This window comes from Ornithinibacillus halophilus (assembly GCF_900129485.1).
GTDB lineage: Bacteria > Bacillota > Bacilli > Bacillales > Amphibacillaceae > Ornithinibacillus > Ornithinibacillus halophilus.
On sequence record NZ_FQVW01000007.1, the window covers coordinates 1 to 57,671 of the forward strand.

Here is a 57,671-nt window from a genome sequence, read left to right on the forward strand (position 1 = left end):
GTAAAAGCACTAGAATTATAGGTTGAAAAGGGTGAATAACGGAACGAGGAACCGTGTCACATCGAAAATAGGGTGTTTTAGTAGGAATAACGGAAAGAGGATTCATCGAGTGTTTTGGATGAATCGTGGTTCCTTTAAATGTTCGAAAAACAGCTGAATTCGGTACGAGTCGGATTTTGGTTCTGTTAAATTAGTAAAAGTACTAGAATTATAGGTTGAAAAGGGTGAATAACGGAACGAGGAACCGTGAACCACCGAAAATAGGGTATTATAGTAGCAATAACGGAACGAGGATTCATCAAGTGTTTTGGATGAATCGTGGTTCCTTTAAATGTTCGAAAAACAGCTGAATTCGGTACGAGTCGGATTCTGGTTCCGTTATATTAGTAAAAGTACTAGAATTATAGGTTGAAAAGGGTGAATAACGGAACGAGGAACCGTGAACCACCGAAAATAGGGTATTATAGTAGGAATAACGGAAAGAGGATTCATTGCGTAAACCTGATGAATCCTGAATCCGTTATTTTGTTGACCTACATCAATGAAAATCACTTTGATAACCGATATTATTAAAATTGTGGATTTAGGAGAAAATTGAAACATAGCAATTCCTACCTGTTGGGAAATTATGCTACAATATTAAGCAGTTAGTTTTGAACTAATGGAGGATGTACATATGTCAACGATAATTCGAACGAAAGATTTACTAGAGAATTTTAATTTAACGTTAGTTGCAGGTGAAGAAGGACTTCATCGTAAAATAACGACCAGCGATATTTCGAGACCTGGTATCGAAATGACTGGGTATTTCCGTTATTACCCGAAAGAACGACTACAATTAATAGGAAAAACGGAAATGACGTATTTTATGGACTTAACTGATGAACAAAAAAAAGACCGCGCAGAGAAATTATGTACGGATATTACTCCAGGTATTGTTGTTTCAAGAGGGATGGAAATACCAGAGATTTTAATAGAAGCTGCAAATAATTCAGGCGTACCTATTTTACATTCGCCGAGGAAAACAACGAGAGTGATTAGTCGTTTAACGAACTTTTTAGAAGCAAAATTTGCTCCATTTACTGCTGTTCATGGTGTACTAGTGGATATTTACGGTGTTGGTGTCTTAATCACTGGGCAAAGTGGTGTCGGTAAAAGTGAAACTGCTCTGGAGCTAGTAAAAAGAGGGCACCGTCTAGTAGCAGATGATAGTGTAGAAATTCGCCAAGAAGACTATGACACATTAATTGGTAATTCTCCGCCTCTAATCGAACATCTATTAGAAATTCGTGGATTAGGGATTATTAATGTTATGACATTATTTGGCGCAGGTGCAGTAAGAAGTTACAAAAAAATCGCGATGATTATTAATCTTGAACTATGGGATCAACATAAACAGTACGATCGTTTAGGGCTAGATGAAGATAAAATGAAAATCATGGATGTCGAGTTACCAAAAGCGACTATTCCGGTACGACCAGGACGAAACTTAGCTGTCATTATTGAGGTAGCGGCTATGAATTTCCGGTTAAAACGAATGGGTGTCAATGCAGCAGAGGAATTTTCAGAACGACTATCCACCATGATTGACCAAGAAAAAGATATAGAATAGGGAGTGGTTTCATGAGTTGTCCAGCACCACTGGATCGCGTGTTCCTACAAATAGGAACTTTACCAATTTACTGGTACGGAGTTATTATAGCAACAGGGGCATTTTTAGGCTTATATTTAGCGATGAGAGAGTCAGAACGTTTAGGTTTAAAGAAAGATTTAATGGTAGATTTAGTTGTGTTTGCTATTCCGATTTCCATCCTTTTTGCAAGAATGTATTATGTCATTTTTGAATGGGATCGATATAAGGATGGTCCATGGTGGGAGATTTTTGCGGTTTGGCATGGTGGAATCGCGATCCATGGTGCATTAATTGGAGCGGTATTAACAGCAGTAGTATTTGCAAGAGTGAAGAAAATTCCTTTCTGGCAATTGGCCGACATAGCTGCACCTAGTTTAATTTTAGGGCAAGCAATTGGTCGTTGGGGAAACTTTATGAACCAAGAAGCACATGGAGATGCCATCAAAAATGAAACACTATTAAATCTTCATGAAACGATTTTACCTGATTTTATTATGAATCAAATGTGTATTGATGGGGTTACATACTATCCTACATTCTTGTATGAATCGTTATGGAACATTTTGATTCTTGTCTTATTACTACTTTTACGTAGAAAAAATCTAATCCGTGGTGAGATTTTCTTAACTTATGTGATTGGTTACTCATTTGGCCGTTTCTTTATTGAATGGATGAGAACGGACAGTTTATACATGTTTGGCTTTATTCGAACAGCAATGTTTGTATCAGCTCTATCTATTATTATTGCGATCATCCTAATTATTTATCGTAGAAAAACGGTAACAACTCGTTATAATGATGTTGATACAAAAAAGAAAAAACAAAATAAAGGTAAAAATAAAAAAAAGAAAAAATAACGTAGATTTGGGAGAGGAGCTTTAGGTTGTCAGGAATTATTTACCGTGGTTTTAAGGAAGGTTTAAATACGACGTGGGCATTAGGAAAAGTTATTTTTCCAATTACATTAATTGTCACGATACTACAATATACACCTGTTTTACCTTGGATCATTGACTTGGTCAGTCCTATTATGGGGTTACTCGGACTTTCCGGTGAAGCTGCGGTACCACTTGTTTTAGGGAATACCTTAAATCTATATGCAGGGATAGCAGCGATCGTCTCTTTTGATTTTACCGTGAAGGAAGTTTTTATTATGGCTGTCATGCTTTCCTTCTCTCACAATCTAATTATTGAATCCGCTGTAGCAACTAGAGTTGGGGTCAAATGGTGGATTATCGTTGGCGTACGAGTGGGGTTAGCATTAGTTTCTGCGTTTATAATTAATTTAGTATGGAATGGTGGTTCTGAACTTGCAAAGTATGGACTCATTTCTTCTGAAGAGGCAACCCCTACAGGTTGGGGCGAAATTGCCTTCCAAGGTATTCAAACAGCCTTTTGGGCCATTGTTCAACTTGCCTTAATTGTTATCCCGATAATGATTGTGATGCAGATACTACGTGAAAAAGGATATTTAGCAAAATTATCGAATGGTTTTGCACCAATTACTAAATTGTTAGGGATGGAAAAAAATACTTCTATGACGCTTGTAGCAGGCTTAACCATTGGGCTTGCCTTTGGGGCGGGCTTAATGATTCAGGCTGTAAAAGAGGATGGCGTGTCTCGTAAAGATATGACACTAGCATTAATCTTTTTAGTATCTTGTCATGCCGTTGTCGAGGATACGCTCGTCTTTATCCCATTAGGCATTCCTGTATGGCCATTACTGGTTATCCGGGTAGTTACAGCAACAGTTTTAACAATGATTATCGCATTTATATGGAATCGTGCAGATGAACGAAATAGGAAGGAAGTAAGCAGTGAGCATTCGTACAATACTCTTTGATTTAGATGGAACTTTAATCGATACTAATGATTTAATAATGGAATCTTTTCTTCATACATTTCAACAGTATGGTCTTGAATTTACTAGAGAAGAGTTGCTTGCTTTTAATGGACCACCTTTAAAAGAAACTTTTGAAAACATTAATTTAGATCAAGCAGAAGCAATGATTCAAACGTATCGTGATCATAATTTACATCATCATGACAATTATGTAAAAGCATTTCCTCATGTTGTAGATACAGTAAACGAATTAAAAGATAAAGGAATTAAACTTGCGATTGTTACAACAAAAATGAGAAAAACGGCAATACGTGGGCTGAAGGTAACAGGATTATATGAATATTTTGATACTATCGTAGCGTTAGACGATGTCTTTAATGCGAAGCCACACCCTGAATCAGTGCTACAGGCAATGGAAATACTAGATGCTGAACCTGATACGACATTAATGGTAGGGGATAACTCCCATGACATTGAAGCAGGACACAATGCTGATGTTTTAACAGCAGGTGTTTCCTGGTCCTTAAAAGGAAGAGAATTTTTACAGCAATATAAACCAACGTATATGGTAGAGGATATACGTGAGTTACTTTCGTTAGTGTAGAGGTGAAGGGGATGCGCAAGACAGAACGATTTCAAGTTGAAGATGCTAATTCACTTTGGCATATATATAAAACTGTTTCATTTTGGAAAGTGGTTAAGAACTTTATAGTTATTCAACTTGCGAGATACACCCCTTTCTTAAGTGTGAAAAATTGGTTATATCGTGTATTTTTAAGGATGACAGTAGGGAAACAAACTTCTTTTGCTTTGATGGTAATGCCTGACGTGATGTTTCCAGAAAAAATTAAAGTAGGCACTAACAGTGTGATTGGGTATAACACAACAATACTTGCACATGAATACCTCATTAAGGAATATCGAATTGGTGATGTCATTATTGGTGATGAAGTATTAATTGGAGCGAATACAACAATCTTACCTGGAGTGACGATTGGTGACGGTGCTGTTGTATCGGCAGGAACGCTAGTACATAAGGATGTTCCAGCTGGAGCGTTTGTTGGAGGGAATCCAATGCAGCTTATCTACTCAAAAGAAGAAATGGAAAATCGGTCTTAAGTATAGAAAGGTAGGTACTATGATACCAACAGGTGTACTGCCAGCCATTAGAAATATGAAAGATTTTGAGAAAGCATTGCAATCTAATCATGATATTCTTTTAGTCTTAGAATCAAGATTATCACAACTTAAAAGTATAGTTAGTTATGCAAAACGAGAGAATAAAGATATTTATCTTCATTTTGATTTAATTCAGGGATTGAAACCAGATGAATTTGGAATGGAATTTTTAATTCGTGAAGTTAAACCTGCGGGTATATTATCTACTCGAGGTAATGTCATCAAATTAGCGAAGAAAAATAAATTAGTCGCCATACAACGAATGTTTTTATTAGATAGTATTGCATTAGAACATAATATAAAATTGATAAAACGTACGGAACCTGATTGTGTAGAGGTTTTACCGGGATTAATACCTAGTATGATCAATAAAGTTCACGATGAAACGGGATTGCCAGTAATCGCAGGTGGATTGGTAAATGCTGAAAGTGAGGTAGATGCTGCCATGGAGGCTGGTGCTGTTGCAGTATCTACATCGAATGATGAACTGTGGGATTTTTAACAGCAAGGGGTTATTCAAATGAGTTAACTTAAACTCATTCTAGGAATAACTCCTTTTTTGTACAGACATTACGGATTGTGGAAAAATAAATGGAAGCTTCGATGCCCTATTGCAGTGTAGTAGGAATCAAAAGGTAATTGATGGGAGCTCTCGATCCTATTCCGTAATGAAGCAAGAAGCAAAATCTAATAAAATAAAGGATTTTCTAGGTAAGATAGCGAATAGCATAATATGAAAATGTCATAGGAGGACACGGTATGGAGAAATATATAATGGCACTAGATCAAGGGACGACTAGTTCCAGAGCAATTATATTCGATAAAGCTGGTGAAATCGTTGCATCAGCTCAAAGAGAATTTGAACAATTTTTCCCGAAGCCAGGTTGGGTGGAACATGATGCTAATGAGATTTGGACTTCTATTTTAGCTTGTGTCGCGGATGTTTTACGAAAAGGAGATATTAACCCTAACCAAATATCAGGTATTGGTATAACGAATCAACGTGAAACGACAGTTGTGTGGGATAAAAATACAGGAAAACCAATTTATCACGCTATTGTTTGGCAATCAAGACAGACTGCACGAATATGTGATGAATTACAAGAAAAAGGATACAGCGATATTTTTAGAGACAAGACAGGATTATTAATCGATCCATATTTTTCAGGAACAAAAGTTAAGTGGATTTTAGATAATGTAGATGGAGCAAGGGAAAAGGCAGAGAATGGTGAGTTATTATTTGGTACGGTTGATTCATGGTTAGTTTATAAATTTACTAACGGAGAGAAACATGTTACCGATTATTCAAATGCATCAAGAACATTAATGTACAACATCTATGATTTAAAATGGGATGATGAGTTGTTGGAGATTCTAGATATTCCTAAGTCAATGTTACCTGAAGTACGACCTTCCTCAGAAATTTACGGGCAAACCGTATCCTTTCACTTTTTAGGTCATGAAATTCCAATTGCTGGGATTGCTGGTGATCAACAGGCTGCACTTTTTGGTCAGGCTTGTTTTGAAGAAGGCATGGCTAAAAATACATATGGAACTGGTTGTTTTATGTTAATGAATACGGGAGATAAAGGGATAAAATCTGAGCATGGGTTATTAACTACTTTAGCTTGGGGAGTAGATGGTAAAGTTGAATATGCACTTGAAGGGAGTATTTTTGTTGCCGGCTCTGCTGTACAATGGTTGCGCGATGGTCTTAAACTAATAAAAAACTCCAATGAAAGTGAATCACTAGCAACGAAAGTCGACTCTACAGAAGGGGTTTATGTTGTTCCTGCCTTTGTAGGTCTGGGGACACCTTATTGGGACAGTGATGTTCGCGGAGCTGTTTTTGGATTAACAAGAGGAACAAGTCGGGAACATTTGGTACGTGCTACATTAGAATCACTTGCCTATCAAACAAGGGATGTAGTTGATGCCATGATTACTGACTCAAATATTGATCTTAAAACATTACGTGTTGATGGTGGAGTAGTAAAAAATAACTTCTTGATGCAGTTTCAAAGCGACATGCTGGACGTACCTGTTGAGCGTCCAATTGTTAATGAAACTACAGCTTTAGGAGCTGCATATTTAGCTGGATTAGCTGTTGGATTTTGGAAAGATAAACAAGAGATTGCTTCACAATGGAAAGTAGATAAAACATTTGAAGTGGAAATAACTGATAGAGAGCGAGAAGAAAGAATGAACGGATGGAAAAAGGCAGTAAAAGCTGCACAAGCATTCAAGTAATCTTCTTGGCACAATGAATATAATATGATATGATTTAGGTAAGTTAATAATTTGGACGGAGAATTGGAGAAACCGCAAGCTACTAATGCTTTCTAATAAGTATTAGTATGTTTTGCGGTTTTTTTATGTCTCTTGGGTAAAATAATGGAAGGTTTCTAAATTATGAACAGAAATATACTTGTGTTTGGGGAGTGTTTACTTTGGCTAAATTTTCTAGCTACGAACGGAAAGAAATTTTAAATAATATGAAAGAAGAAAAATTAGATTTATTAGTAATAGGTGGAGGAATAACTGGTGCTGGTATTTCATTAGATGCCGTAACAAGAGGGTTAAACACAGCATTAGTAGAAATGCAGGACTTCGCTGCTGGAACCTCTAGTAGATCAACCAAGCTAGTCCATGGTGGATTGAGGTATCTCAAACAATTTGAAGTAAAAATGGTTGCTGAAGTTGGAAAAGAACGTGCGATTGTTTATGAAAATGGACCGCATGTTACAACTCCTGAATGGATGATGTTGCCATTTCACCAAGGGGGTACATTTGGACCGTTTACGACCAACATCGGTTTACGTGTATATGACTTCTTAGCAGGGGTTAAGCGTAGTGAACGTCGTAAAATGTTTAGTCCCGAAGAAGCAATTAACAGAGAACCACTAATTAAGCGTGACGGATTAAAAGGGGCAGGCTATTATGTGGAATACAAAACAGATGATGCTCGTTTAACGATAGAAGTGATGAAAAAGGCTGTCGACAATGGTGTACATGCCATCAACTATGCTAAAGTTGTAGACTTTATTTATAGTGAAACGAATCAATTGACAGGAGTAGTTGTTGAAGACCGAATTAGTGGAGAACAGCATACAATTTATGCCAAAAAAGTCATTAATGCTGGTGGACCATGGGTAGATGAATTAAGAGAAATCGATGGCTCAAAGCATGGAAAACATCTACACCTAACCAAAGGAATTCACTTAGTTTTCCCTAAATCAATATTTCCTTTACAACAAGCAATCTATTTTGATACACCTGATGGACGTATGGTGTTTGCGATTCCACGTGATAATAAAACATACGTAGGTACGACCGATACAACTTATCAAGGGGATATTGCTCACCCAACAATGACAGAAGAAGACCGAGATTACATTATTAATGCGATTAATTATATGTTCCCTTCACTAGGAATTACTTCTAAGGATGTTGAGTCAAGCTGGGCCGGATTACGTCCGTTAGTAGCAGAAGAAGGGAAAGGCCCGAGTGAAATTTCTCGTAAAGATGAAATTTTTGTTTCTGAATCTGGGCTCATCTCCATGGCAGGTGGTAAATTAACAGGTTATCGAAAAATGGCTGAGCAAGCAGTAGACACGGTAGTGAAACAACTGAAGGAAGAAGAGGGCATATTATACACCAATTCTGAAACAGAGCATATGCCGATATCAGGTGGAGATGTTGGTGGATCAAAAGGATTTGCACAGTTTAAAGACAAAAAAGTAAAAGAAGCCCAAGCAATTGGACTATCTGAAGATGATGCATACCGTCTAGTTCAAAGGTACGGTGGAAATGTAGACAAAGTATTCGGGTTGTATCAGGAGAAATCGGATGAAGCAAACCAAGAAGGAATTGATCCACTTGTATTTGCAGAACTAATTTATGGGTTAGAGTATGAACTTGTTTATAAACCAGTCGATTTCTTTATCCGCAGAACTGGAGCATTATTCTTTAATATAGATTGGGTTAGAGACCATAAAGAAGCAGTGATTACTTATATGGCTAAAACACTTGATTGGAATGACAACCAAAAACAAGAATATACGGATGAACTAGAGCAATTGTTGAAAGAAGCAGTCACTCCAGAAAAATAATCCAGTTAATCCTCCTGTCTCTTGGATAGGAGGATTTCTATTTAAAAGGAAGTTGTTCTCGATGCCTCCAGCAAGTAACAAACCTAGCTAAAGCCACTAATAACCAAACAATCAACAATACTCAGTAATGCTCGTTCCCTTTCTACAACAAACATCTACGAAATAATATACAATTCTAATCTAGAGTATGGTATACTTTGTTCGATATGTGTAAAAATAGGGGGATATGCATGCAAAATGTATCAAATCAAGTAAAAAATAGACAATCTAACAATCTTATCCCTTTTATCCCTGATGGTGATTTTTATTTCACTAAAGGTGTGGAAGCTTTTCAAAAAAGAAAATTTGAGATTGCATTAAAATGGATGAATAAAGCAGTTGAAGCAAAGCCAAGGAATCCGTTATTTCTTTGTCAACTGTCTGTTATATATACTGAAATTGGTTCTTACCATAAAGCCAATCAATTGTTAACACAAGTATTACAGTCTTCTGGTGAGGATTATGTTGATAGTTATTATTTATTAGCAAATAATTATGCTCATTTAGGCTTATTAAATGACGCAAAAAAATATGCTGATCTATATTTAGAAAAAGACCCTGATGGAGATTTCGTCGAAGAAGCGAATGACCTCCTGACGCTTATTGATATGGATGAAGATGATGACGAGGACTGGGGTCCATTAATTGATGATGAAGATGAATTGCTTGTTTACCAAGAAACAGCCTTTTATCATCTAGAACATGAAGAATGGGATAAAGCTATTATGGTATTAGAGGAAATGTTAACACTCTTTCCTGATTATCACATTGCAAAACATGAATATGCCTTTGCAATTTTTAATGCCAATCGTCAAGAAGAAGCACTTGAAATGGAAATTGATTTATTAGAAGAACTACCAAATAATTTAAACAGCCGTACAAACTTAGCGCTATTTTACTATTTGTTGGATGCAAAAGAAGTTTCCAATCAATTTTTACAAGGGTTGGAACATGTATATCCAATTCATGAACAGCAGAAGCTAAGATTAGCCATTACTTTTGCTCGAACTGAAAATTATCAAGAAGCCTATAAACGATTTCGTTTGTTAGATAAGTCCAAGGTTAAAGGTCATATTTCTTATTATCAATGGTATAGTGTTGCTGCATACCATATAGGAGAAGGATCAAAAGCAGAAACCATTTGGAAAGAAGGATGCAAAAATCATCCTACCTTACCTAATAAAGTGGAACCTTGGAAAGCTTGAGCAAATAAATAGACGTAAACAGGATAATCTTATACCCTATATAGTATAAAGAATAATAAAAGGGGCGATATCAATGTCCGAAGAAAAAATGTATGATGTAATTATAGCAGGAGCTGGTCCAGCAGGGATGACAGCAGCAGTTTACGCATCTCGTGCTAATTTAGATACGTTAATGATTGAACGTGGAATCCCTGGTGGTCAAATGGCTAACACAGAAGAAGTGGAGAACTATCCAGGATATGATCATATTTTAGGGCCAGACTTATCAAATAAAATGTTCGAGCATGCGAAAAAGTTTGGTGCTGAGTATGCGTATGGTGATATAAAAGACGTTGTCGATCATGGCGACTATAAAACGGTAGTAGCAGGTAACAAAGAATACAACACTCGTACTGTTATCATTACAACTGGTGCAGAATATAAGAAATTAGGCATCCCTGGTGAAGATGAGCTAGGGGGACGTGGGGTTTCTTATTGCGCCGTTTGTGATGGGGCATTCTTTAAAGAAAGAGAACTTGTTGTCATCGGTGGCGGAGACTCTGCTGTTGAAGAAGGCGTGTATTTAACTCGTTTTGCTAAGAAAGTCACAATCGTTCATCGTCGTGATGAATTACGTGCACAAAAAATCTTACAACAACGTGCTTTCGATAATGAGAAAGTCGAGTTCATTTGGGATACCGTTGCACAAAAAATCAATGGTCCTGAAGGTAAGGTTTCTAGTGTCTCTTTAAAAAATGTGAAAACTGGCGAACAATATGATTTTCCAACAGATGGTGTATTCATCTATATTGGTATGGTACCGTTAAGTGAGCCGTTTAAATCATTAGGAATCACTAATGAAGAAGGCTACATTGAAACAAATGAGCAAATGGAAACGAAAATTCCAGGTGTATATGCTGCTGGTGACATTCGTGACAAAACATTACGCCAGATTGTAACAGCCACTGGAGACGGAAGTATTGCAGCTGAAGCCGCACAAGCATATATTGAAGAATTGCACGATAAATTAAAAGAAAAACAGTCTTTATCGTGAAAGTAAAAGCATTTTAACGTTGCTGTAACACGCACGAAATATAGATGGGGTACAATAAAGTTAACTAATTGACCCCCTTTTTAATAGATAGATTAGTTTTTGGCACAGATTCTTTTGGATCTGTGCATTTTTTTTGCGCTAGAAGTCAAAATTAAAAGCTGTCTAACCCAGATTTCCTGCGACTTCCTTAGTCAGATGATTTGCCAAATGTTTCAAAGCCTTGGCTAAGCATTCATTTTCTAATATAATAGAAATAGTGTGTGTAAATATTCCTCTACCTATGAAAGAGGTGTTTTAGAAATGCAACGAGTAACAAATTGCATCGTAATTAAAGATGAACATATATTATTATTAAAGAAACCACGTCGTGGCTGGTATGCTATGCCAGGTGGAAAAATGGAACAAGGTGAAACGATTAAAGATGCAGCGATAAGAGAATATTGGGAAGAAACGGATCTTACACTAGACAATCCCAAATTAGCTGGCGTTTTTACCTTTTCAATTTTTGACAAAGATGAGCTACAAAAGGAATGGATGATGTTCACATTTGTTAGTGAATCTTATCAAGGAACACTTACAAAAGATTGTGATGAAGGAGAACTCGAGTGGGTTCCAATTGATAAAATAAACACGTTACCTATGGCAGAAGGTGACAGAAAAATATTCCAACATGTACTGTCATCGAATAAAAATGAAATATTATATGGTGCTTTTTCTTATACTGAAGAATATGAACTACTAAGCTGCCGTTTAGACCCTCCCATCCAAGATTAATAAGGATGAGCGAGTGAACTCATGATAGAGGGGATTGAATCTTAATGACCGAAAAAGAACAAGAAACGAAATTAGTGATTATAACAGGAATGTCTGGTGCTGGTAAGACGGTTGCCATTCAAAGCTTTGAAGACTTAGGATACTACTGTGTTGATAACTTACCACCTACGTTATTACCTAAATTTCTAGAGTTGATGCGTGATTCTACAAATAACATCCATAAAGTAGCATTAGTGATGGATCTAAGAGGTCGAGAATTTTTTGATTCTTTATTTGAAGCATTAGATATATTAGGAGAAGAAGATTGGTTAGAGGAACATATCCTTTTCCTTGATGCAAAAGATCAACAACTAGTAAGTCGATATAAAGAAACAAGAAGATCTCATCCACTAGCTCCAGATGGGTTACCACTGAATGGGATTAAACAAGAAAGAAAGATTTTAGATGAATTGCGTGGAAGAGCGCAACGAATTATTGATACGACTGATTTAAAACCAAAAGAACTAAGAGAAAAGATATTGAAGGCATATACAGAAGAAAAGCAAGAAATTTTCTCTGTTCACTTCCTTTCGTTTGGCTTTAAATACGGATTACCAATTGATGCGGATTTAGTTTTTGACGTTCGTTTCCTTCCAAATCCACATTACGTAGCAGACCTTCAACCACTTACTGGTTTAAACCCAGACGTTTCTTCTTATGTATTTAAATGGTCGGACACACAAAAATTCCAGGAGAAGGTACTAGACCTAATGCAGTTCATGCTTCCTCAGTATAAAAAAGAAGGGAAGTCTCAACTAGTTGTGGCAATAGGGTGTACCGGGGGACAACATCGTTCCGTTGCGTTAGCTGAATATTTTTCGAAACAATTAGCTTCCAACTATATAACCCATGTAAGTCACCGAGATATTGACAAAAGAAAGGGTCATTAATATGGCACAACAAAAGAAACCACGTATTGTCGTAATTGGTGGAGGTACTGGTATGCCAGTGCTACTTCGGGGACTAAAACATTTACCAGCAGAATTAACAGCATTGGTAACCGTAGCAGATGACGGTGGAAGTACAGGTAGGCTTCGTAGCGAAATGGCCATTCCAGCCCCAGGAGACATTCGCAATGTGATTGCTGCTATGTCAGAAGTAGAACCGATGCTAATTGAATTATTTCAACATCGGTTTAAAAATGGGAATGATCTTTCCGGTCATTCGATGGGGAATTTATTACTAGCTGCGATGACATCCATTACAGGAGATTTTTATACGGGCATTAAAGAAATATCTCGAGTGTTAAATGTAAAAGGAGAAATATTACCTATCTCAAATGAGAATATTACTTTACATGCTGAAATGGTTGATGGCTCCTTGGTATCTGGTGAATCGAATATTCCAATGGTAGGGAAGCGTATTAAGCGTGTGTTTATTGATCCATTGGATGTACAACCTTTGCCTAATGCGTTACAAGCAATTGAGCACGCAGATTTAATTGTTATTTCACCAGGTAGTTTATTTACTAGTATCATGCCAAATATCATTATTCCTAAAATAGATGAGGCGATTCGTAAAGCGAAGGCGAAAGTAGTATATGTATGTAATGTAATGACTCAAGCAGGGGAAACAACAGGTTTTACTGCTGCTGATCATGTAAGTGCTATTTATGATCATATTGGTGAAGGATGCATTGATTCCATTGTAGTGCACAATGAACCAATCGAGAAACCGATACGAGAATTGTATGCCGAAGAAAATGCTGCACCTGTAGTGTATGATATCGACCGTTTACTTGGGTTAGGGTTACAAATCATTGAAGGCGATATTATTGATCATACAAAACCAACTCTTCGCCATGACACGCGTAAAATTGCTGATTTATTATTTTCATTGATATAAAGAGATTTTAAACAGCATGGATTTCGAACATGCGAATAAATATTAATTAGTAAAGGAGGGAGAGGAAATGTCCTTTGCTTCAGAAATAAAGAAAGAACTAACAACGATAGAAATTGAAGAGTGTTGTTCGTATGCAGAATTAGCTGCTCTTATTCGAATGAATGGCTCAATTTCTGTAGTATCTAATCGAAAATATATGTTAGATATTCAAACAGAAAATGCCGCAATTGCTCGCCGAATCTATACACTCATTAAATCAAACTACACCTATCCAGTTGAACTCCTTGTCCGTAAAAAGATGAAGTTGAAAAAAAATAACGTCTATATTGTGCGCCTGAAAGAAAATGTAGAAAAAATGTTAACAGACTTAGATATTTTACAAGGTCCTTTTCAAATAAATCGTTTAATCTCAGAAAAATATTTGAAAAAAGAATGCTGTAAAAGAGCCTACTTACGTGGTGCCTTTCTTGCAGGTGGATCAATAAATAATCCAGAAACTTCATCGTATCACTTAGAGATTTTCAATTCTTATGAAGACCATAACAATCATCTAGGTGATCTTTTAAATATGTTTGATTTGCATGCTCGTACTTTAGAGAGAAAAAAAGGACATATCGTATACTTAAAAGAAGCAGAAAAAATTACTGCATTTCTAAGTATCATTGGTGCACATAACGCTTTGTTTAAGTTTGAAGATGTTCGAATTGTCCGAGACATGAGAAACTCTGTTAACCGACTAGTAAACTGTGAGACTGCAAACCTAAATAAGACAATCGGTGCTGCGTTTAGACAAATAGAAAATATCCAATTTATTGAGAAGACTGTTGGTCTAGATGCTTTACCTGAGAAACTAAGAGAAATAGCTGTTTTGCGTATGCAACATGAAGATGTATCGCTTAAAGAGTTAGGGGAGCTTGTTTCAAGCGGAAAAATTTCTAAATCTGGCGTTAACCACCGCTTAAAGAAAATCGATGAGTTTGCTGACAAAATAAAACAAGGTCAAATGTTGGGGTAATAAATGAAAGCAACAATGGAACCGAACTATTGTAATCCAGAATAAGGATGCTTAGTTCGGTTTTTTTATTATGAGAAAATAGAGTATAATTTTTAAAAATGTCTGGCTCCGAGCGGGCGCTAGTGACTAGTGAAGAAACTATTATGACTTACTAGATAAATAATCGACAGTTTCCATTGTCTCAGTTAGTTCAACGCGTAACCATCATATTTCTTCTCAAGTCGAGCAAATCCATGATCCATCTTTCCCTCTAGTTTTACCAATTTGCTTTCACTATACAAACATTAAATTTACCCTCCATGTAATGGTCAAGGAGAATCCAATTCAAAAGTTTACTAATAAGGAGAAGTTTATTATGTAAAAGATTATTTATCTATGATATAATAAATTTTACTAAGTTTTTAGTAAATCAACATGATAACGCTTGCAATTATAGGGAGGATGAGAAACTTGGTTGAGAGGTCTGTAAAGGTGGAACTTGAATCTGGACTACAAGCGAGACCAGCTGCAAAATTTGTTCAAGAAGCAAATCGATATAGTGCACATTTATTTTTAGAAAAAGGTGGTAAACGGGTGAATGCCAAAAGCATTATGGGGTTGATGAGTTTGGCGATTACTTCTGGTGAAGACATTACGTTAATTGCTGATGGGGCAGATGAAGAAGAAGCAATTACTCACTTGATATCGTTTGTGTCAACAAATAGTTAATATTTTATATTTTACTTAAGTATGTGAAAGAAATAACATATAGTAATAAAGAAGAGGCATCCTTAGTTGGATGCCTCTTTTCTATTGGTCTTCTTTACGTTCTAAGATACGGTCAATTAATCCGTAGTCAACAGCTTTTGAAGCTGTCATGAAGTTATCACGTTCTGTGTCTGCTTCGATTACTTCGATTGGTTGGCCTGTACGTTCTGATAAAATTTCATTAATACGCTTTTTCATTTCAACAATACGTTTAGCATGAATTTCAATATCAGTCGCTTGACCTTGTGTACCACCAAGTGGTTGGTGAATCATTACTTCACTATTTGGAAGTGCAAAACGCTTCCCTTTTTCACCAGCAGCTAATAAGAATGCTCCCATAGATGCAGCCATTCCAGTACAAATTGTTGATACATCAGATTTAATGAATTGCATTGTATCATAAATAGCCATTCCTGCTGTGATCGATCCACCAGGTGAGTTGATGTATAGAGAAATATCTTTATCTGGATCTTCGGCTTCTAAGAAGAGTAACTGAGCAACTATTGAGTTAGCTACATTATCATCAATAGCACTCCCAAGCATAATAATACGATCTTTTAATAGGCGTGAGTAAATATCATATGCACGTTCCCCACGATTTGTTTGTTCAATAACTGTAGGTATTAAATTCATATCAACATCCTCCTTATTCGATAACGTTCATCCATTTGTTATTGGATTTAATTTAATCATAACTAAAAGGTCAATGATGGTCAAATGAAAACAATTAAATTGTTTCTTTGATTATGTAATAAAATCCATACTTGAAAGGATACCCTTTTTCTGGATATTTTAAACTAATCATAAAACACTTGTTTAATAAATGTATGCGCGTTATAATAGCGTATGTGTGAAATATATGCGCCCATAGCTCAGTTGGATAGAGCACTGGTTTCCGGTACCAGGTTTGCCGGGGGTTCGAATCCCTCTGGGCGCGTTCTATAATTCAGGTGTAGCAAGGGGGTGAGCGTTTTTCAACCTCTTGCTATTTTTATGGAATTCTAACCTTCGGATTCCGAAATAATTTTATTAGCTAATTTTTAACAATCGAAACAACATTTCTAGATTCTTTTTCTTCTTTCTTGTATAGTGATTTTTGAATCGATGTTGCTGCAATTTCTTGGATACCTGGAATAACATGTGAATAAGTATCTAAGGTTGTTTGTATCGATCTATGACCTAATCTTTCTTGAACTACTTTTGGATGTACCCCATCTTATAATAGTAATGTTGCGTGAGTATGCCTTTTAGGGAGAGCTCCCCATATATTGTTGGCTTAACACAAATTTCTTTGTCTTTTGTGAAATGTTATTATAATTTTTCTCGTACACTTTGAGATTAGCTAAATTATTGTTATAAATAGAATAAATAATACCAAGAACAGCTAATAGTATCTCAAATAAAGTAATAGTTTCAATAGTTAATGGTTTAAAAACAATCATTTATCCAATTTAAAAATACTCAAATCGGAATTACAGACACTCCAGTTAATATGTATACATAAAATATCAAATCCCCCATCTGTTCAACAATATTTTTCTTGTTTTTCATTAATATTCCTCACGAAAGAAATTAAATAATCATATCGGTTGAAATGCTGAAAAAGTAAAGAGGCAGAAAAACTACAGCTGGCCATTCATAATAACCTAACTGTGATTATTAAATATAATCAGAACTATAGCTATGAGAAAAAGTTAGTGGTAAGCTTGATCCCGTGGAAAAGTATTTATTACTTGGTGATGGTACTAAAATTGAATTATTCGAAATTTGAATACAAATCGATTAACCTTCATTTTCTGGGGTTATTTTATTTTAGGAAAGTAGGAAAGTTTTTTGTAGTCTAATAGTGCTTTTTTACTAAGACTTTCCCAAGCTAAAATGGAAGGTTATTTATCATTTATTGTTGAATTAGTAGTTATGAAAGGAGGAAATAAAAAAAGAAATAGAAAAATACACTTATTTACTAGGAGGAAGTAAATTGAAAAAACAATTGGTTTATTAGTATTATTATTAAGCTTTTGTCTATTCTCAATTAATGTTAGCGCAGAGGATTTCGATAACGGTGAAGCAGTTATAATTAATGAGTATGAAGCTCTTAAAAAAATGTCTCAAAACAGTTCTAGCAGATTAAAGATTAATGGATTTAGCGAAGATGAGATTGAGATTATTCATAATTTAGATGAAGTATATACGAATCATTTAAAAGCTAATAGTAAGCTAAGTGATAAAGAATTAGAAAACTTAGGTTATTCTAAGGATCAAATTGACTTATTAAGGAATTACGAAGGAAAAGAAGAAGAAACTATTAAACTTGCAGCAACATTAACTCTTAGATTATCTGCGCCATATGTTAGACATAACTCATTTACAAACAGAACAAACGCACAATTAGGTGTCAATTGGACTTGGGCTGGTGTACCGTTAATTAAGAGGACAGATATCATTGGAGTTTCTTGGAATGATTGGCATGTAACTTCTAGTAGTGGTTCATTAACATATATTCCTATTACAGGATCCCCAGGATACTTATATGAGAGCGCTACAATCTTAGCTAATAATGGACCAGCATCATTTGGTAGAGGTATAAGAATTCCTATGACCCAACAAGATAACTATTGGTGGGCTCGTTCAGGAAGTGCTACATTTGATTTAAATGGTGCTCATACTGGAAGAAAGGATTTAACAGCTTATGCTGAATATGGTCATACTACTATAAATATTACTCCTGGATTCTCAATACCAGGATATGGAGCAATAAACTTCAACGTTGCAATGGATGTTGCAGGAGTTGGCAGAGTCACTGGACGAGTATCAAATTAATATCAATAAAAATAAAAGGTTAATAATATAATCTTCGAACAGTCCCCTGAAATTTAGAGCATAAATTTCAGGGGACTTTTAATGATATTTTTTAATTAAAACTTTTACCCTTTTCGATAGTATGTTTAGAGTTTCAAGATTCTTTATTCTTATTTAATTTATCAATACAATTTTTAATATATAAAGTACAAGCTACAATTAATGCACTTAAGAAAATAAATCCCATATAAACTGGTCCAAAATAACTTGTTTCAGGTTTATTAAAAACCCCTGGGAATAAAAATCCTACGTTGCTTCCTAACACAAAAATAAAAACATAGCTACAAATCACTGTTATAATTATTGCTTTCATTTTCTAATTCCCCTTTCTTATTATGAAAGTGTTTAATAGTTCACCACACTTTTGATTAAATAGTTTGGATTTAAGTACTTTATCAGTAATATGAAGGAGCATATCCTGATTTCCCCAATATTCATTGAACTTATCAAAGTTTTGCTTAAGTACTTTCCTTGCCATAGTTATTCCTCTTGTTTTTCGTAGAGATTATCTATTTTTAAAACTAAAAACTCCACTAAATCATAGATATTGTTTGCTTTTGGAGAGATCTCCACGTTCTAAATATCAATGGATACAAATTTCTGTTGTGAAATTTTTTTGACTTAATACTGATTGAAATAATTAACTATTATATATATTCAACTCGGATTGGTTTAATTCCTTCTTGAATTCAAAAAACTATCAGGAATTATTAACAACGATATTATAGACAGGCATTTTTAATGAAGTTAGTCATCTAAGTTTAGATAAATATGCTAACAATTTTGCAGACGAATCGGATTCAATAAACTGAAATAGTCTAACACTAAAAGATAAAGTTAATCATAAAGATAACTATTTAGTAAGGTTTGAAAAGTGGTATAATAAGTCTGACTGGTTTCCGGTACCAGGTTTGTCGGGGGTTCGAATCCCTCTGGGCGCGTAATTATAAAATGGTAGCAAGGGTTTTTTCTAACTCGTGCTACCATATTTTAACCAGATGTTCAAAGAATAGCAAAATACTCTACTTAACCTGAACCATGTTTTATGGCAAAATAGAATATGTGAGAGGGGGAATATAGATGAGGCAAGAATTAGTTCAAGAGCAGAAGCTACAACAAAAAATGAATCACTCTCTTTTACAAGCGATTCAGATTCTCCAACTCTCAAGTATTGAGATGATCGAATATATTCAGAGTTTAGCAAATGAAAACCCGTTAATTGAAGATATTAATTTTGATTATGAAATTTCTACATATAAAGAGAAATATAGTAGTTATAATCCGATAGAGGAAGTAACCCAGCAGCCTATGTCCATGTATGACGAGTTAAAGGAACAACTCGTGACAATCCAAGTAAAGAAGGATATAAAGGAGGCTGTCTATTTTGGTATTGATTCATTGGATGAAAATGGTTACTTAACGATTGATTTAAGCATGTTAGCTAATCATTGTTCTATTTCAGAATCAGATGCAGATGAGGCATTGAGAATCATCCAATCTTTAGATCCTGCAGGAATTGGAGCAAGATCGTTATCAGAATGTATTATTATTCAATTAAAGAGAATGAATAAGTATCATACGTATATTGAAGAACTATTAAATCAACATTTAAATTTAGTAGCAAATGAAGATGTATCAGAAATAATGGATATTTATAAAGTTACAGAAACAGAGGCTTTTGAAACATTAGAAAATATAAAAAGCTGTCATCCGAAGCCTGGTACATTGATTAATACTAAAGTTCCTGAATATGTCATTCCAGAAGCGAATGTATATAAAGAAGAAGGAAGCTGGAAAATCGATTTTTACCAATGGACATCTCCAGCAATTAGAATGAATCAGGATTATCAGAAGTTTGATCAGTTGAACAAGGAAACAAAAATGTACTTAAAAGAAAAACAAAATCAGGTAGAATGGTTACAAGGTGCGATTATGTACCGAACAAATACGTTAGAATCCGTAATACAACTAATAGTAGAAAAACAGTTTTTATTTTTTGAACATGGTACGTTTATGTTAAAACCATTAACCTTAAAAGATTTGGCAGACGTTTTGAATGTTCATGTATCAACGATCAGTCGAACAATACGAAATAAATATATCCAAACAAATTATGGTACGATCCCTTTAAAATTCTTTTTCCAATCTGGCATTAAACAATCTAACGGAACAGAAACATCAGCCTTTACTATAAAAAAACTAATTGAAGAAATAATTGCCTATGAAGACAAACAAAAGCCATTTTCCGATGAAACAATAAAAAGGAAATTAAATGAAGAATTTGGTATCCAAGTGGCTAGGCGTACGGTGATGAAATATAGGGAGCAATTAAATATTCCATCATCCATGAAACGTAAAAATCGAGGAGGAAATACATTATGATGAAAGTAATTTACTATACAAAAGATAACTGTTCTCTTTGTGATGATGCAAAAGCATTATTGTTAATGCTACAACATGATTATCCATTTGAATTAGAAGAACGGGACATCTATACGAAAGATGAATGGCTGGAGGAATACCAACTTCTTATCCCATATGTACAAATTAACCAAACGACATTAAATTGTGAGGAACTGAACATAGGATCATTAGAAAAAGCATTGAAAGATAATATTCATAATTAAAAAGGTAAATATTTGTATTATAAAAAGGATGTGGTACAATATTAATGTACATAAGATTTTATGTACGTATTTTTTTACATAAGGTGGGACATAATAGCACCATGCGGGACTTTATTTGACCCATATGAAGGAGCTTTTATAATGAGAGCCTTAATAGATTTACAAAAAAAATTAGTTCCAGACTTACTTCAAGTCATGCAAAAAAGGTATGCAATCCTGCATAGTGTGAAAAATCTCCAACCAATTGGAAGAAGGGGGCTTGCAGAAAATACAAAGTTGACAGAGCGATTTGTTCGAGGTGAAATCGACTTTTTAAATGAGCAAGGTCTTATTGATATCACTACAAAAGGAATGCTAATTACAAATGAGGGTATATTAATTCTAGAGCAATTGACTCAATTTATGAATGAAATAATGGGTTTAAATGTTTTAGAAAAACAACTAAGGGAAACATTACAAATAAAGGATGTCATTGTTGTACCTGGAAATAGTGATGAACATGATTGGGTAAAGCAGGAACTTGGAAAAGCATGTGTTGCGTATCTAAAACGTGTCGTTACGGATGATTCTTCCATAGCAGTAACTGGAGGAACAACGATGGCAGCTGTAGCTAGTGTAATGACACCTTTGGAAAGAGCTGCAAACTACCTTTTTGTCCCTGCACGAGGTGGAATAGGAGAAAAGGTAGAAAACCAAGCGAATACAATTGCAGCTGAAATGGCAAGAAAGTCTAATGGGGAATATCGTTTACTGTATGTGCCAGACCCAATTAGTGAAACTTCTTACCAATCAATTATCAATGAACCATCGATTAATGAGGTCTTACAGCTAATAAAGGGTGCTAGTGTTGTTTTGCACGGGATAGGGGATGCTCTAACGATGGCATCAAGACGTAAGACACCAGAATCCATATTAACAGATTTACAGAAGAAGAAGGCTGTAAGTGAGGCTTTTGGATACTATTTCGATCAGGATGGTACTGTTGTACACAAAGTAAGAACTGTAGGAATTCAATTGGAAGATTTAGAGACAATTGAGTATGTAATTACAGTTGCTGGTGGCAAATCGAAAGGACAAGCAATTGCGTCCTATTTTAAACAAGGTAAAAGTGATTTACTAATAACGGATGAGGCAGCAGCGATGGAGATATTAAGGGATTATTCCCTTTAAATATTAAAACATATATACTTTAGGAGGAATATATCATGGCAGTAAAAGTTGGTATTAATGGATTTGGACGTATTGGGCGTAATGTATTTCGTCAATCACTTAAAAATAGTGAAGTAGAGGTAGTAGCTGTTAATGATTTAACAGATGCAAACATGCTAGCTCATTTATTACAATATGATTCTGTTCACGGAAAATTGGAAGAAGAAGTTTCTGTAAATGGAAATAATATCGTTGTAGGTGGAAAAGAAATTAAAGTAATGGCCGAACGTGATCCAGCAAATCTTGGTTGGGGAGATTTAGGTGTTGATGTAGTAATCGAGTCAACTGGTCGTTTCGTTGACCGTGAGTCATCACAAAAACATATTGATGCAGGAGCTAAAAAAGTAATTATCTCAGCACCAGCTAAAAATGAAGATATCACGGTAGTTATGGGTGTAAACCATACAGATTATGATGCAAGCAAACATGATATTGTTTCCAATGCTTCATGTACAACAAACTGTTTAGCACCATTTGCAAAAGTTCTACACGACAACTTTGGAATTAAGCGTGGTCTAATGACAACAATACATGCCTATACAAATGATCAACAAATTTTAGATTTACCACATAAAGATTATCGTCGTGCTCGTGCTGCAGCAGAAAATATTATCCCAACTACTACTGGTGCTGCAAAAGCTGTTTCCCTAGTGCTACCAGAATTAGAAGGAAAACTAAATGGTATGGCTGCACGTGTACCAGTTCCAGATGGATCACTAGTTGACCTAGTAGTAGAACTAGACAAAAATGCATCTGTTGAAGAAATTAATGGTGCATTCAAATCAGCTGCTGAAGGTGATCTAAAAGGTGTACTAGAATATAGTGAAGAGCCATTAGTATCTAGAGATATTGTTGGAAATCCACACTCTTCTATTTTAGATGGTCTATCAACAATGGTAATGGAAGATAACTTAGTTAAAGTTGTATCTTGGTATGACAATGAAATGGGTTATTCTACTCGTTGTGTAGACTTAGCAGCATATATGGCTAAACAAGGACTATAATAGTTTAAGTAATGGGAGGAGGGCAGTGTTCCTCCTCCTTTCTCTTGTTATAATAGATATGCGTAAGTTTTGAAATCATGGGTAATCTAAAAAGATGATATTATACATATTTTGGGAGGGTATAAGATGAATAAAAAAACCATCAAAGACCTTAATGTAAAAGGAAAAAAAGTCTTCTGTCGTGTTGATTTTAACGTACCTATGAAAAATGGTGAAGTAACCGATGATACACGAATTAAGGCAGCCTTACCTACAATTGAACATTTGTCCGAAGAAGGGGCAATTGTAATTTTAGCTAGTCATCTTGGTCGTCCAAAAGGACAGGTAGTTGAAGAACTTCGATTAGATCCAGTTGCCAAACGGTTAAGTGACCTAATTGGAAAAAATATTACGAAAACAGATGCCGTATATGGTAGTGAAGTGAATGAAGCTATATCACAACTAGCAGATGGCGACATTTTACTTATAGAAAATGTTCGCTTTGAAGCTGGAGAAGAGAAAAACGCCCCTGCATTGGCTAAAGAGTTTGCAGCGTTGGCTGAGTTCTATGTAAATGATGCGTTTGGTGCAGCACATCGTGCACACGCATCAACTGCTGGGATTGCCGAGCATTTACCATCAGCAGCTGGTTTTTTAATGGAAAAAGAGCTTGAGGTATTAGGAAAAGCACTTGAAAATCCTGAACGTCCATTTACAGCAATTATTGGTGGAGCAAAAGTAAAAGATAAAATTAACGTCATTGATAACCTTCTAGATAAAGTGGATAACTTAATAATTGGTGGAGGGTTAGCTTATACCTTTATTAAAGCGCAAGGTCATGAAATTGGAAAATCACTCCTAGAAGAGGATAAAATAGAATTAGCAAAAGATTTCATGAAAAAAGCAGAAGAAAAAGGTGTAAACTTTGTACTTCCTGTTGATGCAGTCGTTGCAGATGATTTCGGTGAGGATGCTAACACTAAGATTGTACCAATAAATGAGATCCCTTCTGACTGGGAAGCATTAGATATCGGCCCAGACACTCGTGAGAAATATAGTCAAATTGTAACTGATTCAAAACTAATCATTTGGAACGGACCAATGGGTGTATTTGAATTAAATGCATTCGCAGGTGGTACTAGAAGTGTTGCAGAAGCGTTAGCAAACACAGAGGGGTACACTGTAATTGGTGGTGGAGATTCAGCAGCAGCAGTTGAGAAATTTGGTTTTGCTGAAGATATGGACCATGTTTCAACTGGTGGAGGAGCTTCTTTAGAATTTATGGAAGGTAAAGTTCTTCCAGGTGTAGCAGCATTGAGTGATAAGTAAAATTTGCTTGCAAAGTGAGAAATACAATGATGTAGAGGTGAGAGAATGCGTAAAAAAGTAATTGCAGGAAATTGGAAGATGAACAAGGTTCTAGCTGAAGCGAACCAATTTATTGACGATGTAAAAGATAAGATTCCTAACAACGATAACGTAGAAGCAATTGTTTGTGCTCCATATGTACACTTACCATCGTTAGTAGATAAAGCAAAAGGTACTAATGTGAAAGTTAGTGCGCAAAACATGCATTTTGAAGATAATGGAGCATTCACTGGTGAAGTAAGCCCAGTCATGTTAAAAGACATTGGAGTAACTCATGTTGTATTAGGTCACTCTGAACGCAGAGAGTATTTTGCAGAAACGGATGAAACAGTTAATAAAAAAGTACATGCAGCTTTCAACCATGACTTAACACCTATTGTTTGTGTTGGGGAAACGTTAGAGCAGCGTGAAGCTAACGAAACAAAAGCATTAGTTGGCGACCAAGTGAAAAAGGCATTAGAAGGACTTTCAGAAGCACAAGTTGCAAAGACAATCATAGCTTATGAACCAATTTGGGCAATCGGCACAGGAAAAACAGCTTCTAGTGAAGATGCTAATGAAGTATGTGCGCACGTTCGTGAAGTAGTGAAGGAAGTAACTTCTGAAGAAATTGCTGAACAAGTTGTCATTCAGTATGGTGGAAGTGTAAAACCTGCTAATGTTGATGAATTATTAGCTCAATCTGACATCGATGGCGCACTAGTTGGTGGTGCAAGTTTAGAGTCTGAAAGCTTTTTACAGCTTGTGGAGGCAGGAGCAAAATGAGTGATAATAAATTAGCTGCATTAATTATCCTTGATGGATTCGCGATAAGGAATGAGGATAAAGGAAATGCAGTCAAGCAAGCAAAAAAGCCAAACTTCGATCGTTTTTGGGAAAAGTATGCACACAATCAGTTAGAGGCTAGTGGAAAAGCAGTTGGTTTACCAGAAGGACAAATGGGTAACTCAGAAGTAGGCCATCTTAACATTGGAGCTGGCCGTATCGTTTATCAAAGCTTGACTCGTGTGAACTTGTCCATTGAAGAGGGCGAGTTTTATGAAAAAGAAGCGTTTCTAAAATCGATTAATAAAGCGAAAGAGAAAAATAAAGCACTGCACATCTTTGGTCTTTTATCAGATGGTGGCGTTCATAGTCATATAGAACATCTATTTGCTTTATTAAAACTTGCTAAAGATCAAAATTTGGATAAAGTTTTTGTTCATGCTTTTCTTGATGGTCGTGATGTTGGACCACAGACAGCTAAAGGGTATATTGAACAAACGGAAGCTAGAATGAAAGAATTAGGGATTGGTCAGATCGCAACAATTTCCGGCCGTTATTATTCTATGGACCGTGACAAGCGTTGGGAACGAGTGAAAAAGTCATACGATGCAATGGTTCATGGTGAAGGACCTACCTATAAATCAGCTCAAGAGGTTGTCGACGACTCCTATAAAAATGGAATCCATGATGAATTCGTGATTCCATCGGTTATCGTGGATGAAAGTGGAAGTCCGGTTGGAAAAGTAGAAGATGATGATTCGATTATTTTCTATAATTTCCGTCCAGACCGTGCTATACAAATTTCCCGTACGTTTGCTAACGAGGATTTTCACGATTTTGATCGTGGAGAGAATCCACCGAAAAACCTTGATTTCGTTATGTTAACGGATTTCAGTGAATCAGTGAATGGTTATGTTGCTTATGAACCTGTAAACTTAGATAATACGGTTGGAGAAGTATTGGCCCAGAACAATATGAAACAACTACGTATTGCAGAGACAGAAAAGTATCCACACGTTACTTTCTTCATGAGTGGTGGTCGTGAGCAAGAATTTCCTGGTGAAAAACGAGTGTTAATTGATTCACCCAAAGTAGCAACATACGACTTAAAACCTGAAATGAGTGCTTATGAAGTAACAGATGCATTATTAAAAGAACTGGATTCTAAAGAACATAATGCTATCATTTTAAACTTTGCTAATCCTGATATGGTAGGTCATTCTGGCATGCTACAGCCAACAATTGATGCCATTGAAGCAGTCGATGAATGTTTAGGTAAAGTGGTAGATAAGATTATTGAATTAGGTGGACATGCGATCATAACGGCTGACCACGGTAACTCAGATGAAGTAGTTACGATGGAAGGCAATCCAATGACTGCCCATACAACCAATCCTGTTCCGGTTATCGTAACAAAAGATGGTATCGAATTACGTGATGGTGGAATTTTAGCAGATTTATCACCAACATTATTAGAATTATTAGGGATAGACAAACCAAAAGAAATGACAGGTACATCATTAATTAAATAGTTTTGGTCAAAATAAATAAGAATACAAATTAGTAGAAATGAAGGAGAGATTGTTATGCCTTATATTACAGATGTTTATGCTCGTGAAGTATTAGATTCCCGTGGTAACCCAACAGTTGAGGTGGAAGTATTTACAGAGTCCGGTGCATTCGGTTCTGCACTAGTTCCAAGTGGTGCATCAACTGGTGAATATGAAGCAGTTGAATTACGTGATGGGGACAATGATCGTTACTTAGGAAAAGGTGTTCAAAAAGCAGTCGATAATGTGAATGATGTCATTGCACCAGAATTAATTGGTATTGATGTTACTCGTCAAAACATAATTGATGCATTAATGATTGATTTAGATGGGACAGAAAATAAAGGGAAACTAGGTGCAAACGCAATTCTAGGTGTTTCCATGGCTTGTGCACACGCAGCATCAAGTTACTTAGAGTTACCATTATACAATTACTTAGGTGGATTCAATGCAAAAACACTTCCTACACCAATGATGAACATTTTAAATGGTGGGGAACATGCAGACAATAACGTGGATATTCAGGAATTCATGGTAATGCCTGTAGCAGCACCTACTTTTAAAGAAGCATTACGTACTGGTGCAGAAATTTTCCATTCCCTGAAAAAAGTACTAAAATCTAAAGGCTATAACACTGGTGTTGGTGATGAAGGTGGATTTGCTCCTAACCTTGGCTCAAACGAAGAAGCATTGCAAACAATTGTGGAAGCGATTGAAGCTGCTGGTTACAAACCAGGTGAAGAAGTTAAATTAGCGATGGACGTTGCTGCATCTGAAATATACGAAGATGGTAAATACAATCTAAAAGGAGAAGGCGTTGTTCGTACTTCTGAAGAGATGGTGGATTGGTATGAAGAAATGATTAACAAATACCCAATTATTTCGATTGAAGATGGTCTAGATGAAAATGACTGGGAAGGCTTCAAATTGTTAACGGAGCGTTTAGGTGATCGCGTACAACTTGTAGGAGATGATTTATTCGTTACGAACACAGCTAAACTATCTCAAGGGATTGAACAAGGTGTAGGAAACTCCATCTTAATTAAAGTGAACCAAATCGGTACTCTAACTGAAACATTCGAAGCAATTGAAATGGCAAAACGTGCAGGATATACTGCAGTTATTTCTCACCGTTCTGGTGAAACAGAAGATGCAACTATTGCTGATATTGCCGTTGCAACAAATGCTGGACAAATTAAAACAGGTGCACCATCACGTACAGACCGTGTAGCGAAGTACAACCAATTACTACGCATTGAAGACGAACTAGCTGGCATGGGTGAATACGGTGGCTTAGCATCATTCTATAACTTAAATAATAAATAATATGTAAAAGAAGCTTGGGGGTCCAAGCTTCTTTTTTTGGATTATTAGGTGTCTCAATAACCTTAGAATCGAGTGAAATGGTGGTAGGGCAATCGAGAAGGCGTATCGAAGCCGGAAGTGAAAGGAAAGTGTTGTCTACAGTAATCGATAAGGTGTCTCGAAGCCGGAAGTGAAAGGAAAGTGTTGTCTACAGTAATCGATAAGGAGTCTCGATGCCGGAATCGAAAGGAAAAGGTTGTCTACGGTAATCGAGAAGGTGTCTCGATGCCGGAAGCAAAAGCAAAGTGTTGTCTACGGTAATCGAGAAGGCCAATCGATGCCGGAATCGAAAGCAAAAGGCTGCCTACAGTAATCGAGAAGTCGACTCGATGCCCGTAGATCAAGGGAAAGCCGATCTACGGTAATCGAGAAGCCAAGTCGATGCGTAGCATAAGAATAAAGCAAGCTATGGTAACTGAGTCAGCATTCATTACGTTATAAGGGATATATATAAATTAACCCCTATTATTCAACTTCAGGTACACTTTATTCTTCCTGATTAGATTCTTCGGATACTTTAAGGTGTACAATATTAACTGTAACAAAATTATTGCCGTCTTCATTCTCCTCTGCAAAGGCTGTAATCCCAATCGACTCATTCTCATTGTTTATTAACATAGTGTTGTAATCATTAGAAGTCATTGAAGTAATTTCTTCATAATTATTATCTTCAGCAAAGCTTTGGTACATATCCCATACTTCTTCAAAAGTGGCACTGTCCGTTTGATAGCTAACATTCATCCCCTTTTCACCGTTTTCGGTTATAGTAGTCGTAGCATTTACCTGGAAATCACTTGGAAAAGGAATATAATCCGGAAAATCCTCAGGTATTTCCCCGTCAGATGAAGCATTAAATGATACAGTCTCTCCATTTTTATCAGTAGCTTCAAAGGAAACTCCATCTTCTTCATCTGTTCCAATCTTAATACTTTCTCCATCTCCAACAGGTATTGATATACCATCGCCGAAACATCCGCTTAGAAGTATTCCAATTGTTGTTAAACCAATAATTAACCTAAATATTCTTTTCGTCATAAAAAAAATCCCCCAACAATATTATTCAATCGCACATTGTGCCATTAAATCTAATAATACTCGGAGGACAGGTTCTCAGGATATTATACTTGAGGATACATTTTTGAAAAAACAAAGGTTAATTTTAATCGAGTAATTGGTCATTACTGCATAGGACAAAATAGGTTTACATATTGTTAAAATAATACCTACTAGGAGTGATTTTGGTGACTCAAAAAGTATTGCTTTTTGGAGATGTTGGGATTGATGATACAATTGCACTGATATATGCTTATTTTAATGATGATATTGATATTATTGGAGTAGTCGCAGATTATGGGAATATTCCAAGGGAAAACGCTGTTGCAAATACGAACTATGTTAGAAGTCTGTTTGAAACAGGGGAAGTAGAAGATATATCAGTTTTTTTAGGTGCAAAGTATCCAATGACTTCAGATTCTGTTGAATATCCTACTGAAATCCACGGTGAATATGGTTTAGGACCAATTATCCCTCCAGAAACTGCTAATGATGAAGCGGACTTTGAAAACTTTGATGGAGTAATTGAAATAATAAAAAAGTATAAGGATGAATTAGTAATCGTAAATATTGGGAGACTTACTTCCTTAGCCACTTTGTTTTTAGTATCGCCAAATTTAGTTAATGAAGTTAAAGGAATCTATGTAATGGGCGGAGCATTTTGGGTTCCTGGAAATGTTACAGCGGTATCGGAAGCAAATTTTCATGGCGATCCTGTTGCAGCACAAATCGTTCTTACTTATGGAGAAAACGTTACGATTATTCCATTGAATGTAACAGAACGGGCCATTGCAACTCCTCAGATGGTTGATTACATAGATAAAAATAATCCAATCACAATAATAAAAACAATATTAGATTTTTACTATGACTTCTATAAAAAACGTAATCCTAATGTCCAGGGAAGTCCATTACATGATGTTGTTACTTTGATGGCAGTGGAAAATGCAGGGTTGTTTGTATATCGAAAGCTTCCAGTTCATATCGTCCAGGCAACCAAAGGAACGGAGAGAGGACAAAGTATTGCAGATATCCGTGGTTTTGGTAGTCTACAAGAAGAGACAGAGAAAGAAATTAAAAAACATAGAATTGCATTTGATTTTGATTACAAGAAGTTTTATATCAAATTTATGACGACGATGACAGGTAATTCATTCGAATAAGAACCAATCGGGGTGATGACAATCTTACTATTAGATGCAATAAAAGAACGCAGATCCATTTACAGTTTTAAAAAAGAAGAAGTAGACATAGAACTATTAAAAGAAATTTTCACCTTTGGGACTTACGCACCAACACATTATATGAAAGAACCATGGCAGATTAAACTGTATCAAAAATCGGGTAAAAATCATTTCATAGAGGAAGTAATTAAAAGTTATCAACGTATAGGGATGATTAAAACTAGTAAAGATGAAAAGACTCTCAAAATGATAGATTCCATGAGGGAATTTTTAAATGCTATTCCACATCATGCATTAATTTACTATGAAAAAGAAAATGATCCAATTCGAAATGATGAGGAATATGCAGCAGTTTGTGCCTTTATTCAGAATGTGCAATTGGCTGCTTGGCAATATGGAGTTGGGGTTTTATGGACGATTACACCTTATATGTATGACCAAGAGTTTCATGAATCAGTAGGGTTGGATTCAGATGTAGTTAAAATTGCAGCAGTCCTACAAATGGGGTTTCCTAAAAAAGTACCTCCTATGAGAGAAAGGACGCCTATTGAGGGAAAATTAGAGATTATTACATAATAGAAAATGGGAACAATTACCATATGGCGGTTGTTCCCATTTTTCCTTTTACTCTATTTTACCTTTAACAAAATCGACTACTTCTTCTGCAGTTCCAAGAGAGAGGATTTTCTTTTTGTTTGATGCTATTTTTTCTTTTGATAATTCTTTAATTTGTGTACGTGCTGGTAAGATAGAAGTTGCACTCATACTGAATTCATCAAGGCCAAGTCCTAATAGAATTGGAATAGCAATTGGGTCTCCTGCCATTTCTCCACACATTCCTGCCCATTTCCCTTCACTGTGGGCTGCTTCGATAACATTATTCACTAAGTTTAGGATGGCAGGATGGTATGGTTGATATAAGTATGAAACCTCTTCATTCATACGGTCTGCAGCCATTGTATATTGAATTAGGTCATTTGTTCCGATACTGAAGAAATCCACTTCTTTTGCAAATTGTTTAGCAATAACAGCAGTGGAAGGAATTTCAACCATGATCCCTACTTCAATATCATCGGACACTTTTATTCCTTCTTTTTTCAAAGATTCTTTTTCATCTAATAAAATATCTTTCGCTTGACGGAATTCCTCTAAGGTAGCAATCATCGGAAACATGATTTTCAAGTTACCATATACACTAGCTCGTAAAAGTGCGCGCAATTGTGGACGGAATACGCGCTCATTTTCTAAACAGAAACGGATAGCGCGGAAACCTAAAAATGGATTCATTTCTTTTGGTAAATCTAAATATGGGAGTTCCTTATCTCCACCAACATCAAGCGTGCGAACAACAACAGGCTTGTCTCCCATTTGTTCAAGTACTGATTTATACGCTTCATATTGTTCCTCTTCTGTTGGTAATTCACTTTTTCCCATGTATAGAAATTCGGTACGATATAGGCCAACACCTTCTCCACCATTATTAATAACACCTGTTACATCTTCAGGAGTACCAATATTACCAACTAACTCTACCTGTTCTCCGTCAGCAGTAAAGGTAGGCTCATCTTTAAGCTGTGCCCAGATTTCTTGTTGTTTTGCAAAGTTATCTTGTTTTTCACGATACGAAGCAAGCTCTTCTTCACTAGGATTCACTACGACGTTTCCTTCAATTCCATCAATAACGATCATGTCATCGTTTTGAACTGCTTGAGTAATATCTTTTGTTCCTACAACTGCAGGAATTTCTAGTGATCTTGCCATAATTGCAGAGTGGGATGTACGACCGCCAATATCTGTTGCAAATCCTTTTACATACTGACGATTTAATTGAGCAGTATCTGATGGAGTTAAGTCGCTAGCAATAACGATCACTTCTTCATCGATTAATGCAGGGTTTGGAAAATTAACATTTAAAAGATGAGCTAAGATGCGTTTCGTTACGTCTCTAATATCAGCCGCACGTTCTCGCATATATTCATTATCCATATTCTCAAACATGGAGATGAACATATTAGCAGTTTCTTCTAAAGCGGCTTCTGCCATTGTGTTTTCATTTGTGATTTTATCTTTTATCGGGTTGATTAACTCTGGATCTCCTAATACCAATAAGTGTGCAGAGAAGATTTCAGCATGTTCATCACCCAGTACTTTTTGTGTATGAGCTTTAATCTTTTCAAGTTCTTGCTTTGAGATTTCTAATGCATTTTCAAAACGTTCTATTTCTTTATCGGGATGATCGATAGAGATTTTTTCATAGGATAATTCTGGTGTTACCAACTGATAGGCTTTTGCAATAGCAATACCAGATGATGCTGCAATTCCCTTGATGTTTGTCATATGACAGTCCTACCCTTCATGTTTAAAAATCAATCTCCTTCCCATTTTATACGGTTTATTTACTTTATATCAACTAATAGGTTTGGTTGTGAAAAAATGTTCATAATGAAGGCGTTTACTTATGATAAATCATAAATTTATCTTGCAAATGAGCAATTAAATCTCACTTCAAGGTAAGTGTTTCCTAATCCATTCATAAATAAAATGATACACTTCATGTTTGTTAATTTCGTTTAAGGTTTCGTGTCGTGCCTCATTAAATAAGCTTGTAGTGATATTAGTTAATCCTGCATTTGTTAACAGATTGGCAGTTTTCCATATACCTTTTCCATAGTTACCAACAGGATCTTCATCCCCACTTATAATGAGTGTAGGTAAGTCATTTCTGATGTTCTTATTTTGTCGCTGATCATGAATTAACATTAGCCCTGTCATTAAATCAACAAAGAATTTACCAGTCGGTATGTACCCTGCGTAGGGATCATGTACGTATGCTTGAACGACAGATTCATCTCTGGACAACCAATCAAATTTTGTTTTCTTATTCGGTATTCTTTTATTAAAATTACCAAAAACAATGGAATTCATCACTTTAGATTCTATTTTAGGTTGCAATGTGTCGGCTAACTTTTTTCCAAATAGAGTGGTTAGTTTTGGATAAAATCCTGTACCTGATAAAATTAGTGCATCGATTTCATGGCTATGATACTGTATATATCGTCTAGCTAAAAACGATCCCATACTATGTCCAAGTAAAATAACAGGAACTCCAGGATATTCTTTCTTAATATGAAGCGTTAGTTGGTACATATCTTCTGCAGTTTTGTCAAATCCATCCTCATCAGCTAAGAAACCAAATAATCCTTGACGTTCACCTGTTTCTCCGTGTCCACGATGGTCATTCCCATAAACAAAAATTCCCTTATTAAGCAAGTGGTTACTGAAATCATCATACCGTTTTATATGTTCCACCATTCCATGGGAAATTTGAACAATTGCATGTGGTTTCACTTTTGGTTCATACCATTTATGAACATATATTTCTACTCCATCCTTTGCTTTTAACCAAAAATGGTCTTGCATGGAAACCCCTCCCGAGCAAATCTATTGATACTATCATAAGCTATAAATATAAGATTTTCGAATATTAAAACCATTGAAGAATAAATAATAATTTTGATAGAAATAGTTCTTGATAAACTATATGGTAGTATGCTAAAGTGAGTATTAGGTATTTGTCTTGTATTACAGGAGGTGTCATGGTAACATGGCTGGATTTATAAACATATTATTAGTAATTGATGCAATTATTATGATTGTTTTAGTATTATTACAATCAGGTAAAAGTGCAGGTCTATCAGGTGCTATTTCTGGTGGAGCTGAGCAACTATTTGGTAAACAAAAAGCACGAGGAATTGACCTCGTATTACACCGTGGCACAGTAATCACGGGTGTATTGTTCTTTGTATTAGCCTTTTTAAGTGCATACGTTATACAATAATAGAAAACCCTTATCATGAAAGTGATAAGGGTTTTTTACTGTGGTTATTGGTGCCTGTCACTTCCCGAATTTTGTCGAATGAATCACTAAGACTTGGTGCCAGTCCCAGTGTCTCGCTGCCATATTTTCCTGAAAAAAGGGTATAGTACATAGTAGAGAAAGTAAAGGTGATTGAACATGAAAATTAAACTACCAAAACCATTTACGTTTGAAGCAGGTCCAAGGGCTGTGTTGTTATTACATGGATTTACTGGACACTCTGCTGATGTTCGGATGCTTGGACGATTTTTAGAAAAAAAAGGATATACGAGTCATGCTCCAATATATCGTGGGCACGGCCTTCCCCCAGAGGAACTTATCAAATCAAATCCTGATCAGTGGTGGGAAGATGTACAAAAAGCATTAAACCATCTAAAAGAACTAGGGTATGAAGAAATTGCTGTAGCAGGACTTTCATTAGGTGGAGTTCTAGGACTGAAATTAGCTTATTCAGAAAATATAAAAGCAATTATCCCAATGTGTGCTCCAATGTTCTTTGATAATGAAACTCAACTTACAATAGGGTTCAAGGCTTTTTCAAAGGAATTTAAGCAACTAGAAGGAAAAAATGATGATTCCATCAATCATGAAGTAGAGTACTTGATGGAAAACTCTAAAGAGATGTTTACCCAACTTGGCAAACTAATTAATGAAGTGAAATCAAATGTTGATACAATCTATACACCAACGATGGTTGTACAAGCAAGAAATGATAAAATGATTAATCCTAAAAGTGCAACTTATATTTATGAAAATGTGGAAGCAGACGAAAAGTCAATCAAATGGTATGAAGAATCTGGTCATGTTATTACACTTGATAAGGAAAAAGACCAATTGCATGAAGACGTCTATGAATTTCTAGAATCGCTAGAATGGAATAATTGATTAGTTTAAGGGTAAATAGTGAATAATATAAAGAGGAAAGTAGGTGACAGACTAAATGGAACAAAATGAAATGATAGAGATATTGAAAGATTTTTTTGATAATCATGGAACCAAACCATTAGCTGTCCATGATATTGAGGAAGCATTAGAATTAGAAGATGCTGTTGAATTTAAAGAGTTAGTAAAGGCTTTAAATGAACTTGAGCATCGAGGAGAGTTAGTTAGAACCCGTAAAAATCGCTTTGGACTACCAGAAAAGATGAACCTAATCCGAGGACGAATTCAAATGCATGCGAAAGGCTTTGCATTTTTAATTCCGGATGATGAAGACCAAACCGATGTTTATATTCATCATTCAGACCTTGCCTCTGCGATGAACAATGATAAAGTATTAGTGCGCCTAGAGAAAATGGACTCAGACGGAAATCGTCCAGAGGGAACCGTCATCCGTATTTTGGAGAGAGCTGTAACTGAAGTAGTGGGAACATTTGAAGATAATAGAGCATTTGGTTTTGTAATCGCTGATGATAAGCGTATCCCAAATGATATTTTTATTCCTAAAAGTAAAATGAATGGTGCAGTAGATGGCCATAAAGTTATTGCGAAAATAACGAAGTATCCTGAAGCAAGAATGAGTGCTGAAGGCGAAATTACTCAAATACTAGGTCATAAAAATGACCCTGGAATCGATATTATATCGATTATTTATAAACATGGCATCAAAATCGATTTCCCTGATGAAGTACTTGAACATGCCACAAACACTCCTGATTCAATTTCAGAGGAAGAATTAGAAAACCGACGTGATTTGCGTGATGAAGTAATCGTCACTATCGATGGTGAAGATGCGAAAGACCTCGATGATGCTGTTACGGTTAAACGTCTAGACAATGGTAATTTTAAACTTGGGGTTTATATTGCTGATGTTAGTTACTATGTCAGAGAAAGTTCCCCTATTGATAAAGAAGCGTTTGAAAGAGGGACTAGTGTTTATTTAGTCGATCGTGTTATTCCGATGATTCCACATCGCCTTTCAAATGGAATTTGTTCCTTGAATCCTCAAGTCGACCGACTAACATTAGGTTGTGAGATGGAGATTGATGCAGCTGGTAAAGTTGTCAATCACGAAATTTTCCAAAGTGTTATTAAAACAACGGAAAGAATGACCTATAAAAATGTAAATAAGATTTTAGTTGATAAAGATGAAGAAACAAGGGATCGTTATAAAACGCTCGTACCAATGTTTGAAGACATGGAAAAATTAGCTTCTATTTTACGTAATAAGCGTATGGGTAGAGGTGCAATTGATTTCGATTTCAAGGAAGCCAAGGTCTTGGTGGATGATGAAGGAAAAGCAACAGATGTTGTCCTTCGAGAGCGTTCCGTTGCTGAGCGATTAATCGAAGAATTTATGTTGGCAGCAAATGAAACAGTAGCCGAACATTTCCATTGGATGGATGTTCCCTTTATCCATCGTATTCATGAAGATCCAGATGAAGGAAAACTACAGCACTTCTTTGAATTTTTAGCAGGACTTGGATATGTGGTTAAAGGAACAGCAAATGAAGTACATCCACAAGCACTGCAAAAGGTTTTAGACGAGGTGCAAGGAAAACCAGAAGAAATGATTATTTCAAAATTAATGTTACGCTCCATGAAACAAGCGAAATATGATCCGCAGAGCGTCGGACACTTTGGGTTGGCAACAGAATTTTATACGCATTTCACTTCTCCAATTCGTCGTTACCCGGATTTAATTGTTCATCGATTAATCCGTACTTACTTAGTAAATAAAAAGATGGATAGCGATACAATTAAGCATTGGAAAGAAGCACTACCAGAAATCGCAAGACATTCATCAGAACAAGAGAGAACAGCTGTTGATGCAGAAAGAGATACGGATGACCTTAAGAAAGCTGAATTTATGCAAGATAAAATCGGTGAGGAATTCGATGGTGTCATTAGTTCTGTGACCAGCTTCGGTCTATTTGTTGAGTTAGAAAATACAATTGAAGGACTCGTCCACGTAAGTTATTTAACAGATGACTATTATCATTTTGATGAACGACATTATGCAATGATTGGTGAGCGTACAGGGAATATGTATCGCATCGGACAAGCAGTTCGGGTAAAAGTAACCGGAGTGAATGTAGAAGAACATGTAGTCGACTTTGAAATGGTTTCAGGCGGTACTAGAGCAACGAAAAAGCAAGCAAATGCAGTAATGGATAATAATAATGCAATAAAAGCTAAAAAAGTGAACAAGAAAAAGAAGAAAAGAAGATAGGCACATCCTTCCGCCCAGAGCATAGACTAATTCTGTATTTGAAAATACGGAGTTAGTCTTGTTTTATTGAGGGACTGTGCTTGTCGATGACTCTAGCTGGGTTTTAGTGATGTTTACAGTAATCGAGAGGTGATCTCGATGCCGGAAGCGAATGAAAAAGACTGTCTAAGGTAATCGAGAGGTGGTCTCGATGCCGGAAGCGAAAGGAAAAGGCAGTCTACGGTAAACGAGAGTTGGTCTCGATGCCGGAAGCGAGCGCAAAGGGATGTCTACGGTAAACGAGAGGTGATCTCGATGCCGGAAGCGAAGGAAAGAGTCTGTCTACGGTAATCGACAGGTGCTCTCGATACCGGAAGCGAAGGAAAAGGACTGTCTACGGTAAACGAGAGGTGGTCTCGATGCCGGAAGCGAGCGCAAAGGGATGTCTACGGTAATCGATAGGTGCTCTCGATGCCGGAAGCGAAAGGAAAAGGCAGTCTACGGTAATCGATAGGTGGTCTCGATGCCGGAAGCGAAGGAAAAAGGCTGTTTACAGTAATCGAGAGGTGGTCTCGATACCTTTTCAAGTCACATCAGCAATCAAATTCACCCGAAAACTAAGAAATATACATCAGAAAAGAGTATATACTAAGAAAAAATCCTAAGAAATAATAAATAATCATTTAAATTGTTAAAAAGTTAAAAAGAAATAGTTGCAATCCTGAAAAACTGGGATTAAAATAAACCTATACCTAAAATGTTTCCTCGAGTAAACATTCGTTAATATATACAACAAAGGAGAAAAACAGAATGAGTCAAGAATTGATACTGGCTTTCTTGTTTACGTTATTTGCTGGTTTGGCTACTGGGATAGGTAGTTTGCTAGCCTTTTTTGCAAAAACCACTAATACGAAATTCTTATCCTTTGCTTTAGGTTTTTCAGCAGGTGTTATGATTTATGTTTCAATGGTTGATATTTTTTTCAAAGCAAAGGAATCGTTAGTTTCCGAACTAGGTGAGGTTAGTGGCTCATGGTTAACTGTAGGTTCATTTTTTGCCGGAATGCTTTTCATAGCACTTATCGATCGATTCATACCGACTCAATCAAACCCTCATGAACTGAAAAAAGTAGAAGATATGAAGAAAAATGGGCATGTCACAAAAGATGCTGATTTAATGAAAATGGGAGTATTCACAGCATTAGCAATTGGAATACACAACTTCCCAGAAGGAATTGCAACTTTTATTTCAACTTTACAGGATCCTGCTTTAGGTTTTGCGATTGCTATAGCTATTGCAATTCATAATATTCCAGAGGGGATCGCCGTATCTGTTCCTATTTATTATGCAACTAATAGTAAGAAAAAAGCTTTTAAATTCTCTTTCTTATCAGGTTTAGCAGAACCAGTTGGTGCAATCGTAGCATTCTTAATATTAATGCCATTTTTAACTGAAGTTATGTTTGGTGTCATCTTTGCAGCAGTTGCTGGGATAATGGTGTTCATATCACTAGATGAATTATTACCGGCAGCTAAAAAATATGATGAAGCTCACGTATCGATTTACGGTTTAATCAGTGGGATGGCTGTTATGGCAGTTAGTCTATTATTATTAATATAAAAATGTAGCCTGAGTCAGGCTACATTTTTTTATGATTGATACCATGCAATTAATTGGTCTTTTAACTGTTCATCTGTTACTTCTTTCACGCCAAAACCACTTATATCAATGATTTTTAAATCTGGTTCTTTACTTAGTTTAACAATGCAATGTCCCTCTAAATATGTAGGAATAATGTCCTCGACCACTTCATTTTCAAAGTAATCCGTTATTTTATTCTGCTCAGCTTCATCTACTGTCCAACCAACATCCATATTTCTTTTTACCGGTGGTGTAACTTTACCTTCATTTTTGTTGATTGAAATCTTTTTTTCTCCTGGAATTTTATGATTTAATGAGTGCAATAGCTTAATGACTTCCGAAAATCCAATAAAAATCATACCAATCACAAAATATGAAATTAAGGTGAATAAAAAACTAGTGAAACTAAATCCAACGTGGACGTCGCCAAAGAACGTATTGTAAGTATTAAGTTGTGTAGTCGATAATGCAAAAGCAACGATAACTCCTAAAACCATGATAGAAATCCCTATGATGTATAAAATCTTCGCAATTTTATTCTCTTCCATTTTTAAACCTCCAATCTACCATATGATTTCTCCATTAATAGTTTAAACTCCTTTAATTGTGGATGATTTTTTTAGCAATACCTCAATTGGAATATATGCGTTTATTTGATACAATAGAAGGCACGGAAGAAACAGGAGGAAAGCGTTATGCCAAAAGGTCAAGGGAAAGTGATTGCACAAAATAAAAAAGCATCACATGATTATTTTATAGAAGATACGTATGAAGCAGGGATTGTATTAAAAGGTACGGAAATAAAATCGCTTCGTGCTGGTAGAGTGAATTTAAAAGATTCCCATGCCAGAATTGACCGAAGAGGAGAAGTGCAACTCGTTAACTTGCATATATCTGAGTATGAACAAGGAAATCGATTCAATCATGATCCTACAAGATCTAGAAAGCTTCTTTTACACAGGAAAGAAATTGATAAATTAATTGGACTAACACAACAACAAGGTTATGCCTTAGTGCCGTTAAAGATTTATATAAAAAATGGGTTTGCAAAAGTATTAATTGGCCTAGGTAAAGGTAAGAAGAAATATGACAAACGTGAGGACTTGAAGAAAAAACAAATGAAGCGAGACATTGACCGAGCAATCAAAGATTCCATGAGATAGTAATTCTGGTGGAAACTACCAAGTCGTTAAATTTGACAACACCTTGAAAGATTATGTATGTATGCTATAATAAGAATTGTAGTAAGCGAGTGAACAACTTGCTTATGAAGCTCGATACTATCTTGAGCGTTTCTCTTATATGGGGGCGTTACGGATTCGACAGGGGTAGGTTGAGCTTAGGTTGCGCGTCGAGGTTACGGCTCGTAAAACGTTATTCGCCTAAATATAACTGGCAAAGAAAACAACAACTTTGCTTTCGCTGCGTAAGCAGTCGTAAGCAGATCCTTCCTGCTATTGCCTGTGTGGCAGATTGAAGGGTCTCAACTTTAGCAGGCTATCCTGTCATCCACCGTCTGAGGATGATTTGGGAAACCAATCAGACTAGCTACCCGAAAGCCTGTTGGTAGGCTGTAGGGATAGCGAATGATAATATACCAACTACACGTGTAGAAGCCTAAGTGGCAATATCTCTGGACGTGGGTTCGATTAGTAATTAGTCGCCTTTTGTGGTAACACAAAAGTGAAAATCCGGCTTTATCGGTGAAACCTAAGTTGCATAAAGTGAATGTTCATTAGAATACTTTTTGATCATCCCTTAAAGCAATAGGGCAATGCCGAGCGGTATGTGGAGCAATCCAACAGCCGTGTATCGACTTATAGGCTGCCTTCAAGGTAGTACTAGGATACAGGATGCTGCTTTCTAAGCAAATATAAATTCTGTATAATACGCCGGGGGACCTGGTTAGACAGGTTCAAGATATAGTCAGTGCCATGACGAAAGCATGGAATAGCACGTCCCACCGTCTCCACCAATACATAATTGGTGGTTTTTTATTTTCAATCAATCAAAGCACTGCTCTTAATTTAATGGAGCAGTGCTTTTTCTAATTCTACGTGAAAAAATAAAGTTTCATTTTATACCAAATCCACGTGCTGACTAAATAATATTGCAATAATAAGTAAAATAATAATTACACTAACAAATACTATTGAAAGTTTTCGTGATGTTTTAGCTCGGTCCACTTCATCCCATTTAACCGGGCGAATGCCACTTAACGAGAATACTGTAATTGCAGCTAAAATAACAGAAGTGATATTCCCAAGTAGGAGAAGTCCTGAACCATATGCCTCTTGCCACATCCCAGAACCAATTGTCATGCCCAAAACTACGGTAGGAGGTAAAAGGGCAACAGCAACCATTACTCCAACTAACGAACCAGGTAAACGATTTAGAATAGATAGTGCACCAGCTGTTCCTGATGCTAAAGCCAATACGATATCAGATATGTTTACATGGGTTCTGGTATAGAATTCACTACTTTCCAATGGGACGGGAAAGAAAAAGGTAAACAATATTGAAATTCCTATCACAATTAAAATTGCAAAAGATAGAGTTGTAAAGGAACTTCTTAATAATTGGAATTCACCCAGGATGGAAGAAAATGCGATAGCTATTGTTGGTCCAAGCATAGGTGCGATAACCATTGCACCTATAATAACGGCTTGACTATTTTGAATGAATCCAATTGTTACTACGACCGCAGAAATAATCACTAACAATGTATACGTTATAGTAATATGACTTGATTTTTTAATGTTTCCTAATAATTCTTGACGGCTTGCCCTTTGGAGCTTATTTTCGTCTTCATCATCTGAATCGACTCTTTTTTTCTCTTCTTCCTCATCAGTTGACCTCCTGATATACGTCTGCACCGGAAAAAGTAATACTTCAAAGCCATCAACTACATTTGATATCTCTTCAAAGTAATTGAGGATTTCCTCGGTATTTTTTGTTTCTACTAATACACGAATTAATTTCCTTTCCTTTGATTCTAATGAAACCCAATAGGACATATGTGGAAATTCCTTTAGGGAACCATCGACTTTCTCAAAAAATTTATTAGGAACATACGCCTCAATTAATTGGATATCCACCCATCTCACTCCATTAATTAATGATTACTATATAGTCTTTCCAATTCAACTCATATAAAAATACTCATCATAGGATAAATTACACTTTAAAATGAAAACTATAAGTAATGGAGGTGTAAGCAAAATGGAAAGCCAGAATTTTGGAGTACATGAAATTACCGACTTTAGAGAATTAACGAGTTTTAAAATATCTTGCCTTACCCAATCAAAAAAACGATTGGATATGGCACAGGATCCTCAGCTTAAAAACATAGTAAGTGAAAGCATACTGCAAGGAGAGAAATGCATTACAGAAATGCAAGAATTACTTAACAAGGCTACAAACCAATTTTTACAGTAAAAGGAGAAATAGGTATGGCAAATAAGGAATTAAGTTTTACCGATCAAGCGATTGCATCGGATATGTTATTTGAATCAAAAGCTGCAATTAAAGATATAGCAACAGCATTAACAGAAACAACTTCCTCTGAGATACGAACATTTTTAAAGAAAGAGTTAAAAAGTGCTATTAAACAACATGGACAAATTTATAACTATTTACATGAGAAAGGAATCTATGATGCATATAACGTGCAAGCGCAAATTTCAAATGATGTAGATTATGGTAATGAAGCATTAAAACAGTGAGAGGTGATAATATGCAAGATAATTTAGGTGTTCATGAATCATTGGAATTACAAGAAATTATGTCATTTAAAAGTCTATGTCTAACAAAAGCATCTGTTATGAAGGCACTTGTAACCGATGAAACGTTAAAAGGATTAATGGAGCAAGATGCAATGATGCACACACGTCATCTTGAAGAGTTGAAGAGTCATCTAAATTAAGGAGGATTCCTCGTGAACAAGTTTATAGAAAAATTAACGGGAATGACTGATTTAACGGATCAAGTCATTGCTACCGATATTTTAATTGCTGCTAAGTCTGAAGTAAGAAATTATGCTTTGGCAATAACAGAAACTGCTAGTCCAGCGGTCAGAGAAACATTAACTAAACAATTAGATGAGGCAATTGATTTTCATGAACAAATGACGAATTACATGATTGACAATGGATATTATTATCCTAATGATACGAAAAAACAACTTGAGTTAAATCTTAAAACAGCTGATACGGCATTAAATCTAGCGAATAATTAATAAAAAAGGAGAGCGATTTTATAAGAAAATCAGCTCTCTTTTTAACCCCGCATGTAACGGGCAGTAATACCCTAAACGAGAATACTATGAGGCGCAGCCAAAGAGGATAAGTGGGGGATAAACTGCCCGTAAATGTCCGATTCGATTCAACTAACAATCAGTGGGGGATAAAAGAAAACCCCCACTGATTGAAGTTTCACTTTATGTTACTATGAACTATAGAATGAAATTTCGGTAAATTTAGTTAGAAAAACCTAATCTTAATTGCAACCTTTTTTAATTAGACTGCATCTAAGTATTAAGGAGGGAGGGGAGCTAGCTTGTGCCTTGTCGACAGGTTGAAGAGAAAAGAAGAAAGTGCACTTCAAGAATTAATGAACGAGTATGGAGATTATCTCATCCGAACGGCGTATCTTTTATTGAAGGATCATCAAACAGCTGAGGAAGCTGTGCAAGATACGTTTATTACGGCATTTGATAAAATTGAGCAGTTAGATGAGGCGGATAAGTTAAAAAGCTGGCTCACCACCATTGTTCTTAATCGATGTCGATCGCAAATGAGAAAATGGAGTTGGAAAAATATCTTTCTAAACTTCGATACAGTTGAAAGAATCAAAGAAGATGAAGGGGCACCGAGTCCAGAAGAAGAATTAATGGACTTAGTATGGAATCAGAATTTAAGCCATGCGATTCAGAAGCTAGATTACAAGTATCGTGAGGTTATTACATTATTCTATTTTAACGAACTTAAAATACCAGAGATTGCTAGTTATACAAATTCGAAGGGAAATACGGTTAAGTCACGATTGAAGAGAGGACGTCTCTTATTAAAAGAATTATTAATGGAAGGAGAGGAAGGTTTTAATGAACGAGAAGAAAAGATTCAAAAATCAGCTCGATCATGAATTACAAAATATCCATTTTAACAAACAAGAAGAAGTACTTGATAAAGCGTATCCAACAACATGGAAGCAGAAGCTTTCTAAATTGTGGAATAAAGAAATCGATATCCCTCTCCTACCTGTTGGTGCAGTATTTGTATTAATGTTATTTGGTTATGGGTATAAGGATATTTTCAACAATGATCGCATGTATGAAGATAAAGAATTAGTTGAGATTGCTGGTAACACATATTGGAAGGATGAGTTAGAGAAGGTGATGGGCAAATATGAAGATTAGAATGAAGGTTAAGCACCTCGTACTCACAGTAGCAGCGATGGTAGTATTGGTTTTTCTACTATCTGTTGTAGTTTTACCTCAAATAGAATTGTATGTTGCCGAAAAAAAATTAGCTAATGGAGAAGCTGAGGGAAAAGCCCAACTAATGGAAGCTATTGATAGTACAATTTTGCCGTCACAGAGATGGGAAAAAATCCAAGAATATATGATTGATGGAGACATAACCAATCGCTTCGATTTATATGTAGGTCCTTCCATGTGGCATGGAGGAACCAGAGTTGAAGGAACACGATTTACCTGGAAAGAAAAATTACCATATCTTCAAGATTACGTTGAAAATGGACCAATCAATGGGTATTTAGCTACTGTTGCACAGGAAATAGCTTCTTACTATTTAAGAGAAAATAATCCTGAAAAAGCAGAAGAAGTGTTATTAAACACTGCGGATCGTTTCGCTCCAAGCCAACATCTCGGTTTCTGGAATGAGCTAATGATAAAACGAATTAAATTAGCTATGAGTTACTCTGATTTTGATAAAGCCAAAGAATATATTGAGGAAATGAATAATTCAACTACTTCAGATGATTACTATGTTCGAGCCGAAGTAACAACACTAAAAGCAGAGATTATCGTGAGAGAAGGTCGATTAGAAGAAGGTTATGAAGAATTAATGGATGCAATGGAGGAATATGAGTCACATTGGGCACAGGAAAGAGAAGAATGGGCTGAAGAAGATATCGATTTACCTATAAATGATAAAATCGAAAATACAATTGTCTACGAACAAATGGAATCTCTAAAAAGAAGATTAGAAAGAGAACTAAGTAATGGTTCTCAATCTATCGTAAATGTAAGTGGTCAGGTTATAAGAGAAGATGGTAGACCAATAGAAAATGCAGGCGTCTTTTTACGTGAAGAAAATCTAGTTAATCGAAGTATTGGTGATGACGAACCTTATCAAGTTTTAACGGATGAGAATGGAATGTTTGAAATTGAAGGTGTTGTCCCAGGGAGTTATCAGGTTTTCATTGGTTTAATGTTTGAAGATATTGATGGATATACGTGGCCAGTGGATAGGGATGATTGGATTGTTATTGATGGTTCTGAGGATATTAAATATAGTGTAACACTTCAACCATTGATTGAAATTAAGCGTCCTATTAATAACCAAAATATTACAGACCATGACGTTCATTTTGCATGGGAAGAGGTAGAAGGAGCAGATTATTATAATCTAAACTTAGGTCTGCAATATGAATCAGGTGGTGGAGTTAGTGTTGGTTTTAAAGAGTATATTTCTGGAAATGAGACAAAAGTTCCTGTTGAAGAAATATATAATAAAAGAGTTGGTATTTTGATGGGAGATGAGGAAGATTACAAGTATGCACACTCAGTTCTAGGTTTTATGAATCCTCATAATCAAATCTCGTGGTCTGTAGAAGCCTACACTAAAGATGGGAAACTTATTACCCGTAGTAATGGTTATAGACTACAAGAGAAAACTATTGGTAATTTACCTTTCTTTAACTTGAAAGGACGTGAATTAACTGAGGCAGATCAGTTGCTCCTTGATGGAAAGGTAGAACAAGCGTTAGAAATGTATATAGAGAAATATGAAGAAAATCCAGATGATATCCATAGCCTCCAAATGATACCAAGGTTAATAGGAATTAAAGGAGATGGTACTTTTGATTCTCGCCAGAAACTTGCACTACCTTATACAAAAGAATTAGCAGAAAGAACAGGAAGTCCTGACTATATATATGACGTTGCAGATTATTATTATAGTAGAAATTCTTGGGATAGCTATAATCGTTGGTATGAAAGATATATGGATTCGGTTAACAGACCTGATTTATCAAGTTATAACCAAGGTAACCGTGCTAGTGCGTTACTGAAACAAGGAAAAGTAGAGGATTCTATCCCACTATTTAAAGAAGCAATGAAAAAAGATAATAGTCACAGGTTTGTCGGGAACTGGCTAGCTGCAGAATTATACATCGGTAGTTCCTTCGAAAATGTCTTGAAAATTGCAGAAGAATACCCAGACCGATCATATATTGGATATAGAGAACAGAGAACTGATTGGGTTCAGATCATTTCACATATGGAAAAAGAGAGGCAAGAGGTACCAGAATATCAGCAGCAATTAAGAAAAGTGTTGGAAATGTATTTTCAAGGTGTAGATAGAGATATTGATGAATGGTTAAGTTCAACAGAAGAAGAAACAATGAAGGATTTTGTTATGGCACTTAAACGAGTCGATAATTAGGAATTAGAGGAATGAGGGACCCTTTGAAAATTTAGGTGAAACCTCATTCCTCTATTTTCCTCAATGCCTCCATAATCCCACCTAACAGTTACTCCACATCCTTAAGTAACTTTTCAATAGTTGTAATTCGATTGTTTAGCTCATTTATTTCATTCAGTTGTTGTTTTTGATAATTAGAGTTCTCTTTGTCAATCTTTAGTCGCTCATCTGCACGTCGTTCAGCGCGTTTCAAAATCTTTACTCCATAGACAATTGCAACAATGATTAAGGCAATTGGAAGTAAGAATAATATTAAACTAATTAGTAATCCAAAAATGGAAAATGTCTCCATCATATCCCCCTATTCTACATCCTTTAGAACTTTTTCAATTGAACCTAATCGGTTATTTAATTCACTAATTACTTTTGTTTGTTCTTTTTGAAATGTTGCATTTTCCTTATCTAGTTGTAACCTTTCATCGGCACGTTGTTCTGCTCGTTTTACAAAGCGAATTAAATACACAATCCCGACTATGAGCAAAATTATTGGTAACAGCGTGATTAAAAAGAATACTAACTGAATAATCATATCCCCAACATGAAAAGTAGACATAAAAACACTCCTCTCAAACTCAATCTTTCTCTTTTTGTTTTTTTAACGTTAAACTATTAGCTAGTATATTGATCAATTCAGGGTTAAGAGTTAGGTTAAAAGAATTTACTTCAAAGTATTTCATTGTTTTCCCTTTCTCGGAAACTTCATAATCCCCCTTTATTAAATTTGCCTCTTCTAGCCGCTGCAAATGTAAATATAGTAATGGTCGGCTAATCCCTAACTCTCTTGCTAGCTGGCTAACGTACTTTCTTTCCTCATACAAAATAGAAATAATCTTTAATCGATAAGGATTTGATAATGAATCAAGAACTTTTAATAGGTAATCCCCACTATTTATACTCATGTAATAATTTTATTACAGGTGTAATTGAAAGTCAACATATGAAAGTAAAACATCACATCATGTTCGGGGAAAACACCCTAAACTTCAGGGAGAATGGGGAAAACTTCGGTGAAATTCTATAATGTTCAAGTAAATTCTCCTCATCTTCAAGTAAAAAAACAAAAACTTCGGGAATTCCCCCTCCGATTAAAAAGGAATTCCTTCCCTCACGTCGAATATTCAATTAAGGAAGGTGACAGAAAATGTTAATTAAACCACAAAAATTAAAACAAGGGGATAAAGTAGCAACAGTCAGTCCATCATGGGGAGGAGCAGGGGAACCTGATCTTAGATGGAGATATGAGTTAGGAGTTCAACGGTTAGAAAAGGAATTTGGTCTAGAGGTTATCGCAATGCCAAATAGCTTAAAAGGCTCGGATTATGTGTATGAACATCCTGAGGCACGTGCAGAAGACTTGATGGAGGCATTTCAGGACAAGTCCATCAAAGGAATTATTACAAATATCGGTGGAGATGACAGTATTCGATTACTTCCATATATTGATTTTTCAATTATGAGGAAGAATCCTAAGATTTTTATGGGATTCTCTGATACGACTATTTCCCATCTATTTTGTCTAAAAGCAGGTTTATCGTCATTTTATGGACCAGCGATTATGACTGACTTTGCCGAAAATGTAGAAATGCATGCTTATACTACTGAGATGATTCATCGAACACTATTTAGTGAAACGCCAATAGGTGAAATAAAACCTGCACCAGAATGGACAAGTGAAATGATTCGTTGGGAAAATGGTAATAAAGACATTCGCCGTAAGATGAAACCAAACCAAGGATATGAGTTGTTACAAGGAACGGGAACTGTAAAAGGTAGGCTTATGGGTGGATGTATTGAGGTATTAGAGTTCGCAAAAGGAACAGAAATATGGCCAAATAAGGAACAATGGGAGAATACAATACTATTTTTTGAAACATCAGAGGAAAAACCAAATCCATCTTTAATTTGCTACTGGCTAAGAAATTATGCAGCAATGGGAATTTTACAACAAGCAAATGGGATTGTTTTTGCTAAACCAAAAGATGAGACGTACTTTAATGAATACAAAGAAGCGATTTTACAAGTAATGAAGGAGTATGGTTTAGAAGATATCCCTATTTTATATAATTTAAATTTCGGCCATACGGAACCTAAGTTTATTTTACCGTATAGGGCATTAGCAGAAATTAATTGTGAACATGTCACATTCTCAATATTAGAGAGTGGAGTAACTAATTAAAAGGGAGATGGAGCAATGAATCGTTTAAATTTAATTACTTTAGGCGTGAGAGATATGGTAGAATCCATTCGATTTTATCGTGATGGTCTTGGATTCGATGTAATAGTATATGGAAGTGAAGAAAATCCAGATGTTGCCTTTTTCAAGAATAACGGAACTAAAATTTCACTCTTTCAAATTGATAAACTAGCAAAGGACATCAGTGAGGAAGCACCTCCTGCACTAAATCAAGGCTTTGCTGGAATTACATTAGCTTATAATGGAAAATCTGAGGAAGAAGTAGATGAGGTCTTTAAATTGGCGAAGAATGCAGGCGCTAAGATTGTCAAAGAACCCCAGAAGGTATTTTGGGGTGGATATAGTGGTTATTTTCAAGACCCTAATGGGTATTACTGGGAAGCAGCGTATGGGGAAACTTGGGAATTTGATGAGAACGAGATGTTGGTTATTAACTAAAATGAAACAATCTCGGTGACTCTTACGTATTACATAGTAAAAAAAATGGGGGAGTTTCATGCTAGAAAATCTTAACGAGGAAATCATTCGTATAAAAGGAAATATTCGTCGAAAGCAAAAAATCGAAGCCCAACTAGTAGACTATGAAAATGAACGTAGCAGTATTAAACAGACTATTTCTGAACTTAAGAGACGGTTAAAAGAAGAACAAAAAGATGTCGATCGTTTAACAGGGCTAAGTATTACGAATTTAATTTCTACTATTGTTGGGTCGAAATATGAAAAACTAGATAAAGAAGAAGAGGAAGTAGCTGTCGTTCAATTAAAACTAGAAGAAGCTAACAAAACGCAGCAAGAAATTGATGAATCGATTTCTTCATTACGTGGGAAACTGAGTGAAGTAAAAGAGAGCGAAAAGGAATATGAGCAACTTCTTACTAAAAAAGAAGAGTTAATTAAAGATGGGAGTTCCGTTTATTCCAACCAACTTTATGAATTAGATGAGAGAGAAGCAGACTTAAAGGCATATTTAACAGAATTAAAAGAAGCGGAAACAGCAGGCAGGTATGTTCAAGAGGCATTAGAACGTGCTATTGATTCATTAGAGAGTGCCAAAGGATGGGGAACATGGGATATCGTCGGTGGTGGAATGATTTCAACAGCGATCAAACATGACCACATCGACAAAGCTTCCTCAAACATCCATATTGCTCAGTATCGGATGCGTAATTTTCAGAAAGAACTTCTGGATGTAGATGAATCCATTAAAATTGATGTGGATATTTCTAGTCTATTAAAATTTGCTGATTTCTTTTTTGATGATTTTATTTCTGATTGGATGGTCCAAGGGAGAATTAAAGATTCACTCGATCAGACATTGTCAGGTTTTGCGACAGTTAAGAGAGTAATGGATAAGTTAACAAATCAAATTAACCAACAGCAACATGATCTTAGTCAAGTACAAGTAGAAAGAAAGAAAATCCTCGAACAAGTATAAGGAACAAATATCGATGTACCCTAATGTAATAGTGATTCTGTTAGGGTACTTTAATTATAAATAATTTGTCTTTTAATGTATTGACAATATACCTGTCAGGGTATAATATGGATGAGTAGTTAATTGTTACGAAAGTAAAGGAGAAGCGCCTATGCAATATGATGATAAAGTAAAGAATCGAATGAAGCGTATTGAAGGGCAAATTAAAGGTATCTTAAAAATGATGGAGGATGAGAAGGATTGTAAGGATGTAGTCACTCAACTTTCAGCAGTTAAAAGTGCCTTGGATCGCACTTCAGCATTAGTAGTTAGTAAGAACTTAGAAGCTTGTATTCGTCAGGCCGATAGCGATGAAAATGCCGAAGCTTTAATAAATGAGGCTGTCAATCTTCTAGTTAAAAGTAGATAATTAACCTGTTAACATCTAACGTGATGTTAACTTTTTTTGGGAAGTATATATACCCATACACCTATATGTAAACTTAAGGAGGAACAATGATGAAAGAAATTACTACAAATGAGATTGCATTAAAACTAAACAATGGAGAATCTATTAATATTATTGATGTACGTGAAGATGATGAGGTTGCAATGGGTATAATTCCAACTGCCAAACATATTCCACTCGGTCAGCTTGGAGAACGAGTAAAAGAATTAAATAAAGAGGATCATTACTATATTGTATGTCATTCAGGTGGAAGAAGCTCGATGGCGTGCCAAGTGCTCGAAGCAAATGGTTATAATGTTACTAATATTGCTGGTGGAATGCTTGCATGGGAAGATGAATTAGAATTCTAGATAGGAGGATATTTTTATGGATATTGTACAATGGGCGATTATCATTATCGCAGTTGGTTTTATCATGAGCCGATTTATGCCAGTTAAAGGTATTGAAAATATAACATCACAAGAAGCTAAAAAACGTTTCAAAGATAAGAACATCCAATTCGTAGATGTAAGAACACCTGGGGAGTATAAAGGGAATCATAAAAAACCTTTTGTAAATATTCCACTACATGAATTGAGCAATCGAACAAAAGAGTTAGATAAACAAAAAGAAGTCGTTGTCATATGTCAAAGTGGAATGAGAAGTATGAAAGCTGCTAAACTCCTTAAAAAGCAAGGGTTTGGGAAAATCACTAATGTTAAGGGCGGAATGAGTGCCTGGTTCTAATCTATGAAAGAGAGGAATGCCAAATGGAATTTATATATATAGTACTGTGCATTGCTCTTCTATCATTTTTGTATAAAAGACATATGCCAGTATTTGGAGTGAAGAATATAAAAAGCAATGACTTCATATCTATAGATGATAAAGTCATTTTAGATATAAGGGCGTACAATACATCTTGTAATGGTACCTTTGAGGTAGCACATTGCCTTCCTATCTCATATCTTAATCGCTATTATAAAGAAATCCCAAATAAACCTATCCTTTTAGTAGCATCTGATCATGTAGAAAAAAATCTTGCTGCTAGATTTTTAAAGAGTAGAGGATACTCAGTAATAGGGTATTATATTGCAAGTGAAGATGAGCAAGGAATTTTTTGTTATAATTTTTAACTTAATTAGGTATGGTATATTTAGTATAGAGAATTTGGAATGATAGAAATGAAAAATTAATGGAGGTTGTAATTATGAAAGAAATTACTGCAAAAGAACTTGCTGAAAAAGTTAAAAAAGGTGAAGAAGTAAATATTATTGACGTACGTGAAGATGATGAAGTAGCTGCTGGTAAGATTCCAGGTGCACGTCATATTCGCTTAGGAGACATCCCAGATTCATTCGACAAATTAAATAAGAACGAACACTACTACATGGTATGTCGTTCTGGTGGAAGAAGTGGAAAAGCGTGTGAAATTCTTAAGTCAGAAGGATTTGATGTAACAAATATGACTGGTGGAATGCTAGCTTGGGAAGATGAAGTAGAAGTAGAGGGATAAATACGACTGATTCACTCCATATGACATTGAAATACTACTAATGAAGAGAGCCTTTTTTACAAAAAAGACTCTCTTTTTTGTTTCCTTTACATTTACTTGGAATGGATTAGATCTACGACAAACCTTTATTCAATTAAGAAACCAAGATGAGTCAAGACAGAGAACATTGTAAAATAAGGACAATTCAAACCTTCTACACCAGCAGAACAACAATTAATCCAACAAGTAAAAACCGAACTGACATCTAGTCAATAGGGAAAGGAACCTCCTTAGTTGATATTAAATACTTCATACTAAGGGGGTTAAGAAAATCTATTAATATTCTACATAAAAGGATGGATACACCATAGAAAGAGCACCTCTTTAGTTAGGGTATACACTTCAACTACTTCTCTCTTCGAAATTCTGTTAAGCCTAAAGGATTATATGCCTCAAAAATATGCCATTTTTCACATGCTAATAGTAAAATACATTCTATAAAAAAATGCTTGGGTACAAGTTACCCAAGCATCTAAAGTTTCTATTGATTCACTACTTGATAAGTTTTCCAACCACCATCAAGGTTTTTCGCTTTAAAGCCATTTTCTTGTAGAATACGAGTTGCTACATAACCTCTTAGACCTACTTGACAATTAACATGAATCGTTTGATCTTTTGGTAATTCTTCCAAACGATTTCGTAGTTGATCTAATGGGATATTTTTGGCCTCTTTAATATGTCCTTTTGCAACCTCATCTGGATTACGGACATCAACCAGAATACCTCCATTGGCTACAATCTCATCAATTTCATGCCATTGAACCGTTTCAGTCGTTCCTTCAACAATGTTAGTAGCAGCATATCCAGCCATATTGACAGGGTCTTTTGCTGAAGAGAATGGAGGAGCATAAGCAAGTTCTAAATCTGGTAAATCTAGAACTGTTAATCCACCTTTAATTGCAGTAGCTATTACGTCTATACGCTTGTCTATTCCATCCATACCGACTGCTTGTGCGCCATAAATTTTGCCTGTTTCTTTATTAAAAATTACTTTTAACGCAATTGGTGAAGCGCCAGGATAATATCCTGCATGAGAAGCAGGGTGAACGTGAATAACTTCATAGTCTATACCAACACGTTTAAGTGTTTTTTCATTGTTTCCTGTTGTTGCTACATTGTAATCAAATACTTTTGCAATAGAAGTACCCATAGTTCCCTTATACGATACTTTTTTACCATATATATTATCTGCAACGGCACGTCCTTGACGATTAGCAGGCCATGCTAATGGTACCATTGTTGGGTTACCATTCACATAGTCTTTAATTTCAATCGCATCTCCAATAGCATAAATATGTGGATCATTCGTTTGTAGGTATTCGTTTACTTGAATTCCACCACGTTCGCCAAGATTAAGGTTAGCTTTTTGAGCTAATTCATTTTCAGGTCTAACACCGATGGAAAGTAAGATCATATCTGTTTCAATTTCTTTTCCTTCATTTGTAATAACCTTAGTCCCATTATTTTCGAAAGCTTTCACACCATCACCTAAAATTAGGTTAACCCCTTTTTCTTCTAAGTGTTTATGGATGATTGATGCCGTTTCGATGTCTAGTGGTGCCAATACTTGATTAGACATTTCTACAATTGTAACTTCCATTCCACGTTCATGAAGGTTTTCGGCCATCTCAAGTCCGATAAAACCACCACCAACTACAACTGCACGTTTCGGTGATTCATTATCAATGTATGACTTAATTCGATCTGTATCCGGAATGTTACGTAGTGTGAATAATGCTTTTGCATCATTAATACCAGGAATAGGTGGTACTACTGGTCGTGCACCAGGTGATAGAATTAGTTCATCATAAGTTTCCTCATACACTTCACCAGTTTGAACATTTTTCACTTGAATTGTTTGGTTTTCACGATTAATTCCTACCACTTCACTAAAATTACGAATATCTAAATTGTATCTTGTTGACATACTTTCAACAGTTTGAACAAGAAGCGCATCTCTTTCCTTAATTGTGCCTCCAATATAATAAGGTAATCCACAGTTAGCGAAAGAAATATATTCACCTTTTTCAAACAATACTATTTCAGATTTCTCATCTAATCTTCTAAGTCTAGCTGCTGCAGTAGATCCACCAGCAACTCCACCAACGATAACGATTTTCTTTGTCATGTACTCTTCCTCCTTTTAAATTACCATAAGGGGTATATACCTTATAGGGTATATTATAACATCTTTTGAAAAAAATTAAAGAGTTAATATTGTTTAGTGGGTGAATCCCTTTTCTGTTAAACTAATTCTATTAGAGGTAAAATAGAAACTGAAACATGATGAGAGGGGTTTATTAATGACTACATATCCTAATGTAAAAGAAACAAAAGAACTAATTAAACAACTAGTCTCTATTCCAAGTCCTTCAGGGTTTACTACCAAAGTAATAGAGTATGTCGAAACTTACTTGAAAGATTTAAATGTAGAAACAAAACGTAACCGTAAAGGTGGGCTAATCGCTACTCTTCCAGGTAAGAATAATGATGAACACCGTATGTTGACGGCACATGTAGATACGCTGGGGGCTATGGTGAAGGAAGTCAAAAGCAATGGTCGTCTACGTCTTGACCTAATAGGTGGATTTCGTTACAACTCAATTGAGGGGGAGTATTGTGAAATCCGTACTTCAAGTGGAAAAGTACTTACAGGAACGATTCTAATGCACCAAACTTCTGTCCATGTTTATAAAGATGCCGGAAAAGCGGAGAGAAATCAGGAAAACATGGAAGTACGTATCGATGCAAAAGTAGAAAATGCGGATGAAGTTCGTGCTCTAGGTATCGAGGTTGGCGATTTTGTATCCTTTGATCCACGAGTACAAGAAGTAGATAACGGATACTTGAAATCACGTCATTTAGATGATAAAGCAAGTGTGGCTATATTGCTTCAATTAATCAAGCGAATTAAAGAAGAAAAACTTGAACTACCTTACACTACGCATTTCTTAATTTCAAATAATGAAGAAATTGGTTATGGTGGGAATTCCAATGTAACTCCTGAGACTGTAGAATATTTGGCGGTTGATATGGGAGCGATGGGTGATGGTCAATCTACGGATGAATATACGGTTTCTATTTGTGTGAAAGATGCTAGTGGACCATATCATTATGGGTTACGTAAACATCTAGTAGAATTGGCAGAGAAAAATGATATCGGCTATAAGCTAGATATTTATCCTTATTACGGTTCTGATGCGTCAGCTGCTATCCGCTCTGGACATGACATTATCCACGGATTAATTGGACCTGGAATCGACTCTTCTCACGCTTTTGAAAGAACGCATGAATCATCATTAGAATGCACCGAAAAGTTAGTTTATCATTATGTATTGTCAGAGCTAGTTAGCTATTAATTTAAAAAGCATGTATGAAATCCAAGTGGAATTCATACATGCTTTTTTGTACGGACAAATAGTACCTAATTTCAGTATTTTATTGAAAACTATTAATGTTTTGGACATCAGGTACGCTATTTACCCAAATTGCTACATAAATAGTATGTTTTTTGATGAATAAAGGAATAGATGTCCATAAGAGTTATAGAAATCCTATTTTATGCATTTTAACGCATTAGATGTCCTTCACACCCTTAGATTACAAAATAATAGATACATAAAAAGTGAAATAGACTTCCTATCAGAATAAAAATATGGAATATTTCATGGAAGCCCATATGTTTAAACTGTAGAAATTTAGGTTTTAGCCAGTAAATGAAGCCTCCAATGGTATATGCTACTCCACCAAGAAGTAAAAATAGCATGCCATTTCCCCCAATAATTCCAAGTAGTTTGGGGCTAAAGAAAATAATAATCCAACCCATCGCTAGATAAAGAGCTGTTGATAACCATCTAGGAGCTTGGAACCAGATTAATTTATATAACACACCTAATAATGCTAATCCATTTATTACACTAAATAATACCCAGCCAGTAACACCATTTAAGCTAATTAAACAAATCGGTGTATATGTTCCAGCAATTAACACAAAAATCATCGAATGGTCAATTTTTCTCAAAAAAGCAATGACATGGTCTCTAGCAACAACCATATGATAGGTAGCTGATGCAGAATATAATAAAATCATGCTTACTCCGAATATGATTACTGCAAAAATAACGATGAAGGAACTTGTTTCGATTGATGCTTTAATTACTAGAGCTAACAAGCCGAAAAACGCGAGTATTGCCCCTGCTAAATGTGTAAAACCATTTATAGGTTCTCTAATATATGCTCCCATGAAGAAAATCAACACCTTTACAATATAATGTAGTTTTAATAACTACATACAATTATAATAGTGTTGTGTCATGTGGTCAAGGTTTACTTGCTTATTGTATTTGCCTATAATTATTATATAAAGACAAAAATGATTGAGGCGAATTGAATGATTGATGATATTTTAGATGAGTTGCAATTAGAGAATCAATTAAAAGTAGAGGATATACCTGATTTAGAACTTTATATGGATCAAGTAATTCAATTATTTGAGAGAACATTTGCTAGTTCTAAACGAAATGATGATGAAAAGGTCCTAACAAAAACAATGATTAACAATTATGCTAAAGGAAAGTTATTTTTCCCGATTAAAAACAAGAAATATTCAAAGGAACATATTTTACTAATAAGCATGATATATCAGTTAAAAGGTGCATTATCGATCAAGGATATCAAAACAACTCTGGAACAATTGAATGGTAAAATTGAGAATAAAGAAATAGAATTAGAAGATTTATACCAACATTTTTTAAGACTTTCAAATAATAATATTGATCGTTTTACAGAAGATAGCAAAGTGTGCTCTACTGAAGTAAAAATAGAGGCAAATCAATTAAATGGCGTTCAAACGGAATACATCGAACAGTTGTTATTGGTTTCCTCGTTTGTACAAATGAGTAATCTTTACCGTCGTGCAGCAGAAAGATTGGTCGATGAGATAGCAAACACAAATCATTCCGAAGAATAAATTGAAAGCAGGTGTCTAGTTTGAAGTTAAGTATATTAGATCAATCCCCAACGGTACTTGGAAAGACGGAACAAGATGCCTTACAAGAGTCTGTTCATCTTGCGAGGCTTGGAGAAAAACTAGGGTATCACCGCTATTGGATAGCAGAGCACCATGATTTAAAAGGACTTGCATGTCCTGCTCCTGAAGTAATGTTAGGAATAATCGGTTCACAAACGGAATCGATCCGAATTGGTGCAGGGGCAATTTTATTACCACATTATAAACC

General features: G+C 35.6%; 61 protein-coding genes, 1 tRNA gene, 1 other RNA gene and 1 pseudogene (1 of these 64 running past the window's edge). 51 read left to right on the plus strand and 13 right to left on the minus strand.

Features of this window, described 5'->3' with window-relative positions:
• Nucleotides 1-676 precede the first annotated feature (676 nt).
• The 15 genes from hprK (at nucleotide 677) to BUB12_RS05005 (ending at nucleotide 15,425) form a co-directional block, all read left to right on the plus strand.
• A complete protein-coding gene (hprK, locus tag BUB12_RS04935) occupies nucleotides 677-1,612 on the plus strand; it encodes an HPr(Ser) kinase/phosphatase (RefSeq protein WP_072888661.1) in 936 nt (311 codons plus the stop codon).
• Nucleotides 1,613-1,623: 11 nt separating this feature from the next.
• The gene (lgt, locus tag BUB12_RS04940) at nucleotides 1,624-2,490 is read left to right on the plus strand and encodes a prolipoprotein diacylglyceryl transferase (RefSeq protein ID WP_072888663.1); all 867 of its coding nucleotides are present in this window, start codon (nucleotides 1,624-1,626) and stop codon (nucleotides 2,488-2,490) included.
• A gap of 26 nt (nucleotides 2,491-2,516) precedes the next feature.
• The gene (locus tag BUB12_RS04945; RefSeq protein WP_072888664.1) at nucleotides 2,517-3,476 is read left to right on the plus strand and encodes a nucleoside recognition domain-containing protein; all 960 of its coding nucleotides are present in this window, start codon (nucleotides 2,517-2,519) and stop codon (nucleotides 3,474-3,476) included.
• Nucleotides 3,451-4,080: a pyrophosphatase PpaX gene (gene ppaX / locus BUB12_RS04950; RefSeq protein WP_072888666.1), complete on the plus strand. Its 630-nt coding sequence runs from the start codon at nucleotides 3,451-3,453 to the stop codon at nucleotides 4,078-4,080. Before BUB12_RS04945 ends, ppaX begins: the two co-directional genes overlap by 26 nt.
• A gap of 11 nt (nucleotides 4,081-4,091) precedes the next feature.
• The gene (locus BUB12_RS04955; RefSeq protein WP_072888668.1) at nucleotides 4,092-4,595 is read left to right on the plus strand and encodes an acyltransferase; all 504 of its coding nucleotides are present in this window, start codon (nucleotides 4,092-4,094) and stop codon (nucleotides 4,593-4,595) included.
• Between the two features lie 19 nt (nucleotides 4,596-4,614).
• On the plus strand, nucleotides 4,615-5,157 hold the full coding sequence (locus BUB12_RS04960; protein ID WP_072888670.1) for a glycerol-3-phosphate responsive antiterminator: 543 nt from the start codon (nucleotides 4,615-4,617) through the stop codon (nucleotides 5,155-5,157).
• Between the two features lie 257 nt (nucleotides 5,158-5,414).
• Nucleotides 5,415-6,905: a glycerol kinase GlpK gene (gene glpK, locus BUB12_RS04965; RefSeq protein ID WP_072888672.1), complete on the plus strand. Its 1,491-nt coding sequence runs from the start codon at nucleotides 5,415-5,417 to the stop codon at nucleotides 6,903-6,905.
• A 200-nt stretch (nucleotides 6,906-7,105) separates the two neighbouring features.
• Nucleotides 7,106-8,767: a glycerol-3-phosphate dehydrogenase/oxidase gene (locus BUB12_RS04970; RefSeq protein WP_327196130.1), complete on the plus strand. Its 1,662-nt coding sequence runs from the start codon at nucleotides 7,106-7,108 to the stop codon at nucleotides 8,765-8,767.
• A 230-nt stretch (nucleotides 8,768-8,997) separates the two neighbouring features.
• Nucleotides 8,998-10,011 carry a tetratricopeptide repeat protein gene (locus tag BUB12_RS04975; RefSeq protein ID WP_072888674.1) on the plus strand — a complete coding sequence of 338 codons (1,014 nt, stop codon included), beginning with the start codon at nucleotides 8,998-9,000 and terminating at the stop codon, nucleotides 10,009-10,011.
• Between the two features lie 73 nt (nucleotides 10,012-10,084).
• Nucleotides 10,085-11,044, plus strand: a complete 960-nt coding sequence (trxB, locus tag BUB12_RS04980) for a thioredoxin-disulfide reductase (RefSeq protein ID WP_072888676.1) — start codon at nucleotides 10,085-10,087, stop codon at nucleotides 11,042-11,044.
• Between the two features lie 300 nt (nucleotides 11,045-11,344).
• On the plus strand, nucleotides 11,345-11,818 hold the full coding sequence (locus tag BUB12_RS04985; RefSeq protein WP_072888678.1) for an 8-oxo-dGTP diphosphatase: 474 nt from the start codon (nucleotides 11,345-11,347) through the stop codon (nucleotides 11,816-11,818).
• Nucleotides 11,819-11,862: 44 nt separating this feature from the next.
• The gene (gene rapZ / locus BUB12_RS04990) at nucleotides 11,863-12,747 is read left to right on the plus strand and encodes an RNase adapter RapZ (protein ID WP_072888680.1); all 885 of its coding nucleotides are present in this window, start codon (nucleotides 11,863-11,865) and stop codon (nucleotides 12,745-12,747) included.
• A 1-nt stretch (nucleotide 12,748) separates the two neighbouring features.
• Complete coding sequence (locus BUB12_RS04995; RefSeq protein WP_072888682.1) at nucleotides 12,749-13,702, plus strand: gluconeogenesis factor YvcK family protein; 954 nt, start codon at nucleotides 12,749-12,751, stop codon at nucleotides 13,700-13,702.
• Between the two features lie 67 nt (nucleotides 13,703-13,769).
• A complete protein-coding gene (gene whiA / locus BUB12_RS05000) occupies nucleotides 13,770-14,717 on the plus strand; it encodes a DNA-binding protein WhiA (protein ID WP_072888683.1) in 948 nt (315 codons plus the stop codon).
• 450 nt (nucleotides 14,718-15,167) lie between these two features.
• On the plus strand, nucleotides 15,168-15,425 hold the full coding sequence (locus tag BUB12_RS05005; protein ID WP_072888685.1) for an HPr family phosphocarrier protein: 258 nt from the start codon (nucleotides 15,168-15,170) through the stop codon (nucleotides 15,423-15,425).
• An 81-nt stretch (nucleotides 15,426-15,506) separates the two neighbouring features.
• Here BUB12_RS05005 and clpP read toward each other — a convergent pair.
• A pseudogene (gene clpP / locus BUB12_RS05010) lies at nucleotides 15,507-16,100 on the minus strand (ATP-dependent Clp endopeptidase proteolytic subunit ClpP); the annotation flags it as partial.
• A gap of 225 nt (nucleotides 16,101-16,325) precedes the next feature.
• Between clpP and BUB12_RS05015 the strand changes: the two are divergent.
• Both BUB12_RS05015 and BUB12_RS05025 read left to right on the plus strand, forming a co-directional pair.
• A tRNA-Arg gene (locus BUB12_RS05015) sits at nucleotides 16,326-16,401 on the plus strand.
• A gap of 1,166 nt (nucleotides 16,402-17,567) precedes the next feature.
• A complete protein-coding gene (locus tag BUB12_RS05025) occupies nucleotides 17,568-18,284 on the plus strand; it encodes a hypothetical protein (protein ID WP_072888689.1) in 717 nt (238 codons plus the stop codon).
• Between the two features lie 133 nt (nucleotides 18,285-18,417).
• Here BUB12_RS05025 and BUB12_RS05030 read toward each other — a convergent pair whose 3' ends face one another.
• Nucleotides 18,418-18,636, minus strand: a complete 219-nt coding sequence (locus BUB12_RS05030) for a hypothetical protein (protein ID WP_072888691.1) — start codon at nucleotides 18,634-18,636, stop codon at nucleotides 18,418-18,420.
• Between the two features lie 3 nt (nucleotides 18,637-18,639).
• The gene (locus tag BUB12_RS17615; protein ID WP_159431547.1) at nucleotides 18,640-18,801 is read right to left on the minus strand and encodes a hypothetical protein; all 162 of its coding nucleotides are present in this window, start codon (nucleotides 18,799-18,801) and stop codon (nucleotides 18,640-18,642) included.
• 602 nt (nucleotides 18,802-19,403) lie between these two features.
• On the opposite strand from BUB12_RS17615, the gene rpoN reads away from it, so the two are divergent.
• From rpoN to eno, 8 genes are all read left to right on the plus strand, one after another.
• The gene (rpoN, locus tag BUB12_RS05035; protein WP_072888692.1) at nucleotides 19,404-20,705 is read left to right on the plus strand and encodes an RNA polymerase factor sigma-54; all 1,302 of its coding nucleotides are present in this window, start codon (nucleotides 19,404-19,406) and stop codon (nucleotides 20,703-20,705) included.
• The gene (locus tag BUB12_RS05040; RefSeq protein WP_234982576.1) at nucleotides 20,702-20,950 is read left to right on the plus strand and encodes a glutaredoxin family protein; all 249 of its coding nucleotides are present in this window, start codon (nucleotides 20,702-20,704) and stop codon (nucleotides 20,948-20,950) included. Before rpoN ends, BUB12_RS05040 begins: the two co-directional genes overlap by 4 nt.
• A 141-nt stretch (nucleotides 20,951-21,091) precedes the next feature.
• Nucleotides 21,092-22,120, plus strand: coding sequence for a sugar-binding transcriptional regulator (locus tag BUB12_RS05045; protein WP_072888694.1), 1,029 nt, complete (start codon nucleotides 21,092-21,094; stop codon nucleotides 22,118-22,120).
• 35 nt (nucleotides 22,121-22,155) lie between these two features.
• Nucleotides 22,156-23,163 (plus strand): type I glyceraldehyde-3-phosphate dehydrogenase, encoded by a 1,008-nt coding sequence (gene gap / locus BUB12_RS05050; RefSeq protein WP_072888696.1) that lies wholly within the window; start codon nucleotides 22,156-22,158, stop codon nucleotides 23,161-23,163.
• A gap of 126 nt (nucleotides 23,164-23,289) precedes the next feature.
• Complete coding sequence (locus tag BUB12_RS05055; protein WP_072888698.1) at nucleotides 23,290-24,471, plus strand: phosphoglycerate kinase; 1,182 nt, start codon at nucleotides 23,290-23,292, stop codon at nucleotides 24,469-24,471.
• A 45-nt stretch (nucleotides 24,472-24,516) separates the two neighbouring features.
• Nucleotides 24,517-25,275 carry a triose-phosphate isomerase gene (tpiA, locus tag BUB12_RS05060; protein WP_072888700.1) on the plus strand — a complete coding sequence of 253 codons (759 nt, stop codon included), beginning with the start codon at nucleotides 24,517-24,519 and terminating at the stop codon, nucleotides 25,273-25,275.
• Nucleotides 25,272-26,807 carry a 2,3-bisphosphoglycerate-independent phosphoglycerate mutase gene (gene gpmI / locus BUB12_RS05065; protein ID WP_072888702.1) on the plus strand — a complete coding sequence of 512 codons (1,536 nt, stop codon included), beginning with the start codon at nucleotides 25,272-25,274 and terminating at the stop codon, nucleotides 26,805-26,807. The genes tpiA and gpmI overlap by 4 nt, the downstream gene beginning before the upstream one ends.
• A 54-nt stretch (nucleotides 26,808-26,861) precedes the next feature.
• Complete coding sequence (gene eno, locus BUB12_RS05070) at nucleotides 26,862-28,151, plus strand: phosphopyruvate hydratase (RefSeq protein WP_072888704.1); 1,290 nt, start codon at nucleotides 26,862-26,864, stop codon at nucleotides 28,149-28,151.
• 525 nt (nucleotides 28,152-28,676) lie between these two features.
• Here the strand turns inward: eno and BUB12_RS05075 are convergent.
• Entirely contained in the window at nucleotides 28,677-29,225 is a 549-nt protein-coding gene (locus BUB12_RS05075) for a hypothetical protein (protein WP_072888706.1), read from the minus strand.
• A 206-nt stretch (nucleotides 29,226-29,431) separates the two neighbouring features.
• On the opposite strand from BUB12_RS05075, the gene BUB12_RS05080 reads away from it, so the two are divergent.
• Both BUB12_RS05080 and BUB12_RS05085 read left to right on the plus strand, forming a co-directional pair.
• Nucleotides 29,432-30,406 carry a nucleoside hydrolase gene (locus BUB12_RS05080; RefSeq protein ID WP_072888708.1) on the plus strand — a complete coding sequence of 325 codons (975 nt, stop codon included), beginning with the start codon at nucleotides 29,432-29,434 and terminating at the stop codon, nucleotides 30,404-30,406.
• A 15-nt stretch (nucleotides 30,407-30,421) separates the two neighbouring features.
• Nucleotides 30,422-31,003 carry a nitroreductase family protein gene (locus tag BUB12_RS05085; RefSeq protein ID WP_084063219.1) on the plus strand — a complete coding sequence of 194 codons (582 nt, stop codon included), beginning with the start codon at nucleotides 30,422-30,424 and terminating at the stop codon, nucleotides 31,001-31,003.
• Between the two features lie 48 nt (nucleotides 31,004-31,051).
• Here BUB12_RS05085 and ptsP read toward each other — a convergent pair whose 3' ends face one another.
• A complete protein-coding gene (ptsP, locus tag BUB12_RS05090) occupies nucleotides 31,052-32,764 on the minus strand; it encodes a phosphoenolpyruvate--protein phosphotransferase (protein WP_072888710.1) in 1,713 nt (570 codons plus the stop codon).
• 168 nt (nucleotides 32,765-32,932) lie between these two features.
• Entirely contained in the window at nucleotides 32,933-33,847 is a 915-nt protein-coding gene (locus tag BUB12_RS05095; protein WP_072888712.1) for an alpha/beta hydrolase, read from the minus strand.
• A gap of 184 nt (nucleotides 33,848-34,031) precedes the next feature.
• On the opposite strand from BUB12_RS05095, the gene secG reads away from it, so the two are divergent.
• The 4 genes from secG to zupT all read left to right on the plus strand — a co-directional run bounded on the left by secG (nucleotide 34,032) and on the right by zupT (nucleotide 39,075).
• On the plus strand, nucleotides 34,032-34,265 hold the full coding sequence (gene secG, locus BUB12_RS05100) for a preprotein translocase subunit SecG (RefSeq protein ID WP_072888714.1): 234 nt from the start codon (nucleotides 34,032-34,034) through the stop codon (nucleotides 34,263-34,265).
• A 177-nt stretch (nucleotides 34,266-34,442) separates the two neighbouring features.
• Nucleotides 34,443-35,189, plus strand: coding sequence for an alpha/beta hydrolase (locus BUB12_RS05105; RefSeq protein WP_072888716.1), 747 nt, complete (start codon nucleotides 34,443-34,445; stop codon nucleotides 35,187-35,189).
• Nucleotides 35,190-35,244: 55 nt separating this feature from the next.
• Complete coding sequence (gene rnr, locus BUB12_RS05110; RefSeq protein WP_072888718.1) at nucleotides 35,245-37,476, plus strand: ribonuclease R; 2,232 nt, start codon at nucleotides 35,245-35,247, stop codon at nucleotides 37,474-37,476.
• Nucleotides 37,477-38,265: 789 nt separating this feature from the next.
• Entirely contained in the window at nucleotides 38,266-39,075 is an 810-nt protein-coding gene (gene zupT / locus BUB12_RS05115) for a zinc transporter ZupT (RefSeq protein ID WP_072888720.1), read from the plus strand.
• 29 nt (nucleotides 39,076-39,104) lie between these two features.
• On the opposite strand, the gene BUB12_RS05120 is transcribed toward zupT, so the two are convergent.
• Nucleotides 39,105-39,644, minus strand: a complete 540-nt coding sequence (locus BUB12_RS05120; protein WP_072888722.1) for a hypothetical protein — start codon at nucleotides 39,642-39,644, stop codon at nucleotides 39,105-39,107.
• Between the two features lie 147 nt (nucleotides 39,645-39,791).
• Between BUB12_RS05120 and smpB the strand changes: the two genes are divergently transcribed.
• Together smpB and ssrA are read left to right on the plus strand one after the other, a co-directional pair.
• Nucleotides 39,792-40,259 carry an SsrA-binding protein SmpB gene (smpB, locus tag BUB12_RS05125; protein ID WP_072888724.1) on the plus strand — a complete coding sequence of 156 codons (468 nt, stop codon included), beginning with the start codon at nucleotides 39,792-39,794 and terminating at the stop codon, nucleotides 40,257-40,259.
• Between the two features lie 149 nt (nucleotides 40,260-40,408).
• Nucleotides 40,409-40,748: a transfer-messenger RNA gene (gene ssrA / locus BUB12_RS05130) on the plus strand.
• A 426-nt stretch (nucleotides 40,749-41,174) separates the two neighbouring features.
• Here ssrA and BUB12_RS05135 read toward each other — a convergent pair.
• On the minus strand, nucleotides 41,175-42,194 hold the full coding sequence (locus BUB12_RS05135) for a TIGR00341 family protein (RefSeq protein ID WP_072888726.1): 1,020 nt from the start codon (nucleotides 42,192-42,194) through the stop codon (nucleotides 41,175-41,177).
• Nucleotides 42,195-42,318: 124 nt separating this feature from the next.
• Here BUB12_RS05135 and BUB12_RS05140 point away from each other — a divergent pair, with 124 nt between their 5' ends.
• The 7 genes from BUB12_RS05140 (at nucleotide 42,319) to BUB12_RS05170 (ending at nucleotide 46,784) form a co-directional block, all read left to right on the plus strand.
• Nucleotides 42,319-42,534 carry a hypothetical protein gene (locus BUB12_RS05140; RefSeq protein WP_072888728.1) on the plus strand — a complete coding sequence of 72 codons (216 nt, stop codon included), beginning with the start codon at nucleotides 42,319-42,321 and terminating at the stop codon, nucleotides 42,532-42,534.
• Nucleotides 42,535-42,548: 14 nt separating this feature from the next.
• Complete coding sequence (locus BUB12_RS05145; RefSeq protein ID WP_072888730.1) at nucleotides 42,549-42,821, plus strand: spore coat protein; 273 nt, start codon at nucleotides 42,549-42,551, stop codon at nucleotides 42,819-42,821.
• Between the two features lie 11 nt (nucleotides 42,822-42,832).
• Nucleotides 42,833-43,021 (plus strand): hypothetical protein, encoded by a 189-nt coding sequence (locus BUB12_RS05150; protein ID WP_072888732.1) that lies wholly within the window; start codon nucleotides 42,833-42,835, stop codon nucleotides 43,019-43,021.
• Nucleotides 43,022-43,033: 12 nt separating this feature from the next.
• Nucleotides 43,034-43,333 (plus strand): spore coat protein, encoded by a 300-nt coding sequence (locus BUB12_RS05155; RefSeq protein ID WP_072888743.1) that lies wholly within the window; start codon nucleotides 43,034-43,036, stop codon nucleotides 43,331-43,333.
• Between the two features lie 338 nt (nucleotides 43,334-43,671).
• The gene (locus BUB12_RS05160; protein WP_327196131.1) at nucleotides 43,672-44,238 is read left to right on the plus strand and encodes an RNA polymerase sigma factor; all 567 of its coding nucleotides are present in this window, start codon (nucleotides 43,672-43,674) and stop codon (nucleotides 44,236-44,238) included.
• Nucleotides 44,198-44,512 carry a hypothetical protein gene (locus BUB12_RS05165; RefSeq protein ID WP_072888748.1) on the plus strand — a complete coding sequence of 105 codons (315 nt, stop codon included), beginning with the start codon at nucleotides 44,198-44,200 and terminating at the stop codon, nucleotides 44,510-44,512. The genes BUB12_RS05160 and BUB12_RS05165 overlap by 41 nt, the downstream gene beginning before the upstream one ends.
• Nucleotide 44,513: 1 nt before the next feature.
• Entirely contained in the window at nucleotides 44,514-46,784 is a 2,271-nt protein-coding gene (locus tag BUB12_RS05170) for a carboxypeptidase-like regulatory domain-containing protein (RefSeq protein ID WP_234982577.1), read from the plus strand.
• Between the two features lie 88 nt (nucleotides 46,785-46,872).
• Here BUB12_RS05170 and BUB12_RS05175 read toward each other — a convergent pair whose 3' ends face one another.
• Genes BUB12_RS05175 through BUB12_RS05185 form a run of 3 tightly spaced genes read right to left on the minus strand, consistent with a single transcriptional unit; the run spans nucleotide 46,873 to nucleotide 47,722 of the window.
• The gene (locus tag BUB12_RS05175; RefSeq protein WP_072888752.1) at nucleotides 46,873-47,115 is read right to left on the minus strand and encodes a hypothetical protein; all 243 of its coding nucleotides are present in this window, start codon (nucleotides 47,113-47,115) and stop codon (nucleotides 46,873-46,875) included.
• Between the two features lie 9 nt (nucleotides 47,116-47,124).
• Nucleotides 47,125-47,376 carry a hypothetical protein gene (locus BUB12_RS05180; protein WP_072888754.1) on the minus strand — a complete coding sequence of 84 codons (252 nt, stop codon included), beginning with the start codon at nucleotides 47,374-47,376 and terminating at the stop codon, nucleotides 47,125-47,127.
• A gap of 19 nt (nucleotides 47,377-47,395) precedes the next feature.
• Nucleotides 47,396-47,722, minus strand: coding sequence for an ArsR/SmtB family transcription factor (locus BUB12_RS05185; protein WP_072888756.1), 327 nt, complete (start codon nucleotides 47,720-47,722; stop codon nucleotides 47,396-47,398).
• Between the two features lie 242 nt (nucleotides 47,723-47,964).
• Between BUB12_RS05185 and BUB12_RS05190 the strand changes: the two genes are divergently transcribed.
• The 8 genes from BUB12_RS05190 to BUB12_RS05225 all read left to right on the plus strand — a co-directional run bounded on the left by BUB12_RS05190 (nucleotide 47,965) and on the right by BUB12_RS05225 (nucleotide 52,395).
• Nucleotides 47,965-48,999, plus strand: a complete 1,035-nt coding sequence (locus tag BUB12_RS05190) for a S66 family peptidase (RefSeq protein WP_072888758.1) — start codon at nucleotides 47,965-47,967, stop codon at nucleotides 48,997-48,999.
• Between the two features lie 15 nt (nucleotides 49,000-49,014).
• The gene (locus tag BUB12_RS05195) at nucleotides 49,015-49,455 is read left to right on the plus strand and encodes a VOC family protein (protein WP_072888760.1); all 441 of its coding nucleotides are present in this window, start codon (nucleotides 49,015-49,017) and stop codon (nucleotides 49,453-49,455) included.
• Between the two features lie 58 nt (nucleotides 49,456-49,513).
• Complete coding sequence (locus BUB12_RS05200; protein WP_072888762.1) at nucleotides 49,514-50,452, plus strand: AAA family ATPase; 939 nt, start codon at nucleotides 49,514-49,516, stop codon at nucleotides 50,450-50,452.
• A 151-nt stretch (nucleotides 50,453-50,603) separates the two neighbouring features.
• Nucleotides 50,604-50,861 carry a metal-sensitive transcriptional regulator gene (locus BUB12_RS05205; protein WP_072888764.1) on the plus strand — a complete coding sequence of 86 codons (258 nt, stop codon included), beginning with the start codon at nucleotides 50,604-50,606 and terminating at the stop codon, nucleotides 50,859-50,861.
• Nucleotides 50,862-50,950: 89 nt separating this feature from the next.
• On the plus strand, nucleotides 50,951-51,250 hold the full coding sequence (locus tag BUB12_RS05210; RefSeq protein ID WP_072888766.1) for a rhodanese-like domain-containing protein: 300 nt from the start codon (nucleotides 50,951-50,953) through the stop codon (nucleotides 51,248-51,250).
• Between the two features lie 16 nt (nucleotides 51,251-51,266).
• The gene (locus BUB12_RS05215; RefSeq protein ID WP_072888768.1) at nucleotides 51,267-51,626 is read left to right on the plus strand and encodes a rhodanese-like domain-containing protein; all 360 of its coding nucleotides are present in this window, start codon (nucleotides 51,267-51,269) and stop codon (nucleotides 51,624-51,626) included.
• Between the two features lie 23 nt (nucleotides 51,627-51,649).
• Nucleotides 51,650-52,015, plus strand: coding sequence for a hypothetical protein (locus BUB12_RS05220; protein ID WP_072888770.1), 366 nt, complete (start codon nucleotides 51,650-51,652; stop codon nucleotides 52,013-52,015).
• Between the two features lie 74 nt (nucleotides 52,016-52,089).
• Entirely contained in the window at nucleotides 52,090-52,395 is a 306-nt protein-coding gene (locus BUB12_RS05225; RefSeq protein ID WP_072888772.1) for a rhodanese-like domain-containing protein, read from the plus strand.
• Between the two features lie 520 nt (nucleotides 52,396-52,915).
• On the opposite strand, the gene cdr is transcribed toward BUB12_RS05225, so the two are convergent.
• The gene (gene cdr, locus BUB12_RS05230; protein WP_072888774.1) at nucleotides 52,916-54,562 is read right to left on the minus strand and encodes a CoA-disulfide reductase; all 1,647 of its coding nucleotides are present in this window, start codon (nucleotides 54,560-54,562) and stop codon (nucleotides 52,916-52,918) included.
• Nucleotides 54,563-54,737: 175 nt separating this feature from the next.
• Between cdr and BUB12_RS05235 the strand changes: the two genes are divergently transcribed.
• Nucleotides 54,738-55,793 (plus strand): M42 family metallopeptidase, encoded by a 1,056-nt coding sequence (locus tag BUB12_RS05235; protein WP_072888776.1) that lies wholly within the window; start codon nucleotides 54,738-54,740, stop codon nucleotides 55,791-55,793.
• Nucleotides 55,794-56,029: 236 nt separating this feature from the next.
• Here BUB12_RS05235 and trhA read toward each other — a convergent pair whose 3' ends face one another.
• Nucleotides 56,030-56,677, minus strand: coding sequence for a PAQR family membrane homeostasis protein TrhA (gene trhA / locus BUB12_RS05240; RefSeq protein ID WP_072888779.1), 648 nt, complete (start codon nucleotides 56,675-56,677; stop codon nucleotides 56,030-56,032).
• 147 nt (nucleotides 56,678-56,824) lie between these two features.
• Here trhA and BUB12_RS05245 point away from each other — a divergent pair, with 147 nt between their 5' ends.
• Complete coding sequence (locus BUB12_RS05245; protein ID WP_072888781.1) at nucleotides 56,825-57,403, plus strand: DUF1836 domain-containing protein; 579 nt, start codon at nucleotides 56,825-56,827, stop codon at nucleotides 57,401-57,403.
• 11 nt (nucleotides 57,404-57,414) lie between these two features.
• On the plus strand, nucleotides 57,415-57,671 hold the 5' end (the start) of the coding sequence (locus tag BUB12_RS05250) for an LLM class flavin-dependent oxidoreductase (protein WP_327196132.1). It continues 745 nt past the right edge of the window; 257 of the gene's 1,002 nt are visible here — the first part of the coding sequence; it begins with the start codon at nucleotides 57,415-57,417; its stop codon lies beyond the right edge, outside the window.

Excerpts from the sequence above, each read along its gene's own strand:
- hprK (WP_072888661.1), top strand. The coding sequence starts at position 677 with ATGTCAACGATAATTCGAACGAAAGATTTACTAGAGAATTTTAATTTA.
- lgt (WP_072888663.1), top strand. The coding sequence starts at position 1,624 with ATGAGTTGTCCAGCACCACTGGATCGCGTGTTCCTACAAATAGGAACT.
- BUB12_RS04955 (WP_072888668.1), top strand. The coding sequence starts at position 4,092 with ATGCGCAAGACAGAACGATTTCAAGTTGAAGATGCTAATTCACTTTGG.
- BUB12_RS04960 (WP_072888670.1), top strand. The coding sequence starts at position 4,615 with ATGATACCAACAGGTGTACTGCCAGCCATTAGAAATATGAAAGATTTT.
- glpK (WP_072888672.1), top strand. The coding sequence starts at position 5,415 with ATGGAGAAATATATAATGGCACTAGATCAAGGGACGACTAGTTCCAGA.
- BUB12_RS04975 (WP_072888674.1), top strand. The coding sequence starts at position 8,998 with ATGCAAAATGTATCAAATCAAGTAAAAAATAGACAATCTAACAATCTT.
- trxB (WP_072888676.1), top strand. The coding sequence starts at position 10,085 with ATGTCCGAAGAAAAAATGTATGATGTAATTATAGCAGGAGCTGGTCCA.
- BUB12_RS04985 (WP_072888678.1), top strand. The coding sequence starts at position 11,345 with ATGCAACGAGTAACAAATTGCATCGTAATTAAAGATGAACATATATTA.
- rapZ (WP_072888680.1), top strand. The coding sequence starts at position 11,863 with ATGACCGAAAAAGAACAAGAAACGAAATTAGTGATTATAACAGGAATG.
- BUB12_RS04995 (WP_072888682.1), top strand. The coding sequence starts at position 12,749 with ATGGCACAACAAAAGAAACCACGTATTGTCGTAATTGGTGGAGGTACT.
- whiA (WP_072888683.1), top strand. The coding sequence starts at position 13,770 with ATGTCCTTTGCTTCAGAAATAAAGAAAGAACTAACAACGATAGAAATT.
- BUB12_RS05025 (WP_072888689.1), top strand. The coding sequence starts at position 17,568 with ATGTCTCAAAACAGTTCTAGCAGATTAAAGATTAATGGATTTAGCGAA.
- BUB12_RS05030 (WP_072888691.1), bottom strand. The coding sequence starts at position 18,636 with ATGAAAGCAATAATTATAACAGTGATTTGTAGCTATGTTTTTATTTTT.
- BUB12_RS17615 (WP_159431547.1), bottom strand. The coding sequence starts at position 18,801 with ATGGCAAGGAAAGTACTTAAGCAAAACTTTGATAAGTTCAATGAATAT.
- rpoN (WP_072888692.1), top strand. The coding sequence starts at position 19,404 with ATGAGGCAAGAATTAGTTCAAGAGCAGAAGCTACAACAAAAAATGAAT.
- BUB12_RS05040 (WP_234982576.1), top strand. The coding sequence starts at position 20,702 with ATGATGAAAGTAATTTACTATACAAAAGATAACTGTTCTCTTTGTGAT.
- BUB12_RS05045 (WP_072888694.1), top strand. The coding sequence starts at position 21,092 with ATGAGAGCCTTAATAGATTTACAAAAAAAATTAGTTCCAGACTTACTT.
- gap (WP_072888696.1), top strand. The coding sequence starts at position 22,156 with ATGGCAGTAAAAGTTGGTATTAATGGATTTGGACGTATTGGGCGTAAT.
- BUB12_RS05055 (WP_072888698.1), top strand. The coding sequence starts at position 23,290 with ATGAATAAAAAAACCATCAAAGACCTTAATGTAAAAGGAAAAAAAGTC.
- tpiA (WP_072888700.1), top strand. The coding sequence starts at position 24,517 with ATGCGTAAAAAAGTAATTGCAGGAAATTGGAAGATGAACAAGGTTCTA.
- gpmI (WP_072888702.1), top strand. The coding sequence starts at position 25,272 with ATGAGTGATAATAAATTAGCTGCATTAATTATCCTTGATGGATTCGCG.
- eno (WP_072888704.1), top strand. The coding sequence starts at position 26,862 with ATGCCTTATATTACAGATGTTTATGCTCGTGAAGTATTAGATTCCCGT.
- BUB12_RS05075 (WP_072888706.1), bottom strand. The coding sequence starts at position 29,225 with ATGACGAAAAGAATATTTAGGTTAATTATTGGTTTAACAACAATTGGA.
- BUB12_RS05085 (WP_084063219.1), top strand. The coding sequence starts at position 30,422 with ATGACAATCTTACTATTAGATGCAATAAAAGAACGCAGATCCATTTAC.
- ptsP (WP_072888710.1), bottom strand. The coding sequence starts at position 32,764 with ATGACAAACATCAAGGGAATTGCAGCATCATCTGGTATTGCTATTGCA.
- BUB12_RS05095 (WP_072888712.1), bottom strand. The coding sequence starts at position 33,847 with ATGCAAGACCATTTTTGGTTAAAAGCAAAGGATGGAGTAGAAATATAT.
- secG (WP_072888714.1), top strand. The coding sequence starts at position 34,032 with ATGGCTGGATTTATAAACATATTATTAGTAATTGATGCAATTATTATG.
- BUB12_RS05105 (WP_072888716.1), top strand. The coding sequence starts at position 34,443 with ATGAAAATTAAACTACCAAAACCATTTACGTTTGAAGCAGGTCCAAGG.
- rnr (WP_072888718.1), top strand. The coding sequence starts at position 35,245 with ATGGAACAAAATGAAATGATAGAGATATTGAAAGATTTTTTTGATAAT.
- zupT (WP_072888720.1), top strand. The coding sequence starts at position 38,266 with ATGAGTCAAGAATTGATACTGGCTTTCTTGTTTACGTTATTTGCTGGT.
- BUB12_RS05120 (WP_072888722.1), bottom strand. The coding sequence starts at position 39,644 with ATGGAAGAGAATAAAATTGCGAAGATTTTATACATCATAGGGATTTCT.
- smpB (WP_072888724.1), top strand. The coding sequence starts at position 39,792 with ATGCCAAAAGGTCAAGGGAAAGTGATTGCACAAAATAAAAAAGCATCA.
- BUB12_RS05140 (WP_072888728.1), top strand. The coding sequence starts at position 42,319 with ATGGAAAGCCAGAATTTTGGAGTACATGAAATTACCGACTTTAGAGAA.
- BUB12_RS05145 (WP_072888730.1), top strand. The coding sequence starts at position 42,549 with ATGGCAAATAAGGAATTAAGTTTTACCGATCAAGCGATTGCATCGGAT.
- BUB12_RS05150 (WP_072888732.1), top strand. The coding sequence starts at position 42,833 with ATGCAAGATAATTTAGGTGTTCATGAATCATTGGAATTACAAGAAATT.
- BUB12_RS05165 (WP_072888748.1), top strand. The coding sequence starts at position 44,198 with ATGAACGAGAAGAAAAGATTCAAAAATCAGCTCGATCATGAATTACAA.
- BUB12_RS05170 (WP_234982577.1), top strand. The coding sequence starts at position 44,514 with ATGAAGGTTAAGCACCTCGTACTCACAGTAGCAGCGATGGTAGTATTG.
- BUB12_RS05175 (WP_072888752.1), bottom strand. The coding sequence starts at position 47,115 with ATGGAGACATTTTCCATTTTTGGATTACTAATTAGTTTAATATTATTC.
- BUB12_RS05180 (WP_072888754.1), bottom strand. The coding sequence starts at position 47,376 with ATGTCTACTTTTCATGTTGGGGATATGATTATTCAGTTAGTATTCTTT.
- BUB12_RS05185 (WP_072888756.1), bottom strand. The coding sequence starts at position 47,722 with ATGAGTATAAATAGTGGGGATTACCTATTAAAAGTTCTTGATTCATTA.
- BUB12_RS05190 (WP_072888758.1), top strand. The coding sequence starts at position 47,965 with ATGTTAATTAAACCACAAAAATTAAAACAAGGGGATAAAGTAGCAACA.
- BUB12_RS05195 (WP_072888760.1), top strand. The coding sequence starts at position 49,015 with ATGAATCGTTTAAATTTAATTACTTTAGGCGTGAGAGATATGGTAGAA.
- BUB12_RS05200 (WP_072888762.1), top strand. The coding sequence starts at position 49,514 with ATGCTAGAAAATCTTAACGAGGAAATCATTCGTATAAAAGGAAATATT.
- BUB12_RS05205 (WP_072888764.1), top strand. The coding sequence starts at position 50,604 with ATGCAATATGATGATAAAGTAAAGAATCGAATGAAGCGTATTGAAGGG.
- BUB12_RS05210 (WP_072888766.1), top strand. The coding sequence starts at position 50,951 with ATGAAAGAAATTACTACAAATGAGATTGCATTAAAACTAAACAATGGA.
- BUB12_RS05215 (WP_072888768.1), top strand. The coding sequence starts at position 51,267 with ATGGATATTGTACAATGGGCGATTATCATTATCGCAGTTGGTTTTATC.
- BUB12_RS05220 (WP_072888770.1), top strand. The coding sequence starts at position 51,650 with ATGGAATTTATATATATAGTACTGTGCATTGCTCTTCTATCATTTTTG.
- BUB12_RS05225 (WP_072888772.1), top strand. The coding sequence starts at position 52,090 with ATGAAAGAAATTACTGCAAAAGAACTTGCTGAAAAAGTTAAAAAAGGT.
- cdr (WP_072888774.1), bottom strand. The coding sequence starts at position 54,562 with ATGACAAAGAAAATCGTTATCGTTGGTGGAGTTGCTGGTGGATCTACT.
- BUB12_RS05235 (WP_072888776.1), top strand. The coding sequence starts at position 54,738 with ATGACTACATATCCTAATGTAAAAGAAACAAAAGAACTAATTAAACAA.
- trhA (WP_072888779.1), bottom strand. The coding sequence starts at position 56,677 with ATGGGAGCATATATTAGAGAACCTATAAATGGTTTTACACATTTAGCA.
- BUB12_RS05245 (WP_072888781.1), top strand. The coding sequence starts at position 56,825 with ATGATTGATGATATTTTAGATGAGTTGCAATTAGAGAATCAATTAAAA.